The sequence below is a fragment of the Nostoc sp. genome, assembly GCF_036917095.1.
Lineage (GTDB): Bacteria > Cyanobacteriota > Cyanobacteriia > Cyanobacteriales > Nostocaceae > Nostoc.
This window is the reverse complement of sequence record NZ_JBALFH010000016.1, coordinates 1-57,671: the sequence shown is the minus strand read 5'-3', so window position 1 is coordinate 57,671 and position 57,671 is coordinate 1. Positions and strand designations below refer to the sequence as shown.

Annotated in this window: 50 protein-coding genes and 2 pseudogenes; 26 read left to right on the top strand and 26 right to left on the bottom strand. The window is 42.0% G+C overall.

The features are described from left to right. Positions 1–2: 2 nt before the first annotated feature. Complete coding sequence (locus V7L01_RS07270) at positions 3–3,146, bottom strand: efflux RND transporter permease subunit (protein ID WP_335033285.1); 3,144 nt, start codon at positions 3,144–3,146, stop codon at positions 3–5. Between the two features lie 79 nt (positions 3,147–3,225). Next, positions 3,226–4,686 (bottom strand): efflux RND transporter periplasmic adaptor subunit, encoded by a 1,461-nt coding sequence (locus V7L01_RS07265; protein WP_335033283.1) that lies wholly within the window; start codon positions 4,684–4,686, stop codon positions 3,226–3,228. A 577-nt stretch (positions 4,687–5,263) separates the two neighbouring features. Between V7L01_RS07265 and V7L01_RS07260 the strand changes: the two genes are divergently transcribed. Beyond that, positions 5,264–6,145, top strand: coding sequence for an Npun_R2479 family HD domain-containing metalloprotein (locus V7L01_RS07260; RefSeq protein WP_335033281.1), 882 nt, complete (start codon positions 5,264–5,266; stop codon positions 6,143–6,145). 120 nt (positions 6,146–6,265) lie between these two features. Continuing rightward, the gene (locus tag V7L01_RS07255; RefSeq protein ID WP_335033279.1) at positions 6,266–7,381 is read left to right on the top strand and encodes an ABC transporter permease; all 1,116 of its coding nucleotides are present in this window, start codon (positions 6,266–6,268) and stop codon (positions 7,379–7,381) included. 342 nt (positions 7,382–7,723) lie between these two features. On the opposite strand, the gene V7L01_RS07250 is transcribed toward V7L01_RS07255, so the two are convergent. Continuing rightward, the gene (locus V7L01_RS07250; protein WP_335033277.1) at positions 7,724–10,462 is read right to left on the bottom strand and encodes an AAA family ATPase; all 2,739 of its coding nucleotides are present in this window, start codon (positions 10,460–10,462) and stop codon (positions 7,724–7,726) included. A 304-nt stretch (positions 10,463–10,766) separates the two neighbouring features. Continuing rightward, positions 10,767–11,837, bottom strand: a complete 1,071-nt coding sequence (locus V7L01_RS07245; RefSeq protein WP_335033275.1) for an AAA family ATPase — start codon at positions 11,835–11,837, stop codon at positions 10,767–10,769. A gap of 190 nt (positions 11,838–12,027) precedes the next feature. Here V7L01_RS07245 and V7L01_RS07240 point away from each other — a divergent pair, with 190 nt between their 5' ends. Then, positions 12,028–12,570, top strand: coding sequence for a hypothetical protein (locus V7L01_RS07240; RefSeq protein ID WP_335033273.1), 543 nt, complete (start codon positions 12,028–12,030; stop codon positions 12,568–12,570). Between the two features lie 41 nt (positions 12,571–12,611). Further along, positions 12,612–13,217 carry a hypothetical protein gene (locus tag V7L01_RS07235; RefSeq protein ID WP_335033271.1) on the top strand — a complete coding sequence of 202 codons (606 nt, stop codon included), beginning with the start codon at positions 12,612–12,614 and terminating at the stop codon, positions 13,215–13,217. Between the two features lie 16 nt (positions 13,218–13,233). Here V7L01_RS07235 and V7L01_RS07230 read toward each other — a convergent pair whose 3' ends face one another. Both V7L01_RS07230 and V7L01_RS07225 read right to left on the bottom strand, forming a co-directional pair. Next, complete coding sequence (locus V7L01_RS07230; protein ID WP_335033269.1) at positions 13,234–14,259, bottom strand: ABC transporter permease; 1,026 nt, start codon at positions 14,257–14,259, stop codon at positions 13,234–13,236. A 159-nt stretch (positions 14,260–14,418) separates the two neighbouring features. Continuing rightward, a complete protein-coding gene (locus tag V7L01_RS07225) occupies positions 14,419–16,068 on the bottom strand; it encodes an ABC transporter substrate-binding protein (protein WP_335033266.1) in 1,650 nt (549 codons plus the stop codon). A 571-nt stretch (positions 16,069–16,639) separates the two neighbouring features. Between V7L01_RS07225 and V7L01_RS07220 the strand changes: the two genes are divergently transcribed. The 11 genes and pseudogenes from V7L01_RS07220 to V7L01_RS35390 all read left to right on the top strand — a co-directional run. Then, entirely contained in the window at positions 16,640–16,966 is a 327-nt protein-coding gene (locus V7L01_RS07220) for a hypothetical protein (RefSeq protein WP_335033265.1), read from the top strand. Positions 16,967–17,399: 433 nt separating this feature from the next. Continuing rightward, on the top strand, positions 17,400–18,929 hold the full coding sequence (gene psbB / locus V7L01_RS07215) for a photosystem II chlorophyll-binding protein CP47 (RefSeq protein WP_335033264.1): 1,530 nt from the start codon (positions 17,400–17,402) through the stop codon (positions 18,927–18,929). 110 nt (positions 18,930–19,039) lie between these two features. Continuing rightward, entirely contained in the window at positions 19,040–19,147 is a 108-nt protein-coding gene (locus V7L01_RS07210) for a photosystem II reaction center protein T (protein WP_084227385.1), read from the top strand. Between the two features lie 279 nt (positions 19,148–19,426). Further along, positions 19,427–20,554 (top strand): 30S ribosomal protein S1, encoded by a 1,128-nt coding sequence (locus V7L01_RS07205; RefSeq protein WP_335033262.1) that lies wholly within the window; start codon positions 19,427–19,429, stop codon positions 20,552–20,554. 161 nt (positions 20,555–20,715) lie between these two features. Beyond that, positions 20,716–21,450 carry an HAD family hydrolase gene (locus V7L01_RS07200; RefSeq protein ID WP_335033260.1) on the top strand — a complete coding sequence of 245 codons (735 nt, stop codon included), beginning with the start codon at positions 20,716–20,718 and terminating at the stop codon, positions 21,448–21,450. A 128-nt stretch (positions 21,451–21,578) separates the two neighbouring features. After that, positions 21,579–22,163 (top strand): Uma2 family endonuclease, encoded by a 585-nt coding sequence (locus tag V7L01_RS07195; protein ID WP_335033258.1) that lies wholly within the window; start codon positions 21,579–21,581, stop codon positions 22,161–22,163. A 954-nt stretch (positions 22,164–23,117) separates the two neighbouring features. Further along, on the top strand, positions 23,118–23,750 hold the full coding sequence (locus V7L01_RS07190; protein ID WP_335033256.1) for a DUF4360 domain-containing protein: 633 nt from the start codon (positions 23,118–23,120) through the stop codon (positions 23,748–23,750). A gap of 389 nt (positions 23,751–24,139) precedes the next feature. After that, positions 24,140–24,778, top strand: coding sequence for a DUF4360 domain-containing protein (locus V7L01_RS07185; protein WP_335033254.1), 639 nt, complete (start codon positions 24,140–24,142; stop codon positions 24,776–24,778). 553 nt (positions 24,779–25,331) lie between these two features. Next, positions 25,332–25,964: a DUF4360 domain-containing protein gene (locus V7L01_RS07180; RefSeq protein ID WP_335033252.1), complete on the top strand. Its 633-nt coding sequence runs from the start codon at positions 25,332–25,334 to the stop codon at positions 25,962–25,964. Between the two features lie 182 nt (positions 25,965–26,146). After that, positions 26,147–26,821 carry a DUF4360 domain-containing protein gene (locus V7L01_RS07175; RefSeq protein WP_335033250.1) on the top strand — a complete coding sequence of 225 codons (675 nt, stop codon included), beginning with the start codon at positions 26,147–26,149 and terminating at the stop codon, positions 26,819–26,821. A 132-nt stretch (positions 26,822–26,953) separates the two neighbouring features. Further along, positions 26,954–27,175, top strand: a pseudogene (locus tag V7L01_RS35390) (IS701 family transposase); the annotation flags it as partial. A 561-nt stretch (positions 27,176–27,736) separates the two neighbouring features. Here V7L01_RS35390 and V7L01_RS07170 read toward each other — a convergent pair. Both V7L01_RS07170 and yidD read right to left on the bottom strand, forming a co-directional pair. Beyond that, a complete protein-coding gene (locus V7L01_RS07170; RefSeq protein WP_335033248.1) occupies positions 27,737–28,753 on the bottom strand; it encodes a sulfate/molybdate ABC transporter ATP-binding protein in 1,017 nt (338 codons plus the stop codon). A gap of 94 nt (positions 28,754–28,847) precedes the next feature. Continuing rightward, positions 28,848–29,357 (bottom strand): membrane protein insertion efficiency factor YidD, encoded by a 510-nt coding sequence (gene yidD, locus V7L01_RS07165; RefSeq protein WP_335033246.1) that lies wholly within the window; start codon positions 29,355–29,357, stop codon positions 28,848–28,850. 193 nt (positions 29,358–29,550) lie between these two features. Here yidD and chlP point away from each other — a divergent pair, with 193 nt between their 5' ends. Next, entirely contained in the window at positions 29,551–30,771 is a 1,221-nt protein-coding gene (chlP, locus tag V7L01_RS07160) for a geranylgeranyl reductase (RefSeq protein WP_335033244.1), read from the top strand. A 118-nt stretch (positions 30,772–30,889) separates the two neighbouring features. On the opposite strand, the gene V7L01_RS07155 is transcribed toward chlP, so the two are convergent. Continuing rightward, the gene (locus tag V7L01_RS07155) at positions 30,890–32,398 is read right to left on the bottom strand and encodes an FAD-binding oxidoreductase (protein ID WP_335033243.1); all 1,509 of its coding nucleotides are present in this window, start codon (positions 32,396–32,398) and stop codon (positions 30,890–30,892) included. A 30-nt stretch (positions 32,399–32,428) separates the two neighbouring features. On the opposite strand from V7L01_RS07155, the gene V7L01_RS07150 reads away from it, so the two are divergent. Next, a complete protein-coding gene (locus tag V7L01_RS07150; protein ID WP_335033241.1) occupies positions 32,429–33,781 on the top strand; it encodes a pentapeptide repeat-containing protein in 1,353 nt (450 codons plus the stop codon). A 20-nt stretch (positions 33,782–33,801) separates the two neighbouring features. Here the strand turns inward: V7L01_RS07150 and V7L01_RS07145 are convergent, their stop codons facing one another. From V7L01_RS07145 to V7L01_RS07125, 5 genes and pseudogenes are all read right to left on the bottom strand, one after another. Next, complete coding sequence (locus V7L01_RS07145; protein WP_335033239.1) at positions 33,802–34,437, bottom strand: Uma2 family endonuclease; 636 nt, start codon at positions 34,435–34,437, stop codon at positions 33,802–33,804. Between the two features lie 355 nt (positions 34,438–34,792). Continuing rightward, a complete protein-coding gene (locus tag V7L01_RS07140; RefSeq protein ID WP_335033237.1) occupies positions 34,793–35,488 on the bottom strand; it encodes a calcium-binding protein in 696 nt (231 codons plus the stop codon). A gap of 404 nt (positions 35,489–35,892) precedes the next feature. Continuing rightward, positions 35,893–36,165: pseudogene (locus V7L01_RS07135) on the bottom strand (Uma2 family endonuclease); the annotation flags it as partial. 161 nt (positions 36,166–36,326) lie between these two features. Continuing rightward, positions 36,327–37,112, bottom strand: a complete 786-nt coding sequence (map, locus tag V7L01_RS07130) for a type I methionyl aminopeptidase (RefSeq protein ID WP_335033235.1) — start codon at positions 37,110–37,112, stop codon at positions 36,327–36,329. Positions 37,113–37,123: 11 nt separating this feature from the next. Beyond that, on the bottom strand, positions 37,124–38,134 hold the full coding sequence (locus V7L01_RS07125) for a Gfo/Idh/MocA family protein (protein WP_335033233.1): 1,011 nt from the start codon (positions 38,132–38,134) through the stop codon (positions 37,124–37,126). 744 nt (positions 38,135–38,878) lie between these two features. Between V7L01_RS07125 and V7L01_RS07120 the strand changes: the two genes are divergently transcribed. Continuing rightward, entirely contained in the window at positions 38,879–39,178 is a 300-nt protein-coding gene (locus tag V7L01_RS07120) for a ferredoxin (RefSeq protein WP_335033231.1), read from the top strand. A gap of 209 nt (positions 39,179–39,387) precedes the next feature. Here V7L01_RS07120 and V7L01_RS07115 read toward each other — a convergent pair whose 3' ends face one another. After that, positions 39,388–41,124, bottom strand: coding sequence for a SpoIID/LytB domain-containing protein (locus V7L01_RS07115; RefSeq protein ID WP_442936950.1), 1,737 nt, complete (start codon positions 41,122–41,124; stop codon positions 39,388–39,390). Positions 41,125–41,236: 112 nt separating this feature from the next. Between V7L01_RS07115 and V7L01_RS07110 the strand changes: the two genes are divergently transcribed. From V7L01_RS07110 to V7L01_RS07095, 4 genes are all read left to right on the top strand, one after another. Then, positions 41,237–41,500, top strand: a complete 264-nt coding sequence (locus V7L01_RS07110; RefSeq protein WP_335033229.1) for a sulfiredoxin — start codon at positions 41,237–41,239, stop codon at positions 41,498–41,500. Between the two features lie 160 nt (positions 41,501–41,660). Further along, positions 41,661–42,152, top strand: coding sequence for a Dps family protein (locus V7L01_RS07105; RefSeq protein WP_322646736.1), 492 nt, complete (start codon positions 41,661–41,663; stop codon positions 42,150–42,152). A 101-nt stretch (positions 42,153–42,253) separates the two neighbouring features. After that, positions 42,254–42,916, top strand: coding sequence for a nucleotide exchange factor GrpE (grpE, locus tag V7L01_RS07100; protein ID WP_335033227.1), 663 nt, complete (start codon positions 42,254–42,256; stop codon positions 42,914–42,916). Between the two features lie 197 nt (positions 42,917–43,113). Beyond that, positions 43,114–43,794: a response regulator gene (locus V7L01_RS07095; protein ID WP_335033225.1), complete on the top strand. Its 681-nt coding sequence runs from the start codon at positions 43,114–43,116 to the stop codon at positions 43,792–43,794. Here the strand turns inward: V7L01_RS07095 and V7L01_RS07090 are convergent. After that, complete coding sequence (locus V7L01_RS07090; RefSeq protein WP_335033220.1) at positions 43,780–45,792, bottom strand: sensor histidine kinase; 2,013 nt, start codon at positions 45,790–45,792, stop codon at positions 43,780–43,782. The genes V7L01_RS07095 and V7L01_RS07090 overlap by 15 nt on opposite strands. After that, positions 45,792–46,097, bottom strand: a complete 306-nt coding sequence (locus V7L01_RS07085) for a hypothetical protein (protein WP_335033218.1) — start codon at positions 46,095–46,097, stop codon at positions 45,792–45,794. Before V7L01_RS07085 ends, V7L01_RS07090 begins: the two co-directional genes overlap by 1 nt. Before the next feature lie 342 nt (positions 46,098–46,439). On the opposite strand from V7L01_RS07085, the gene V7L01_RS07080 reads away from it, so the two are divergent. The 3 genes from V7L01_RS07080 (at position 46,440) to V7L01_RS07070 (ending at position 49,160) form a co-directional block, all read left to right on the top strand. Further along, entirely contained in the window at positions 46,440–47,027 is a 588-nt protein-coding gene (locus V7L01_RS07080; protein WP_335033217.1) for a DUF4360 domain-containing protein, read from the top strand. Positions 47,028–47,280: 253 nt separating this feature from the next. Further along, positions 47,281–47,808, top strand: a complete 528-nt coding sequence (locus tag V7L01_RS07075; protein WP_335033215.1) for a hypothetical protein — start codon at positions 47,281–47,283, stop codon at positions 47,806–47,808. Between the two features lie 1,025 nt (positions 47,809–48,833). Next, complete coding sequence (locus V7L01_RS07070) at positions 48,834–49,160, top strand: STAS domain-containing protein (RefSeq protein WP_335033213.1); 327 nt, start codon at positions 48,834–48,836, stop codon at positions 49,158–49,160. Here the strand turns inward: V7L01_RS07070 and V7L01_RS07065 are convergent, their stop codons facing one another. Next, positions 49,161–50,297, bottom strand: a complete 1,137-nt coding sequence (locus tag V7L01_RS07065) for a PP2C family protein-serine/threonine phosphatase (protein WP_335033212.1) — start codon at positions 50,295–50,297, stop codon at positions 49,161–49,163. A gap of 147 nt (positions 50,298–50,444) precedes the next feature. Further along, the gene (locus V7L01_RS07060; protein ID WP_335033210.1) at positions 50,445–51,212 is read right to left on the bottom strand and encodes a DUF1350 family protein; all 768 of its coding nucleotides are present in this window, start codon (positions 51,210–51,212) and stop codon (positions 50,445–50,447) included. Between the two features lie 4 nt (positions 51,213–51,216). Between V7L01_RS07060 and V7L01_RS07055 the strand changes: the two genes are divergently transcribed. Then, a complete protein-coding gene (locus V7L01_RS07055; protein ID WP_335033209.1) occupies positions 51,217–51,381 on the top strand; it encodes a hypothetical protein in 165 nt (54 codons plus the stop codon). Between the two features lie 88 nt (positions 51,382–51,469). On the opposite strand, the gene V7L01_RS07050 is transcribed toward V7L01_RS07055, so the two are convergent. The 7 genes from V7L01_RS07050 to V7L01_RS07020 all read right to left on the bottom strand — a co-directional run bounded on the left by V7L01_RS07050 (position 51,470) and on the right by V7L01_RS07020 (position 57,543). Then, positions 51,470–52,189: a hypothetical protein gene (locus V7L01_RS07050; protein ID WP_335033208.1), complete on the bottom strand. Its 720-nt coding sequence runs from the start codon at positions 52,187–52,189 to the stop codon at positions 51,470–51,472. 332 nt (positions 52,190–52,521) lie between these two features. Continuing rightward, positions 52,522–54,453: a M48 family metallopeptidase gene (locus V7L01_RS07045; protein WP_335033207.1), complete on the bottom strand. Its 1,932-nt coding sequence runs from the start codon at positions 54,451–54,453 to the stop codon at positions 52,522–52,524. A gap of 6 nt (positions 54,454–54,459) precedes the next feature. Beyond that, complete coding sequence (locus V7L01_RS07040) at positions 54,460–55,047, bottom strand: LemA family protein (RefSeq protein ID WP_335033205.1); 588 nt, start codon at positions 55,045–55,047, stop codon at positions 54,460–54,462. A 283-nt stretch (positions 55,048–55,330) separates the two neighbouring features. Further along, complete coding sequence (locus V7L01_RS07035; protein ID WP_335033203.1) at positions 55,331–55,573, bottom strand: hypothetical protein; 243 nt, start codon at positions 55,571–55,573, stop codon at positions 55,331–55,333. Between the two features lie 53 nt (positions 55,574–55,626). Further along, positions 55,627–56,028, bottom strand: a complete 402-nt coding sequence (locus V7L01_RS07030) for a type II toxin-antitoxin system VapC family toxin (RefSeq protein ID WP_335033202.1) — start codon at positions 56,026–56,028, stop codon at positions 55,627–55,629. Then, complete coding sequence (locus V7L01_RS07025) at positions 56,025–56,384, bottom strand: hypothetical protein (protein ID WP_335033200.1); 360 nt, start codon at positions 56,382–56,384, stop codon at positions 56,025–56,027. Before V7L01_RS07025 ends, V7L01_RS07030 begins: the two co-directional genes overlap by 4 nt. 133 nt (positions 56,385–56,517) lie before the next feature. Next, on the bottom strand, positions 56,518–57,543 hold the full coding sequence (locus tag V7L01_RS07020) for a GTPase (protein WP_335033198.1): 1,026 nt from the start codon (positions 57,541–57,543) through the stop codon (positions 56,518–56,520). Positions 57,544–57,671: the final 128 nt, after the last annotated feature.

Sequence of the window (57,671 nt, the reverse complement as noted above, 5' to 3'; positions counted from 1 at the left end):
GCTTATGGGCGCGGTGACTTCTTACCAAAGCCATATTGCAATGTATGCAAAATCCAAGTTTGGAAGTTGTCAATGTAGCTAAATATCACTGGTACTACCACCAGTGTCAGCAGGGTGGAAGTTGTGAAACCGCCCATAATCGCAATTCCCATTGGTTGGCGAACTTCAGAACCTGCGCCAATTCCTAATGCTAAAGGTAGAGTTCCTGCGATCGTTGCCAGCGAAGTCATTAAAATCGGGCGCAGACGTGACACGCCCGATTCAACCAGTGCCTGACGTTGGGTTTTACCTTCCTGCATGTTGATGATTGTATAGTCAACTAATAGAATCGAGTTTTTGGTGACAATCCCCAACAGCAACACGACACCAATCAGGGCATATATTCCCAAAGGTTTTTGGGCAACCATCAACGCTACTAGTGCGCCGCCTAAACAAAAGGGCAAGGCTGCCATAATCGACAATGGATGGAGGAAGTTATTATACAGCAGCACCAGAATTGCATAGATACACATTAATGCCAGCCCTAATGCACCGCCAAAGCGACCGAAAATGTCTTGCATAATTTTGGCACTGCCTGATGGTTGCTGTACTACACCTGGCGGTAAGTTTTGCATCACAGGCAGTTCGTTGATTGTCTGGACTGCCTCTCCTAAAGAAATTCCTTGCAAGTTAGCTTCTACGGCAACTTGACGGGCGCGATCGTAGCGGTTAATGGTAGCAGGGCCGCTACCAAAGCGGATATCTGCTACTGCTACCAGGGGAACCAATCTGCCATTTTGACTGGGGACTTGGAGATTTGTGATTGTGTTGATGTCAGCCCGCGCTTCTGGGTCGATTTGCACGCGAATCGGGATTTGCCGATCGCTCAAATTGAATTTTGCCAAGTTCGCCTCATTATCGCCGATGGTGGCAAGAGAAGCAGTCCGAGCGATCGCTTGCACTGTCACCCCCAAATCTGCTGCCCGTTGCGGGTTAGGAATTACTAAAATCTCTGGTTTGACCAAACTTGCAGTCGAAGACACTTCTACCAATCCGGTTATGGATCGCATCTGCTTTTCTAGGGCATTAGCAGCTTGATTCAATGCTTCGGGATTTTCACTCCTCAGAACAATTGATAAACCTTTACCAGTGTCACCTGGTGACTGACTTTTGAAACTAATTCTAGCTCCTGGTATTTGCTCAAAGGAAGGACGCACTTGTTCCTCAAACTGTTTTTGGGAAATATTGCGTTCTTCTCTGGGTTTGAGATTAATGGTAAGGGTTGCAGAATTGATCTCTTCCGTTGCTAGTACGCGTTCAACTACTGGGTTTTGTCGGATAATGTCAGTCGCTTGTCTGACTACCTTGTTAACGTCTGACAAAGTTGAACCAGGAGCTAGTTCTATAGATACGTTAGAAATCCCGAAGTCGCCATCATCAACGAAACCCTTGGGAATTAAGGGAACCAGCGTCAGACTGGCAACAAAGAAAGCTAAGGCGATCGCCATTGTTGTCAATCTATGGCGTAACGCCCACTCTAAAAGCGATCTATAAGGTTGAAAGCGCCGCCGCTCTTCAGTTCTGAGTTTTCTCTTCCCCTGGTTTCTACCTGGAAGTGTAAACTTGAAATTTAAGAATTTTATTACTCCCCCTGCTCCCCCTGCTTCCCCTACCCCTCTCCTCTCCCCCTCCTTTAAAAGATACGCCCCCATCATCGGCGTAACCATTCGCGCTACAAGAGTTGAGAAAATTGTGGAAACGGCAACGGTAACACCAAATGGTTGGAAAAACTGCCCCGGAATTCCACCCATAAAGGCAACGGGCAGAAACACCGCAATAATCGTCGCGGAACTTGCTATTACCGCTAATCCTACTTCGTCAGAAGAGTCAAAAGCAGCTTCCCAAGCTGACTTGCCCATAGCCATGTGCCGTTCCATGTTTTCAATTTCCACAACGGCATCATCTACCAAGTTGCCCACCGCCAGCGCTAATGCCAACAAAGTCATGTTGTTGAGGGTGTAACCAAGGGCTTGCTGCACTGCGAAGGTGGGAATTATTGACAGGGGTAAGGCAACAGCCGTAATTAATGTTGCTCGCCAGTCGCGTAAAAACACTAAAATAACGATGACCGCCAGCACCGAAGCTTGAATCAATTCATCAATGGTGCTTTGATAGGATTGGCGAACAATATCAGCTCTAGTAAAAATTAAATCTAGCTTGACATCTGCGGGAAGGGTTTTTTCCAGTTCTTCGACTGCTGCTTTCACTCCTTGTTCCACAGTCACCAGAACGCTGCCAGTACTACGTAGCACCTGGAAAGCTACCACGGGTTGATTATTTAAACTGGCGGCTTGACGCACATCACCAAATTTATCTTCTACGGTTCCCAGGCTGGATAAAGGAACGGAACCGCCTTGTGGTAAGAGAATTTCGTAGGTTTTCAAAATATCCACACTGGTGGCACTCCCTAAAGTGCGGATACTTTGTTCGCTACCACCAACTTCGGCACGTCCGCCAGGTAAGTTAATGTTCAAAGCGCGGATTTGGTCGTTTACCTGAGTGGCGGTGATCGCTAAAGCTTGTAAGCGGTCTGGATTGAGGTTAATGCGAATCTCTCGGTCAACCCCACCTACACGCTGAATTTGTGCTACACCCCGGACTCCCAATAAGGCGCGGCTAATGGTTTGGTCTACGAGGTTGCTTAATTCTTCTACGGAACGCCGATCTGATTTAACTGCGTAGGTGATTACCGGGCCGCCGGAAAATTCCAGGCGTTCCACAATTGGATCGTTGATATCTTGGGGTAAGTCTTGGCGAATTTGAGCGATCGCATTCCGAACATCATTGGTGGCGCGATCGCTATCTGTACCCAAAACAAAGTTGATTGTTGTCTTAGAATTTCCATCGCTGACGGTGGAAATCATAAAATCGATATTGCCCAACCCCGCGACGGCATCTTCAATTTTTTTCGTCACTTGGGATTCTAGTTCTGCTGGGCCTGCACCCGGTTGGGTGACTCTTATCAAAACTGTTGGCACATCAATATCTGGGTTAGTATCAATCCCCAAAGATATAAAGGAGAACCAACCTACTACTGTCAAAATTAAAAATAAAACTATTGTGGGAACAGGTTTTTTGATCGACCAAGCTGAGATATTAAAAGACATCGGGAAATTTTAGATTTTAGATTTTGGACTAGTCATTTGTCATTTGTCATTGGTCATTGGTTATTTTTCCCCATTCCTTTCAACTTGCAACTCGAACTTTATCCCCATCTTTGAGATATCCTGCACCATCAACTACGACGCGATCGCCTAACTGTAACCCACTCTTAATTTCCACTTTGTCGTCATTCCCAGGATCTCCTAACTCTACTTTCTGGCTGCGGACTACATCTCCACTCGATAAGATAAATACAATTACACTTGCGTCTCCTTGGGACTGCACTGCTTTTTGCGGCACCACCATCCTCATCCCTGAATTAGTAGTAATTGCAGCACTAGCAAACATCCCTGGTCGAAGTAAAGTTGTTGGTGGCAAGTCAATTTTTACTGTCGCCTCCCGTCTTTGATCGTTCACCTGTGGTTGTATGTCTCTGACTCGTCCCTGCGATCGCACGCGCCGATCGGCATCGGAAGTAATTTGCACGGATGCCCCGATTTTCACCTGATTTAGTTGAATTTCGGGCACCTTAGCTTGAAGTTCTAACTTTTCATCTCGGATAATAGAAAATAGCTTTTGTGTGCCACCAATCACAGTTCCCACTTGGGTTTGCGGCGGCACACCAGTCACATCACCAACTCTAACTAGTTTCTCGGCGATCGCTCCAGAAACCGGCGCACGTACCACGGTTTGTCCCAACTGAGTTTGCAGTTGCTGTACCTTGGCAGCACTGCTGCGGACATCGGCTTTGGCTTTGTTGATAATAGCTTGGGCGTTACCAATGTTGGCTTGGGCACTGCCAATATTAGCCTGAGCACTACGCACATTTTCTTGGGACAGGTTCACAACTTCTCTGGCAGTTTTTACAGCGTAGGAACGAGTATCAAGTTCTTGCCTACTAATCGTCCCAGAGTCAGCAAGTTGTTGATAGCGCTGATAATTCTTGGCTGCTTCCTCTAGCCTCGCCTTAGCTTGAGCTAAATCTGCTTTTTTTTGTTGGACTATCGCTTTATTTGATGCCAAATCTGCTTGTTTAGATGCCAAATCTGCTTGTTTAGATGCCACATCTGCTTGTTTTGATTCCACATCTGCTTTTGCTTGGCTAACTTGGTTTTGCAGTATGGAATCATCCAACACCGCCAACACTTGACCTTTTTTGACAAAAACTCCTTCTTTCACATCTTCGGGAATACTTTTGATTTGTAAGCCGTTTGTCTGCGGCAGCACCGGAATTAAATCACGCGCTGCTACAGTCCCAGTCGTTTTGAGGGTACGGACAACACGGGCGGTTTCTACTGTGGCGATGGTGACTGTCATCGCTGGGTTAACTTTTTTATCTGCTACCGCGCTTTGTTGACGAGCTGGAAAACGACTTAATACACCCATCCCAGCAAAGGCGATCGCGATTCCTAAGCCAGCACCCAAGAATAATGGCTTTAACCATGCCCTAGTTGGTTTTTGATCTGATTTGCTCAAAAAGCTAGCATCTTCTTCAGAGATTATAGGTTTTTCCACCTCGACTTCTGAAACACTTTCATCGCTCACAGCCCCACCTCCACTTTCTGTCTATGCATACCAACCTTGGTATTTTCTTAAGAAAACTTGAAATTTATTTACTTCACATCAACTATGACCCATTTCATAGTGAATGTCTTTTCTATATAATGGTATATAATAGAACAAACTATCTAAAAGAAATTACTAAAAATAATCGCAAAAAAATGTAAATTATAATACACGGAAGTATCTCATTTCATCTAGCCATTCTAGGTCGCACACTGTGTGTATTTAGATCGCCCTCAACCAGTAGTTAGACATGGAAAACTAGTCAAGCTAACTAATGTAGATTTATCCAAATTAAAACTAAAATTATTAATGAACTTTCTTATACTTGTCAATTGTTGTTTATACGCAAAAGATAATTCTTCTCAAGCTTTTGTGTTGCTAGGAAGCCATGCCCTACCATGCAATCCAGGCATAGGTAAAGCTAGCGTCCACAGCTATAGGTGAGTTACAAAGGAGCAAACAAACTCCATTACCCTAAATTCCAGCAAGGGTGACCCTGATTAGGGAATTTTGAAATCAATCAATAAATAATTGGTATTTACCAGAGTAACCAGATATGTTCAATGCCACCGAAATTTTAATTGATGCCTTTGTAAATGAAATTCGAGAAGGTTACCGTCGCACCTATGGCTGCTTCAAAAATGATTATCAGGATATTATCGCCTGGGCTGGTAACATGGCTTTGGAAAACATTGCCAATAGCGACGCCCTTTATCACAATGTTGAACACACTGTCCTTGTCACCTTGGTGGGGCAAGAAATCTTACGTGGCAAACACATTAGAGAAGGCGGTGTTTCCAGTGAAGACTGGTTGCATTGTATTATTTCTTTAGTGTGTCATGATATTGGCTACGTTAAGGGAGTTTGCCGACAAGACCGAGAAACAGCAGGCTTATATGCCACAGGTAAAAATGGCAACATGATTTCTGTCGCTCCTGGCGCTTCTGATGCCAGTCTGACACCGTATCATGTTGATAGAGCCAAGCTTTTTATTGATGAGCGTTTTGGAGGTCACAAGTTAATAGATGCTGAGGCAATTAAGAGCAATATTGAATTAACTCGATTTCCCGTACCTGCGGCAGAAGATCATCAAGATACAAGGTGTTTTGCAGGATTAGTACGTGCTGCTGATTTGATTGGTCAACTAAGCGACCCGCGTTACCTGAAGAAAATTACTTCTTTATATTACGAGTTTGAAGAAACTGGTGTAAATAAAGTTTTGGGCTATAAAACCCCTGCTGATTTACGTAATAACTACGCTAAGTTTTACTGGAATGGCGTCTATCCCTATATCCAAGAGGGACTGCATTATCTATCACTGACACAACAGGGAAAACAAATTTTGGCTAATCTCTACTCAAACGTGTTTGTTGTAGAACATGAAAAACAACAGGAAGAACAGCAGCGGTATTTAGAGAAGTTAGGAGTTGGGAATTAGTAGAGACGCGATTAATCGCGTCTGTACAAGAGTTTGGAGTTAAGAATTATTAATCATGAGTTATGAATTAAGATAAAAGTTTAATAACTCATAAATTCTAATTTCTAACTCCTAACTACTATGGATTGGTGGCGACGACTGAAAAAAAATCCTTTGGCACGATTTGGGGCAATTTTGCTGTTAGTTTTCTACATAGCAGTAATTGCAGCTGATTTCGTGGCTCCTTATGACCCCTATGCTTCACAGGCCAATGGTTCACTGCTGCCACCAACTAAGATACATTGGGTTTCTCCGTCAGGGCAGTTTATCGGCCCATATGTTTATCCGACGACTCAGGGAGACACAAATTTAGATACAGGCGATCGCGAACTCATTGTAGACTTCAAAAAGCCCTCACCCCTGCGTCTATTTGTCTCCGGGCCAGAATACCGATTGTTGCAGATGAGTTTGCCATTGCCCCCGAAGTGGGATGAAGTCACAATCTTTCCTGGTATTCCCTTAAATTGGCATTTATTTGGCACAACAACTGGGGCAAAATTCAATATCTTGGGCACTGATGACCAAAGCCGCGACCAATTTAGTCGCTTGCTGCATGGCGGTCGCATCAGTATGTTTATCGGGATTTTTGGTATTATCATTACCTACCCCCTCGGTTTGATCGTCGGGGGAATTTCCGGCTATTTCGGCGGTGTGACTGATAGCGTCATTATGCGCTTGGCAGAGGTGCTAATGACTTTCCCCAGTATTTATCTTTTGGTGACTTTAGGGGCAGTCTTACCACCTGGTTTAAGCAGTACCCAGCGCTTTTTGCTGATTGTGGTGATTACTTCGGTGATTAGCTGGGCTGGTTTAGCACGGGTTATTCGGGGACAGGTACTATCACTTAAAGAGCGAGAATTTGTCCAAGCGGCACGCGCAATGGGCGCGAACCCACTTTATATCATCCTCCGCCACGTTTTGCCGCAAACAGCTAGTTATGTAATTATCTCTGCTACTCTTGCAGTTCCCAGCTTTATTGGTGCAGAGGCAATACTGAGTCTCATCGGCTTGGGTATTCAACAACCAGACCCTTCTTGGGGTAATATGCTTTCTCTGGCTAGCAATGCTTCAATTTTGGTGTTGCAACCTTGGTTAATTTGGCCGCCGGCTGTGCTGATTATCCTCACAGTGTTGGCATTCAACTTACTCGGTGATGGGCTGAGAGATGCACTAGATCCTCGGAGTTTAAGAAGATAAGCGTTTAGAATAGCAAATGCGATCGCTGAAATAACAAATGCGAACCCCAAAGTAGCAAATGCGATCGCTGAAATAACAAATGCGAACTCCGAAATAGCAAATGCGAACTCCGAAATAACAAATGCGTACTCCGAAATAGCAAATGCGAACTCCGAAATAGCAAATGCGTACTCCGAAATAACAAATGCGTACTCCGAAATAGCAAATGCGAACGCCGAAATAGCAAATGCGTACTCCGAAATAGCAAATGCGAACGCCGAAATAGCAAATGCGTACTCCGAAATTAGTCCGCGAAGGCGGACTTTGCCTGTGTAGCCGCGAATTCTATTCGCCTTCTATTCGCTACTGCTGCAAAACCCAACGGCGAAAAAGTTCTACCATAATCCGCCAACTTCCCTGAGTTTCCTCAACGACATCATGACGCTTCAGAGTATTCAGCGCTTCCTGTAAATCAGCGTCATTCATACCTGTAGACTGAGCTAAGGCATCCAGACTTAGCCCTTCTGGGTGAGGTGCAAGCACTTGTACAATTGCTTGTTGACCCTCAGCACCCCGCGCCGCCTGACCCCAAACTCCATCAAAGTAGTAGCGTCCCCGTTTGAAAAACTCAGAGTCATTGATGACTGCTTCTACATCTTCTACAGTGAAAACTGGGTCACGCGATCGCCCTTGCTCAAAAACAAAGTCATTGTAGCGGCGCACTAGCTGAAAACCCAGCAGTTGCACTAAATATGGTTGACCGTGTGTCAAAGCATAAATTTTATCTAAAGCTTCCGGGATGTAGTCGAGTGGGAAGTCTTCATTACCTGGGTTAGCGAGAATTTGGCGAGTAGCTGCACGTTCTTGAAAGCCAACATGAATAGGAATGACGCTTGCAAAGAAGGGTTGAAAATAATCTGCTGTCATCTCTTCTAAAGTGTGCAAACCAGCAAATGCAAAGGCGATTTTAGAACTCATTTGTACCAAACCGCGCAGAAAACCCATAAAATCGATAGGGATTTTTTTCGCTTCAATTAAATCTTCAATTTTCTCAAACTCGTCTAAGGCGATGATTAACCCACCGTCTAGCTTTACTTCCACCTGTTTTAAATAACGTTCAAAAGTCCGATAGGGGAGATTTAGTAAATCAGCGTCAGCTGGTGCTGGAAGTTTTACAGTTTGAGAAATTTCATCACAAATTGCCATTAGCACCTCACCGACACCTTGTGGGCTATCTCCCAAACGTAGCAAGTTGACATAAGCTAGCTGTATTTGTGAGTCTAGACAGTTAGCAGCATTAACCAGAATAGAAGTTTTACCCATTCGCCTGTGACCGTAGAGAACTACAGACTGGAGTTGATTACCCATCACCCAGAGTTCTTCTAACTGTCTGATGATATCTTCTCGCCCAACGAAGAGATGACCTTGAACCGGGTCGCCTACAACATAAGGATTAACTACAGGCTTGGTGATGCAAATTTCTCCCACTTCACCAGTAATTTGCAAAAGGCTTTCTTGCCAAGTTTGAGCGATATCTATGATTAACCCTTGCTCTGCCTGCGGCAAGGTGTCGGCTTGATTTAGGGTTTTTGTGAGTTCGCCTAATGCTCGATTGAGAGCTAAAGACCTTGCTGAACGTGAGACGCTGCGATTAACAAACTGCACATCCTCAACAACTCGACGCAGACTAACAAGGACTTTCCAAGTAATTGGATGTAAAAGTGGTTCCTGTGGAAAAAGAGGAACTTGGATAGCAGCAATAGAAGCTGGTTTTTGAGCTTTCTTAAATGCCGCTAAAGTTTGGGCAAGGGTAAACATTTCCTCACCATAAAGTAAAGAACGCACTATAGCAAAAGCCTCTATTGCTCTGGCTGGTTCTTTTTCATGCAGATGCCAGAAACCAGCAGCAGCAGCGTGAGCAGGAGTATCTAAGCGAGTGTCTGTATTAAAACGAGTCTGTAAACCTTCTCCCCAAGAACGAGGTAAGAAAAAGTAGAAGGACAACAAATTTCTGATAAACCTTGACTTTAGGGTTTCATCTAGAGAAGCTGAAGCAAAACGTACTATATTCCAATCAAAGGGATTTGTCGCCAGTTGAGAGACAGTCCAAATAAGTTGCTCTGACGGGATTTTGGCAAGTACCCTATTGACTGCTTGGATAACAGGAATGAATTGTAGGGTATATGCCAGCAGTTCATTCACATTATGTAAGCCAGTTTCCCAATCATTTTGCAGCCAATTTTGCAAGCGCCAAACAAGATTAGGAAGAGGAAGCAGAGTGATGCGAGGGAGTAGCCAACTACCGTTTTGAATTGTTCGTAAGTTAAAAAGTGAGCCAATAAGCCAGGTTTCTGGACGCAGTATTATCACAACGACTGCCACGCCCAAGGTCACGCCTACTGCTACACCTGCCACCACGCCGAAGGTCACGCCTACTGCTACACCTGCCACCATGCCCAAGGTCACGCCGAACGCCAGACCTCTAGCCAAACCTACTGTCATGCCTACTGCCACGCCTCCAACCATACCTCTCGTCACGCCTACCACCACGCCTCCCGCCATACCTCCCGCCACGACGAACGCCACGACGAACGCCACGCCTCCCGCTAGACCTCCCGCCACGCCCAAGGTCACGCCCAAAGCTAGACCTCCCGCCACGCCTACTGCCACGCCTACCGCCACACCTCCCGCCACGCCTACCGTCATACCGACTGCCACGCCTCCCGCCATACCTCCAGCCACGCCTAGCATCACACCTTCCGCCACACCTGCCGCCATGCCTACTGCCACCCCGAACCAGTCAATGGGAAGATTTACGGTTTGAAAAATTGTACCCACAGCCAGAGGTGTAACTACTGTTAAAGCTAATCCTTGGAAAAGTAACTGACGTTGGATAGCATTTTGACGCAATAACTCCCATCCCTTCCGCCAATTCATTTCCCCTTCAGGAATATACCCACCCCCGAATGTATCCACATACCACCGCAAAGCTTGCGGAAAGAAAAACACCCAGTACAAAAGGCGCAGATAATCCAAGGGGTTCCACAGCGAGAGGGGACGCTTCAACTTGGGCGCTAAGTCTAAGCGGGGTACTGGGGTCATCATTCAACCTCCATCTTCGCCCGTGAAGAACCTAATCCTCCAGCCCCCTTGTTTATGACGGAAGGGAGAGTAGGAGTAATCTTATTCCCCTCCCCTTGTAGGCTACCGTGTACACACAAATCGGAGTTACTTTGAGATCCGGGTTTTACCCCCCTTAATCCCCCCTTGTAAAGGGGGGAAACAAGAAAATCTAGTTCCCTCCCCTTTCCAAGGGGAGGGTTAGGGTGGGGTAATTCGATAACTTGTGTGTACACCGTAGCCCCTTGTAAGGGAAGGGTTGGAGGAGAGGTCAAAGCAGTGTCATTCATTGCAAACTCTCCACATACCGCGAATAAGTTTGATAACACAATTGCATGAGTTTTCGAGGATGTCCGCCACTTTCTTGGATGAGTTGGATGATTTCTTCTTCAGTAAAACTCACAGAAGTTCTAGCTAGACGGCTGGTAATAAAAGTACGCATAGTAGCTTCATCCCAAGGATGAATATGTTCCTCTTGGCAAATACCTGCCAACGGAGAAGTATTACCTTGCTCCTGACTATCCTTAAAAAGGTTGTTCAGAGGTTCGATGGCAGCTAAAATCAGCTTCAACGGAGCATTACTTCCTTCGGCTAAACCGCGCAAATAATCCCTTATGTTGCGAGTAAAACCTTCGCTTGTAAGCTTTCCTACATTGTCTAGAGCCAGTAGTATTTTATGATTTCGCAAATTGCGGGTTAACTGATAGTCTTTACTTTCGGGTATACCAATCTCGTAGCACAACTCACTATAAAATTGACTTTCATTATGAAGTAAATTCAGGTCTAAGAAAACTGGCTGACGTTTAACGTTTAGACGAGTTTCTGCTTCTTCGCAAATCATCCATAGCAGCGAGGACTTGCCGATTCCCTCTTCCCCAATTAAAACAACACTACTACCGCTATTCAACACCTCTAATACTCGCTGGATTTCGCCCTCTCGGTCAAAGAATAGATCCTTCTCTTCGACTCTGCCATTAAATGGAATGAAGGGATTATGACTTTGCTGTAATAGATTATCTGGCTGTGATTCATCTCCTCGTGCTGGATTAGTTGGTTCTACAAGTCGCTGTTGGGAAGGTAAAGTTGTTTCTGAATGCTGTTGATAATGATATTTAATTTGATTTTTAAAATTTCTTTTATTAACTTTTATCCCTAAATCTTTTGTAATCTTTTTGCATAAATTTGCACCTGCATCTCTCAAATATTGCTCAGTGAGAAAAGTCTGAGTAGCAATATCTGAATAAATCTGACCTTCCCAGATTCCTAAAAAAAGCTTTTCTTCCAATTCATTTAAGACTTGATTAGTCTTTTTAGCAAACAGCGCATTAATGAATGCTAACGCTTGTTTTGAGTCCATTAGGCGTAATCGAATTGGCAGAGCGAAGTCAAAATCAGCCAGTAGTGTAATACTTTACCCTACAAACCTACATTTGCCTACTTTCCCTTACAACAATTTAATCACTCAAACTTCCTACTAGCGCCTACCCATAGCGTCTGTGTCTCAAGTGATGATGGTGTTACAGAACAAAAGTTGAGGAGTTTGAGAAATGACAACTTTTAGACAACAGCTTGCACTCGCTCTTATCGCTGCCACCGCCACCATAGTAGCTGCCGGAGTGCCTGTCATAATGGGGCTTGGGAACAAATCTTCTCTAGATTCACCCTCTGTCACCGCCACTTCTACAACGTGTGATAAAGTTACTGTGGCTAAAGTATGCGTTGATAATCTTACAGTGCAGTTTAATAGCAACGAACCTCAGCAAGTAAAAAATAGCGATCGCATACCTCTAAAAGCTGGAGATACTCTAAGATTATCAAATCTAACCTATTGCATACCATCTAAAGCTCCAGTCAATCGAGTAGAAGTAAAAGTTTATCTGTTTCCAAATGGAGTTGAGAGTTATAAAAATGGACTTTTCACTCCTAGTAACTTCCCGATTAATGCAGCTTGTCATAATATTGGTAATTTTCAACAAACTTGGACGCTTGAACCAGGACAGCACCGAGTTAGCATACCCATTATCAAATATTTTGGCAGTAACAGAATTGTAGACAGTAGTTTCTACTTTAACTTGGATGTTGGACGGTAATTTCAGTCTTCTATTTAAAAGCGAAAGAGAGTAATATTTTTATGGCTTACAGCGAATTTAGTTTAGCTAAAGCAAAACAAGAGTTTAGTTTAAGCACATTAGAAAAACGCAATATTTTCGCTGGTGTTTCTGAATTAACAGCAAGTAATTTACTTGTAGAAACACTCAATTATAACCTGGATATCGCTTTAGGGAGTAATAGTCAAAAAGCTCGAACTGAGTTAATTATTGCTCCCATTTTAGTTGATTTACGCCGACAATTACACGAACAAGTTAATTTATTTTCTGGAGTAGATTTTACTGTCGATAATAGCAAAGGATTAAACGGCACTTGCGATTTTATTATTACTAAATCTCCAGAAATTCTCATTTTGACAGCGCCAGTAATTACAGTTGTAGAAGCTAAAAAAGAAAATATTAATGGGGGTTTGGGTCAGTGTGCAGCAGAAATGGTAGCAGCCCAAATCTTTAATGAGCAAGCTGCAAGTGAGATTAAAACAATTTACGGCGTAGTTACAACGGGCAGTATTTGGCAATTCCTCAAACTAGAAGCACAAACATTGACTATTGATTTAAGTGAATATTATCTCAAAGATGTGAACAAAATTCTGGGGATTTTAGCCAATGGTATTTCTCAAGAAATTTAACAAAATATCCAACAGCTTAATATCGAATTCGCGGATCTACATAAGCATTTAAAATATCAATCAAAATGCTTGCACTAACAACGATCGCACCAAAAAAGACTAGCACTCCCTGGACTGTGGGATAATCGCGATCGGCGATCGCTTGATAGAGCCGATTTGCTAACCCAGGCCAAGAAAATGTTACCTCTGTCAAAATCGCCCCACCTAACAGAGATGCAAAGGTTAATCCCAAGACTGTAATTACTGGAATTAGCGCATTTTTTAAAGCATGAGAGGCTAAAATCTTATTTTCACCAATACCTCTGGCTCTAGCTGCTTCTACATAATCTGCTTGCAAGGTTTGCTTTAAATTCACTCGCACAATTCGCTCAAAAATCCCACTGAGCAAAATTCCCAAAGTGAGACTCGGTAGGGCAAGATGGTGCAAAGACGTGAAAAACTGGGTGAAATTTCCACCGAGTAAGCTATCAATTGTATACAATCCAGTCACAGGAGTGGGAGCCGGGAGATTAGGCGGAAAGCGGTTGGAATTAGGAAACCAACCCAATTGGACTGAGAAAATCAACTGTAAAAGCATACCCGCCCAAAACATCGGCAGTGCGTAAGTGACGATCCCAAATAAGCGCCCACCGACATCAAAATATGTCCCAGGACGAGAAGCCGAAAGAGTTCCAACCGCAATTCCGACGATGAGTGCAACCGCCATACTAAATACTGCTAACTCCACCGTCGCCGGGAAATATTGCCCAATTATGTCCCAAACATTCTGTCCCCGACTCATTAAAGACGTTCCCAAGTCAAAGCGCAGTATGCTTCCCAAATAATTGAGGTATTGTAGCCACAGAGGAAAGTTTAAACCTAGTTGTTTTCGCAATTCTTCTTTAGCAGCTTCTGGCGCACGTCCACCTAGAATTGCATCTGCTGGATCTCCTGGTGTTGCTCTTAGTAAGAGAAATACAATGGTGATGATAGTTAATAACTGAAGTGGTGCAAGAAGCAACCGAGAAACAATGTAATATTGTAAGGCTTTAGAGCGAGACATAAGCAACTCAATATTTAAAATTAAAAATGCAGTTTTTGGAACTATCTTAGCTATTAACTATAAATATATTAAACATGAAATATTTTATTTAAGAGTCAAAAGTCAAAAGTCGATTGACTAATGACTAATGACTAATGACCAATGACTAATGACTAATAACTACTTTTTAATTCTTTGGTAAACCAGAATTTGGGTAGGGTTAAGTTGTACGCTGCTCACACCATTGCGGGCAAATACATAGTCTTTGTTTTGCCATAAGGGAACATAAGGGACATCAGTAGTTACTTGCGTTTGAATTTCTGTAAAAATTTTCTGACGTGCTTCGGGGTTTAATTCTTTGCGTTGCCGATCGATCAGTTTATTTATGGCTTCGTTATAGTAAAACGAACCCTGAATTTGACTGCCTCCATCTTCGCACCCTTTAGCAACTGAACCTTTGTCACAAGACAAAAACGGTTGGACGTAATTATCTGGATCTAAAAAGTCTGGATACCAATCAAGTAAAGCTGCCGGATACAAACCCTTGGCAATGTCTTTAAAGAAGGCAGGCCCTTCCGCTTGGGTGACTTCAAATTGTAGTATTCCATCCATTTTGACATCCACAAGAGATTTCAGGGTCTGTGCTGCCAAACTACGAGTAGGCGAACTAGAAGGATACCAAACTTGTACTTTTGCGGGATTTTCTTTGGAGAAACCAGCAGTAGTTAATAATTTTTTAGCTTGCTCAAAGTTAGCATCACCATATTTATCTTTAAATAATGGCTGGGAAACATTAAACGTCGTGGGAATCATGCTGTAAAGCGCATCTGCTTGACCAAGTAACACTCGCTGATTTAAAAGTGGACGGTCAATTATTGACGCGATCGCTTGTCTTACCTCTGGTTTATCTAAAGGCTTTTGATTCCGGTTTAATACCAGATAACTTACTACACTACCCTCAGCAGCGATCGCTTGCCAATCCCCTTTTTTACCACCTTCTTCCAAACTCCGATTTTGATCTGGCTGTAGCGACAGATAAGCTACATCCACTGCGCCTGTACGGAAAGCATTAAATAAATTAATCGGACTAGTTTGAATTTGGAGGTTAACACCCTTGTTAACTGGTTTTTCTCCCCAATACTTATCAAACGGATCAAATCGGATTGAATCAGTACCATACTGCGCTAACTTGTAAGGGCCAGTCCCCACAAAAATATTCGGCTTGAATTTACCTGCACCGAGTTCGTAAGCTTTTGGCGAAACTGCACACACCCCAGGAAACGCCAGCAGTGAAGGAAACGCTGCAAAGGGCTTTTTCAGCTTAATGCTTAACTCATACTCGCTTGTAGGTTTTACCGAATCTACTATATCACTTAGTAAAAATGAGGGTTTTCCTTTATTTTGAATAAAGCGGTTGATGGTAAACGCCATTGCTTGGGCGTTGAAGGGAGTCCCATCGTGAAAAACCACTCCCTGACGTAACGGTATGGTATAAGTTAAGCCATCTTGAGTAACTTTGGGTAATGCTGTAGCTAGCTGGGGCTTAATTTCCGTGCTTCCTGGTTCGTAGGTGTAGAGGCGATCGCTCATATTAAACACCAAGCCTAAAGATGCTAACTCATAAGCATCAGCCGGATCGAGGGTTCTCGGCTTGGCTGTTGTACCGATAGTAATGCGACCATCACCTGTAGGGCTATTCACAGAACCAGATGGTGGCGTAGGCTGTGGACGAGGAGCGCAACTAACAACTAAACATAAACATAGACAGAACAAAGATAGGAATTGTGTAATCCGACCCCACCGTTTCACGGACAAGGAAAACCAGGTCATAGCAATAAAATATTTGATATCAGCGGTCAGCAATCTTACTACATTTGTGACTATTGTGCTTGATTTTTACAATTAGTTACGGCAATACCTATGGCTAAGTATACGAATATAGATAAAAAAAACTTGCCGGATATTATGACTAAGTTGGCAACTAACTCAAAAATTTGTAGCGGCTACTCAACTTCATAGTTAAATTTATTGCTCCTGTGCGATGTTTACGACGGGCTACGCCTAAGCACTATTTGTTACAAAAAATTATTGACAGAAAGATATCCTTTGGCATTCGTTAAGTAATCAAAAGCTTTTATTTAATTAAGATTTTAAACATTGGCTAAATTTGTCGTAAATTCATAATTACTAGTGAATAGGTTTGTTAAGCTTTGACGGTAGGCCAAGTAGCGGACATTAAAACTTTGCCTGTTGCTACTTGGATACAGACACCCGTGGAGTTGTTTTTTGTAGAGAACGGCTACATGGTTTTACTTACAAATCTAGTGTTTATACATCAGCTAATAAAGCGATCGCGATCTCGTAAACAGCAGATTGAAAGTTTAATAGTGAGACTAAGAGCGTGAAGTATTTCTTTCTATCTGAAGGATGGGCAGTTGCTAGAGTCTGGGCATCTGATGGACTCTGGCAAATAACTGCATGGCGACGTCAACCAGATATTCAGCGAATGAATATTTGTTTAGTGGAACAAAATGAATTGCTATGGCTTTATCGAGTTGAAGAAGCCGTTTTAACCGTGGAAGTGAAGCCAACAACACCAGTAATTGGCAGTAACACCATAGGTCAAGTAGTACTCAAGCGTCTAATGAGCGCCGAACAGGTAATTGAACGCCTGGGTACAGCTGAGGCGAAGTGTCAACTGCAAAACATTCAATTGGTGGTTCAGTAAGAGAAGCAGGGGAACAGGGGGAACTTTCTCAAGGTCTTTCCCCTCTGCCCCTGTGCCTCATATACTTTTACTTTTTGTAAATAAAAGATAAGCAAATTTAATCTGTGACGGGGATTGGTAGCGAAAAAACTTGGACATGCTACGCGATCGCATCAATTTACACGCTTGCAAACAATTCCATCAATAGTTACACTTTTTAAAACATTCTCATTTTTGCTTGGCGATGGCTACCCTACAGGGTAAATCTCCCGAAGCGAGTAAGCATTGCCAAAGCACCCACGCTGTCTGACTTTTAAGACTAAGATGTGGTAAGACTCTGGTTCTGGCAATAACAAAAAACAAGAGAGAGTTTTCTGAGTGGCGACTTTCGTTTCTCAGAACCTCAGTAAGAAAATTGCTTTGTAAACTAACTCATCGAGGAGGAGCGTAGTCGATGGGACTACCCTGGTACCGAGTACATACAGTCGTTCTGAATGATCCAGGGCGACTGATTTCTGTACACCTAATGCACACAGCCTTAGTAGCAGGCTGGGCTGGTTCGATGGCACTCTACGAACTAGCTGTTTTTGATCCTAGCGATCCAGTTCTCAACCCAATGTGGCGTCAAGGAATGTTCGTCTTGCCGTTCATGTCACGTTTGGGTGTTACTCAATCTTGGGGTGGTTGGAACGTTACTGGTGGGCCATCAACCGATCCTGGCTTTTGGTCATTTGAAGGCGTTGCAGCAGCTCATATTGTTCTTTCCGGTCTGCTATTTTTAGCCGCCGTATGGCACTGGGTTTACTGGGATTTGGAACTTTTTAGAGATCCCCGCACTGGTGAACCGGCTCTCGACTTGCCAAAAATGTTTGGCATTCACCTGTTCTTATCTGGTCTACTTTGTTTTGGATTTGGTGCTTTTCATGTCACCGGACTATTTGGGCCGGGGATATGGGTTTCTGACGCTTATGGTGTAACTGGTGCAGCCCAGGCAGTAGCACCAGAATGGGGCCCAGATGGTTTTAACCCCTATAACCCTGGTGGCATTGCGGCTCACCACATTGCCGCTGGTGTTGTTGGTATTATTGCAGGCTTATTCCACCTCACAGTAAGACCCCCCGAACGGCTCTACAAAGCCCTACGGATGGGGAACATTGAAACAGTACTTTCTAGCAGTATTGCAGCAGTATTCTTTGCTGCTTTCGTTGTTGCTGGTACTATGTGGTACGGTAACGCCGCCACTCCCATCGAATTGTTTGGTCCTACCCGCTATCAATGGGATCAGAGCTACTTCCGTCAAGAAATTCAGCGCCGCGTCCAAACAAGCGTTGCTCAAGGTGCAACCCTTGACCAAGCTTGGTCGCAGATTCCCGAAAAACTGGCTTTCTATGATTACGTCGGTAATAGCCCCGCTAAAGGCGGTCTATTCCGTACAGGGCCAATGGTGAAGGGTGATGGCATTGCCCAGTCTTGGCAAGGTCATGCCATATTCAAAGATTCTGAAGGACGGGAATTGACCGTGCGTCGTCTCCCCAACTTCTTTGAAACCTTCCCAGTGATCTTGACCGACGCAGATGGAATTGTCCGCGCTGACATTCCCTTCCGTCGGGCAGAATCTAAGTATAGCTTCGAGCAATCTGGTGTCACTGTTAGTTTCTACGGTGGCGATCTGAATGGTAAAACCTTTACAGAGCCAGCTGATGTGAAGAAGTATGCCCGTAAAGCTCAAGGCGGTGAAATCTTTGAATTTGACCGGGAAACCTTGAACTCTGATGGTGTATTCCGCACCAGTCCTAGAGGTTGGTTTACCTTTGGACACGCCGTATTTGCTCTGCTGTTCTTCTTTGGTCACCTCTGGCATGGCGCTCGGACAATCTACCGAGACGTATTTGCTGGTGTTGATGCGGATCTAGAAGAGCAAGTTGAGTGGGGTCTGTTCCAGAAAGTGGGTGACAAATCAACCCGCCGGAAGGAAGCTCTCTAATTTCAGTGCTGAGTTCTGAGTGCTGAGTTCGGAGTTAAGGCTCTGACTCAGCATTCGGTGACTCAGTACTCAGAACTTTAATTACTGGCTGGATAGGCAGGAATCGTAATATGGAAAGCGTTGCGTACATCTTGATTTTTACTCTGTGTATAGGTACTCTCTTCTTTGCGATCGCATTTCGCGAACCCCCTCGCTTTGAGAAACCAAAAGATAAGTAGATCCTATATACCAGACCTTTAAGCAGATTTAACGTTAATATCCGTTGCTATTAAACATGGTAGCAACGGATATTATTGTGTTTGTCCTTTAATCAATAACCAATCATTTTAATAATTGTGATATAATTTCCAATCTTGGAGTAGATATGTGTTAATACTAGCTTTTCTGCGCTAGGATGAAAATGGATTGTTAAGTGTAAGCTGCCATAAAAGTGCTTACATAAGGCATCACGCTTATCGCACAACCTTTACGGAGACTAGAACCAGGAACAAATCAGCATGGTCAATCAGAATTTAACCGCTACAGAAATTGGATTCACTCACGAAGATTTCGCTGCTCTACTTGACAAATACGATTATCATTTTAGCCCTGGTGATGTTGTACCAGGAACAGTTTTCAGTATAGAGCCGCGCGGCGCTCTGATTGACATTGGTGCTAAAACCGCAGCATATATACCTATACAAGAAATGTCTATTAACCGGGTAGATAGCCCGGAAGAAGTCTTACAGTCAAACGAAACGCGGGAATTTTTCATCCTCACCGATGAAAACGAAGATGGTCAATTAACCCTTTCCATTCGCCGCATTGAATATATGCGGGCTTGGGAGCGCGTGCGACAGCTGCAAGCAGAAGATGCTACTGTCCGTTCTGGCGTATTTGCCACCAATCGGGGTGGAGCATTGGTACGGATTGAGGGATTACGTGGTTTTATCCCCGGTTCCCACATCAGTACTCGCAAACCTAAAGAAGAATTGGTAGGCGAAGAACTGCCATTGAAATTCCTAGAAGTGGACGAAGAACGTAACCGCTTAGTTCTATCTCACCGTCGAGCGCTGGTTGAGCGCAAGATGAACCGCCTAGAAGTGGGCGAAGTAGTAATTGGTACAGTTCGTGGGATCAAACCCTACGGTGCTTTCATCGACATTGGCGGCGTCAGCGGTCTACTGCACATTTCTGAGATTTCCCACGAACATATTGATACACCTCATAGTGTGTTCAATGTCAATGATGAAGTGAAAGTTATGATCATTGACTTGGATGCAGAAAGGGGTCGGATTTCCCTATCTACCAAGCAGCTAGAACCTGAACCCGGCGACATGATTAAAAACCGGGATTTGGTCTACGATAAAGCAGAAGAAATGGCTGCTAAGTATCGCGAACAGCTGTTAGCCAAGCAACAAGGTGCTACTGCTGCGCCTGCTGCATCTGTAGAAGTTGTAGCAGAAGAAGAAATTCCACCAGCAGTGGAACTCGATGAAGAAATTCCACCAGCAGCGGAACTAGAAGAAGAAATTCCACCAGCAGCAGAACTAGAAGAAGAAATTCCACCAGCAGCGGAACTTGAGGAAGAGATTCCACCAGCCACGGAAACTGAAGAGGAAATTCCAGTAGCTATTGAAGAATAATAGATTTTTTATAGTTTTACTTATTTTTAAGTAAGAATATCAAATCATTTTATAAAGAGGGTTTTTCCCTCTTTTTTTATGTGGAGTATCGCTAAAAGTGAAGAGTGGTAGTTAAAAATTAGGAATAATAACTTCTAATTAAATAAGTGGGGTGAAATATTATGGCAACTATTAAATGTAGAAACATTACTTTTGATAATATCCAGGCAATTTTGTTTGACAAAAACGGTACTCTAGAAGATTCAGAAACGTATTTGCGAGCGATCGCACAAAAGGCAGCAAGATTAATAGATGCTCAATTCCCTGGAACTGGGGAACCCCTATTAATGGCATTTGGCGTCAATGGCAATCTTCTAGACCCCGCAGGTTTAATATCAGTAGCAAGCCGCCGCGAAACAGAAGTGGCAGCAGCAGCATATATTGCCGAGACTGGAAAAGGATGGTTTGAGTGCTTACAAATAGCTCGTCAAGCTTTGAATGAGGCAGAGAAATATATTGGACAAACTCCTTCACCACTGTTTGTTGGTAGCTTAGAAATTTTGAAATCCCTGCAAGAAGGCGGACTAAAACTCGGTATCCTCTCAGCGGCGACAACTGAAGAAGTAAGTAAGTTTGTCGCTAATCACCAATTAAGTGATTATATCCACTTAGAAATGGGAGTAGACGAAGGGCCGAGTAAACCAGATCCAGTATTATTTTTGCAAGCTTGCCAAGCTTTGGGAGTCGAACCAGGCGCTACATTAATGGTGGGTGATTCAGTTGGTGATATGCAAATGGCACGTGATGCTAAAGCCGCAGGTTGTATTGGTATCACTTGGGTGGGTAAGTCCGATAACGTCCGAGGTGCGAATGTAGTGATTAATCAACTTGATGAAATCCAGATTTTAGAAGAGTAATTTATAGCAGTTTTCAATCGCGTGAATTAGGGGCACACACATATGTGTCCCTAATATCATAGTATTTAATTTTTGTCAAGTTAAAGATGCTAAAATATTAATTGCTCCTCACAGTTGCTAAACAAGTCATGCAAAACACAGAAACGACCTTAAAGCTTCGCCTGTGGACAGTTGAAGAATACCACCGGATGGCTGAGGCTGGGATTTTTGGTGCAGATGAACGAGTAGAACTGCTAGAAGGAAAGATAATTTGGCTGATTGCTAAAGGGACAGCCCATAGATCGGCAGTGGGGAGAACAGATAGATTGCTGCAAAATATTTTAAGGAATCGGGCTTTGATATGTGTTCAAGACCCAGTAAAATTAAACGCACGCTCTGAACCAGAACCGGATATAGCTGTCGTTAAAGTAGATCCGTTGGACTACGCAGACCACCATCCCATTCCAAAAGAAGTTTATCTGATTATTGAGGTAGCAGATAGCAGCCTGAAACTAGACTGCGAAATCAAAGCTAAAGCCTACTCCCAAGCGGGAATTATTGATTATTGGGTGTTAGATGTGGTTAGTCGTCAATTGCACGTCTTTCGAGAACCAAGTGAGGATGGCTATCAAAGCGAAGTTATTTTAGCAGAAGATGCGATTATTTCGCCTTTACAGTTTCCTGATTTGAGCATTGCAGTTTTGGAAATGTTACCACCGTTGAGAGGATCTTAGGTTAAGAGCAATGTCTGATGACAAGCCCTAGTAATGGATAACACTTGCACAGACCCCAAGTGGAGCAAGTGGCTACGGAAGGAAACCCTATGTAGAGCGCTGTCTCTCTCCTCCTGTCTACGTACTTTCTCAGAACAATTCGCTAAAGATATGTCTTTAGATAGATAGGATATACTTCTCAGGTAACTTATGGTGATTAGCGACACATTATTGTGTGATGTAAATTCTCAATTGAAAAAGAATTCAGAAGTCATAATTCAGGAGTCAAAATCAATTAGTGAAGAATTCAGCGCAAAATCGGAGCGATCGCTTCTCCTGCCCTGAACTTTCCACTCTTAAGAGGATGTTTGAAAAGTATTATTCCTAACGCTAAAAGCTCCCAAACCTAACCCACCGAGCAATTCTTCTGTAGAAGGGAATCGGAGTTTCAAAGCCTCTCTCTGTTTTGGGGAGAGGGATAGAAGCAGGGTTTTTAGTATACTTTAAGACTATCCAAACATCCTCTTAGACCCGCCACTTTATTGTTGACTACTAAATCGTTCGCGCGTAGCGTCTCCAAAGGAGAAGATTTAGTGAGGGTCTTAATCTCATATATTTAGACGCTCGCTGACTAGCTCTAAGCGTTGGCGCAGCCTTGGGTAGAGAAGGCTTTATGCTGCGCGATTCGCCAGTCGCACTCCAATTCTATTGGATAATTCTGATTTCTGACTCCTAAATTCTTTTCTGAATAAGTGAAATACGCTGATAAATAATTTCAGAGCCAGAAATTCATTGTTTTTTACTATTTTCTGTCTCCCTTAACCAGAGCGTATTGCATACAGTTAATAATTGCTATGAATTCCCAAACCCCACAGAGGCTGCTGGGTAATATTTCTTTGTTTAGAAGTATTTTAGGGAATTTTAAGTTGCAGCTAATGTGCACAGGAAATTACACGTTTTTGCGGAGTCGTTAATATGAAAGTTTTAACTGGCATTCTTTCCAGTTTGACGCTACTGAGTTTAAATGTTGTGGGTTTATCTCAGGTACAGGCTCAAACAAAAGGGTTTGAGTTTCAAAAAGTTCCAGTCACTCTTTTAGGAAATGGTTGCCCATCGGGAACAGCAGAGGGAATTTTGAATGGAGATACTCTTTCAGTAACATTTTCTGAGTTTGAAGCTTTAGCTTCACCTCCTAAAGTTGTATCAAAATCCTGTAATCTGCGGATTGGTCTTAATGTACCTTCTGGATTGAACGTTCAGCCGATTAATGTCAAGTATCTTGGCTTTGCAGATGTGCCTCAAGCCGGCAGTGCTGACCTGAATGTTAAAATCCTCTTTCAAGGTCAACAAGTTACAACTAACAATAATCCAAACACAACCTTTAAGGCTGGCTTCTCTGATGTTTGGAGCAAAGATGTAGGTATCACATTAGGCACAATTAATGCATGTAAGAAGCCAGTGAGTTCGATTTTTGGTATCAATACAAATCTGACGGCAAGGGCTAGAGGTATACCTGCCAATCAAGAAACTCAAATCCGAATTGATACAATCGACACAACAATCGGCCCTGTATTGTTCCAAATCAAGTTTGCTTTTAATCCTTGTTAAGTTTTTTAAATGCATAGTAAGTTTTGCATTTAATTTTTCCCAAAAGCTCCTCTCTCTAAAGCTGCTTTACCAGTTTATCGAAAAATTTCTTCCAATCTCTCTGAAGAAATCTTTGACTCTGTGTCTTGATAAATAGCATTGACAACAAAATAGCAATTCTCAAATAAATGAAATACGCTGATAAATAATTTCAGATCCAGAAATTCATTGTTTTTTACTATTTCTGTCTACGTTAACCAGAGCGTATTTCACACAATTAAGAACTGCTATAAACGTCCAAAGCCCAAAGAGACTGGTAGATACAATTTCTTTGTGTCCAAGAATATCGCGAAATTTTAAGTTGCAGCTAATGTGCACAGGAGATTACACCTTTTCGCAGAGTCGTTAATATGAAAGTGTTAAGTGCTTTTATTTCCAGTTTGACGCTATTGAGTTTAAATGTTGTGGGTTTATCTCAGGTACAGGCTCAAGAGCAAGGATTTGAGTTTCAAAAAATACCAGTAATTCTTTCCGGGAATGGTTGCCCACCGGGAAAAGCACAGGCAATTTTGAATGGAGATACTCTTTCAATAACATTTTCTGAGTTTGAAGCTTTAGCTTCGCCTTCTAAGGTTGTATCAAAATCATGCAATCTGCGGATCGGTCTTAATGTACCTTCTGGATTTAACGTTCAGCCGATTAACATCAAGTATCTTGGCTTTGCAGATGTGCCTCAAGTTGGCGTCGGCAGTGCTGACCTTAACGTTAAAATACTCTTTCAAGGTCAACAAATTCCAACTGATAATAATCCAAACGCAACGTTTAAGGCTGGCTTCTCTGATGTTTGGAGCAAAGATGTAGCTATTACATTAGGCACAATCAATGCATGTGCAAAACCAGTGAGTTCGGTTTTTGGTATCAATTCAACTCTGACGGCAAGAGGTAAAGATATACCTCCAAATCAAGAAACCCAAATCCGAATTGATACAATTGACACAACAATTGGTCCTGTATTGTTCCAAATTAAGTTTGCTTTTAATCCTTGTTAGGTTTTTTAAATGCATAGTAAGTTTTGCATTTAATTTTTCCCAAAAGCTGAATTTTATAAAGCTGGTTTACCAACTTATCGAAAGATTTCTTCAGAGCAATCGGAAGAAATCTTTTAGCCTCTGTGTTTAAAAAAATAGTATTGGCAACACAGATGATAACCTCTCATCGATTTTTACTTCTTATCTTTTTGTTTGGTACGATCGAAAAATCGAACTAAATCGCAATTTGCAAAACATATCTCTTGGGATAGATAGAATATATTTATCAGGTGATTTATCATTTTTTCAAGGCTTATTGTGCGAGAATTATTGTGATAGCAATTCTCAAATAAGTAAAATACGCTGATAAATCATTTAAAAGCCAGAAATCCATTGTTTTTTCTATTTCTGTCTCCCTTAACTAGAGCGTATTGCACATAATTAATAATTGCTATAGATTCCTAAACCCCAAAGAGGCTGCTGGGTGATATTTCTTTGTTTAGAAGTATCTTAGGGACTTTTAAGTTGCAGTTAATATACACAGAAAAATACACGTTTTTGCGGAGTCGTTAATATGAAAGTTTTAACTGGCATTCTTTCCAGTTTGACGCTACTAAGTTTAAATGTTGTGGGTTTATCTCAGGTACAGGCTCAAACAAAAGGGTTTGAGTTTCAAAAAGTTCCAGTCACTCTTTTAGGAAATGGTTGCCCATCGGGAACAGCAGAGGGAATTTTGAATGGAGATACTCTTTCAATAACATTTTCTGCATTTGAAGCTAAAGCTTCACCTCCTAAGGTTGTATCAAAATCCTGTAATCTGCGGATTGGTCTTGATGTACCTTCTGGATTGAACGTTCAGCCGATTAACATCAAGTATCTTGGCTTTGCAGATGTGCCTCAAGGCGGTAGTGCTGATCTAAATGTTAAAGTCCTCTTTCAAGGTCAAGAAGTTCCAACTAACAATGATCCAAACGCAACATTTAACCCTGGTTTCTCAGATGTTTTGAGCAAAGATGTAGGTATTGTATTAGGTACAATAAATGCTTGTAAGAACCCAGTGAATTCGATTTTTGGTATCAATACAAATCTGACAGCAAGAGCTAGAGATATACCTGCCAATCAAGAAACCCAAATCCGAATTGATACAATCGACACAACAATCGGCCCTGTATTGTTCCAAATCAAGTTTGCTTTTAATCCTTGTTAGATTTTTTAAATGCATACTAAGTTTTGCATTTTATTTTTCACAAAAGCTGCTCTACCAACTTATTGAAAGATTTCTTCTAATCTATATGAAGAAATCTTTGACTCTCTATATTTAGAAATATAGGGCTTACTATACTGGTGAGATATAGCTGACTTCATATATATCTTTTCAACCTTAAGTATGTGCCCAATCCGATAGAGAATCGTTATATTATTGACAACAAAGCTGATAACCTCTCCTTATTTGATATGAAAATCTTAACCACTCTTATTTCCAGTTTGACGCTACTGAGTTTAAACATTTTGGGTTTATCTCAGGTACAGGCTCAACAACAGGGATTTCAGTTTCAATCAGTTCCAGTAACTCTTTCAGGAAATGGCTGCCCGTCGGGAAATCCCCAAGCAAGTTTGAATGGAGATACTCTGTCTGTAACTTTACCTTCATTTGAGGCTACAGCTTTACCTCCTAAGGTTGTAGCAAAATCTTGCAATCTGAGGATCGGTCTTAATGTGCCTGCTGGGTATAAAGTTAAGCCAACTAACATCAGTTATGTTGGCTTTGCAAATGTGCCTCAGGGGGGCAGTGGCGACCTAAGAGTTAGATTAGTGTTTCAAGGCAAAGATGTTCCAAATTCTAGTAACGATCCAAACGCAACGTTTCCATCCGGCTTTTTAAGTGGATGGGTAAAAAATGTAGCTATTACACCAGATGCAATAGACGCGTGTACTAAACCAGTGAATTCGGTTTTCGGCATCAATACAACTTTGATAGCGCGTGCCAGAAATGCAGCAGGTGGGCAAACCAAAGTTAGAATCGATAAAGGCTATCAAATTAAGTTTGCTTTTACTCGTTGTTAGTAGGGACAGATATAGCGGTGCATGTAGAAAGTTTGGACTTTAGACCTGCTTTTTAATTAAAGGTTAGTTGGTTTGTTGCGTTTCAACCTGACCTTCAACTCGACACAATTGAATTTCCTCGGTTTTGGAAGTAAGGAGGTATGTAGGATTGAGCAATTTATGGTAAGAACAAATGAGGCTGTTCATACTCACTTTTTTAGCGTTAGTCGCGCGTTTACTCAATTAAAGTTAATGCGAACTGAAGAGTTAATTAAAAACTGTTATGAACTCCATAGAAATTTGTCTCTTCAGGTGGCTCATGACTTCATACTAGAACACCTACAGTGGAAAATGGGTTTTGAATCCCTTAAATAGTTTTATGTCAATGCGTAAGTTCTGTAATTAGAACTTACGCATTGACATATATTTATACAACTATACGAAATTTGGGCTTTTGAGCCACATCTAATATTCAACACCCAACACAGTAAATTTGCGAGCAAATCAGGGTTGTGAGAAACGCCTGGAACTGACATTTTGCATAAGATGCATTATTGGCGCAATTTTTGTGGAAAATTTAAACCTCATTGGACTTGCTAAAGGAATACTAGCTTTTTCCAATTCTTCCAAATATTTCAACAGCGCTGTTTCAAACTTGGGCAAAAAAATACGTGTTCGCGGAGAATATCCACAAACAGTTTATCCGGATATCAAATTCACCTCAGTTTTGAAATAACTGAGGTGAATGACTATAAAGCCAAAATATTTAGAAAGTATGTAAATGGTTTAGAATTTCGTGCAATACTGCCAACTAAGGGACTTCCAAGAAATAAATTATCCAATCTTGTGGGGTGGGCATCTTGCCCGCCTTTGACTATGGGCGGGCGAGACGCCCACCCCACAATAAATAGTTGTATATTTTTTATTTGGGAGTCCCTAAACTGAATAAGATAATGGGAAGGACTTCGCATCCTTTGGCTTCACATACACTCGCTGTTTCGGTTCTAACTCTAAGTCATTAAAGCGATCGCGTGTTAAATGCGCCATCACTACTTGCCCGTCATCAAAAGTTAATTCCACCTGGATTTCCCAACCCAAATGTACCAACCGGGTCACCGTTGCAGCCGTAGTCGTACCGTTAGCAACCTTTTCTAAAATCACATCTTGCGGACGCAAAAATACTTGTGGGTGTGGCGTATCAAACCCGCTACTTTGAAAAATCCTCGAGGTGCTGGGTAACACATTCACCGGGCCGATGAAGCTCATTACAAATGCCGTGGCGGGATTATCGTAAATTTCTGCTGGTGTCCCCACCTGTTCCACACGGCCTTTATTCATCACCACAATTTCATCGGAGACTTCCATTGCTTCTTCTTGGTCGTGGGTAACGAAAACCGTGGTAACATGAACCTCATCATGGAGACGACGTAACCATGCCCGTAAGTCTTTGCGAACTTTAGCATCGAGTGCGCCGAAGGGTTCATCTAGCAGTAATACTTCAGGTTCTACTGCCAGGGCCCTTGCTAATGCTACCCGTTGTCTTTGACCACCAGAAAGTTGTGATGGATAGCGATCGCCTAGTCCAGTCAATTGCACCAATTCTAATAACTGCTCTACCCGCCCCTTAATCCTCTTTGGTTGTGCCTTCCGAATTTCTAAGCCAAAGGCAATATTCTGCCTGACGGTCAGATGCTTGAATAAAGCATAGTGCTGAAACACAAACCCAATATTCCGCTGTTGCACGCTTTGGTATGTAGCGTCCTTACCGGTAAGCAGGATTTTGCCGCTATCTGGCATTTCTAAACCTGAAATTAACCGTAGTAGCGTAGATTTACCCGATCCAGATGGCCCAAGCAACGCGACTAGCGAACCACTTTTAATTTCCAGGCTGACCTCATCGACTGCCTTGAAACTCCCGAATTGTTTGGAGACATTCTCAACTACTATGCCCACTGCTGCTATACCTCTGCAACTAAATCTACAGTTACTTGCTAGGATTACTGTGTCCTACATATACCATACATAGTTATTTATAGATGAACAAGATTTAGCTACCGCAACTGCCGCAATCGAGGAAGCTACAATCAGCAGCACTGCAATCTAGAAAACTGCAATCAGCAGCACCACAATCTAGGGAACCACAATCAGGAGTCATGCTAACCATTTCGGCACAATTGCAGCCCAAATCGGCACAATCAAAACAGTTAGTATTGTCGCTGCTAATAAATGAGGATTTTTGAGCAACTTTACCAGATGCTTGTTGTCGTTGCTGCGTATCTGCTTCTTCCTCTGGAAATTCTTTTGAGTTTTCGATTTGCACTCGCAAAATTTGGTTAGCTTGCTTGCAAGCTTGAAATCTTTCACGGGAATTAACAAAAGCTGCTTTTAACCCTTCCTTGGCAACTACTCGCTTGATGTATTGCGAGCAAGATTCGCCGCCATATAGTATTCTGTGGGCACAAGCAAAACCTTTGTGTGGAGAAATGTGCTTTTGATATCCAGTAATTGCAGCAGTACTAAGTTGTCTAGTAAAAGAATCGAATAAGGAAATCTGCATATTGGGGAGTGGTGACTGGGTAGGCAATATTCTTCATTTTTCCCAATCCGCAATACCCAATCTCCAATCCCCATTCGTATCGAAACATTAAGGAATATTGCATTTGTGCAGAAACCTGAAGGTAAACCGCCAAATCACCAGAAAGACCGTGGTAGTATGCTCTCGGTAAATGTGAAGATTGGGAGAAAGACCTTTGACACTACGGGTTGCTGTTATTGGGTCAGGCCCTGCTGGTTCATCTGCCGCTGAAACACTGGCAGCCTCTGGGATTGAAACCTACCTGTTTGAGCGGAAGTTAGACAATGCAAAGCCTTGTGGGGGCGCAATTCCCCTATGTATGGTGAGTGAATTTGACTTACCGCCAGAGATTATCGATCGCCGAGTACGGAAGATGAAAATGATTTCGCCTTCCAATCGCGAGGTTGATATCAATCTGATAAATGAAGATGAATATATAGGAATGTGCCGCCGGGAAGTCCTGGATGGCTTTTTGCGCGATCGCGCGGCAAAAGTAGGCGCAAATTTAATTAATGCCACTGTTCATAAACTTGATATACCAGGAAACAATACTGATCCCTATACCATTCATTACATTGACCATACAGATGGGATATCACAGGGTATTGCCAAAACTCTGAAAGTGGATCTGATTATTGGGGCGGATGGGGCTAATTCCCGCGTTGCTAAGGAAATGGACGCTGGGGATTACAATTATGCGATCGCTTTCCAAGAGCGAATTCGCTTACCCGAAGACAAAATGGCCTACTATAACGATCTCGCCGAAATGTATGTCGGTGATGACGTTTCTACCGATTTCTACGCTTGGGTTTTCCCCAAATATGACCACGTAGCTGTCGGTACTGGCACAATGCACATCAATAAAGCCAGCATCAAACAGTTACAAGCTGGCATCCGCGCCCGTGCTTCCGAAAAACTGGCAGGCGGTAAAATCATCAAAGTCGAAGCCCACCCCATTCCTGAACATCCCCGTCCCCGTCGTGTTGTCGGTCGCATCGCTTTGGTGGGAGATGCTGCTGGTTACGTTACCAAGTCTTCTGGTGAAGGTATTTATTTTGCCGCTAAATCTGGGCGGATGTGTGCCGAAACCATTGTAGAAACATCTAACAGTGGTAGCCGTATTCCTACAGAAGGCGACCTCAAGGTTTACCTGAAGCGTTGGGATAAAAGATACGGCCTCACTTATAAGGTGTTGGACATTCTGCAAACGGTGTTTTATCGTTCCGACGCTACCCGCGAAGCCTTTGTGGAAATGTGTGATGACCTCGATGTACAACGGCTAACATTCGATAGCTATTTGTATAAGACGGTTGTCCCAGCTAATCCCATCACCCAACTGAAAATTACTGCCAAAACCATTGGTAGCCTAATTCGCGGTAATGCTCTTGCACCTTAATTGAGTGCAAAGGGCTGGGACTTGCAACAAATTACCAATTTTGTGGGGTGGACATCTTGCACGCTTATTAATCAGGGCGGGCGAGACGCCCACCCCACAACATGTATAAATACTCCGTTTAACTGCCGTATTTCAGGTAAAAATAATTCTGGAAAATCCCGTTAGGGTCATACTTGCGCTTGAGGGCGAAAAATTTAACAGCTTGTGGATAGGCTCTATGAAATTGTTCAGGTGTGGCATGAAGACGATAGGGGAGATAGTACCTACCTCCGACTGCTAGGGCTGCATCAATCAGTTTCTGGGTCATTACCTGCATCTTTGCCTCCGCTTCTGGGGTGCGTTGCTGGTGAAACAGCATCACCAATCCAAAAACTTCGCGATCGGCATATCTAAGAAAACTGTCGTTATCCTGGCGAACATTTCGCACCGTGACATTGAGCAAATCCCCTTCGTTCTGGGGAATAATCGTGCGACACTTCTCTAAAAAAGCTTCCAGAGATTTAGGGGGAATAAAGTACTCATGCAGGATGTCAGTCTCTGCCTGGTGACGATTCTCAAATAAGGTGGAGGGACGGTTGAGAATTTGGTTTCTCAAAACCCGGTTTCCGGCTTCTCCCCCAACGATTTTTTCTAGCTGCCAGCGCAAGCTTTTGCCATAGTCACTGCCAATGCTGCCACGAAAAACCGTCCGAGGTAATCCAGATGCTTGTTTTTCTAAAGAGACAATAGGGTGAGTTGTTTCTGGAACTCGGTGGTAGGTGGTGAGAATGGCTTCTTGTAAAAAGCTTTCCGGTGCGACAGAAAGTCTACCGTATGCCATACCAATAGTGGCTACACCATCTACCCGTTGGCGATAGGTATCAATATAGTTCTCGCTCTTAATTACGAACCGTTCAGCTATATACGTCTCATTGGGTACTACTCTCAAGTCCACGTCAAGAACGATGCCGAATAGCCCGTAACCGCCTAAAACTAGAGAAAATAACTCTGGGTTTTCCTGTCTGGAACACTCCACAACCTTGCCACTTGCCAGCATTAATCGGAAACTTTCGACCGTGCTAGCAAAGGGGGGACTATTATGTTGCCAGCCATGAGCATTGGCACTCATTGTGCCACCAACAGAAAAATCGTTGTTGGACTGCATTACGGCGACAGAATAGCCACGTTCATTTAGGTAGGGAATAATTTCAGACCATTTAGCTCCTGATTGCACCGTTAGGATTTTAGTTGCCGGGTTGAATTGCATCCGGTTGAAGTGGAGCATATCCAGAGAGATGCCGTTAGCATACAGAGTTTGACCACCCATAGTGTGGCGCGAACCCGCGATCGCTACCTTCTTACCTTGACGCAAGGCATCTCTAAGTACAGACTGTAGTATTACCTCAGTAACTCCAGGCTGACTCTTAACCTGCTTAATTGTCACCTGTGTCTGGTTCAAGTGACTGGCATCATCAACCGTGCCGGGAGGCAGAGGTTGACGGTCATCGCGATCGCTCCAGGCTGTTAAAGTGAGGTGAGCAACAGGTCTAACAATGACCGTCAGGGCAATAGTTGTAGTTGCCAAAAGGACGAGCAGGATAATCTTCAGCCTGCTTTTTAAGAAATTACTGCGGTAGGAACGCTGCATAACCTGGATTGAGGGGGCAAAATAGAAAACATGACGATTGAATCCAATTCCTCTAATCTACCAACCCCAGAATCAGCCCCCGAAAATGGCTTGCAGCCAGATGACTTTGACGGGAGTGCAACTGAGAATAACCTAAGCTCAGAAGTACTAGCGACACAACAAGCACTAGCAGCGATCGCATCTTTGCAATCTCCGCAACATACAACTGCCCTCAAAGAAGCCCGTTCTGACTTCAAACAACCCATTACCAAACAATTTACAGTTAAGCCGAGGGCATTGCTGATTATTCTAATCGCGATCGCCATCACCTTCATTGGAATTATCCTGAATAACTGGATCGTTGGCATTATTGGCACGCTGATGGCTTTGTTGTTATCGCTTGCGATATTATTGCCTTGGTTGCAAGAAGTTTTAGACGAGTGGTTTTCCCCCCAAGAACGCACCCTATTTGTTGCTTTTTTGGGACTAATAGTAGCTATCATCGGCACGATCAGGTTCACAGGTTTAGGCGATCGCTTGCTGCTTTTAGGACGCCAGATTAACTGGGAAACTGCTGGTAGCCTCGCAGAATGGTTTGGTGCTTTGGGGCAAATTCTTATCGCCATCATCGCCGTTTACGTAGCATGGCGACAATATGTGATTTCCAAAGACTTGACAATTCAGCAAAACCTGCTAACAGTTCAGCAAAATATTATTACCCAGCAACAGACAATTGATTCTTATTTCCAAGGCGTTTCCGACTTGGTATTAGATGAAGAAGGATTACTAGAAGATTGGCCCCAAGAAAGAGCGATCGCTGAAGGACGGACTGCGGCAATTTTAAGTAGTGTCGATGGCAGTGGTAAAGCGAAAATTCTCCGCTTTCTCTCGCGTTCTAAGTTGCTCTCACCCCTAAAACGCGATCGGCTATTAGGTCGAGCCATTCTCGATGGAACTGGCGGATATGCAGAAGACCGCCTCGAAGGTGTGCGCGTCATCGATTTAGGCGTAATGCTAGCCGCAGCAGACCTTTCTGGTACTGATTTACGTTGGACTGACCTCAGCGAAGCTAATCTTGTCCGCGCTAACCTGGCCGATTGTGATTTAGTAAAAGCCAACCTCTCGCGCACAATTTTATACGGTGCTAATCTCAACGGTGCTGACATCAACGGGATTCGCCTATTCTATGGCGTAGTAGATAAAGCATCACCCCGCAGTCGCACTGAACCACCAGATTATGAAACCGGCGAACAAACCGGTGCTGTGGTAGAAAATGCCGATTTCAGCAATGTGCAACGCATGTCTGACTCTACACGTAACTACTGTTGCACTTGGGGTGGTGAAAAAACTAGAGGTACTATTCCTGGTGGTTGTGAAGGTATTCCTAATAAGTTGGGAAGATAGTTATAAGACTAGATAAAAAATTAGTTAGCTGCATTAAAAATCTGCTGTGCAGTTAAATTTAATTGGGGAAAGGTAGGTGATGAAATTACAGTGTTACCTTGAAACGCTATCATTTGATATTCATCATCAACTAATTCGCATACAAAAATAGTGGGTTGTTTGGGATTGCCGATGAACTTTCTTGCACCCAATGCAGCATAATCAGCAATCCAATATTCGGGAATGCCCATTTCTTCTCTTCGAGACGCTACGCGAGCATAATCCCTAAATTTATTGTAATAATCATCTCGCCAGTTAGTTGAAACAACTTCGATGACTATTGGAACCGATGCTGCTTGGCTTACTGTTGACTGTTTTTGAAAAAGCGGTTCATTGTCGAGATTATCAAGATTTAGCAGCAACACATCAGGCGAATAAGCCGATTCGGCAGAAGGAGTTTGGATCAATGCAGTTTTGGGTATAGTGTAGGGAAGATTCAGGCGATCAAACTCGACAGTTAGCTTACGGGCTATAAATCCTACAACTTTTTCATGCGAACCGGTTGGAGGCGGCATTTCAATAATTACTCCTTTGTGCAATTCATAGCGTTTTCCATCGTTGGGATACCATTCGATAAATTCATTGAAGGTTAGTAATTTTGGCAACGCTTGGGTCATAATCTTACCTCCATATATGTTTGACTTTATCATGCAATAAATGTTGATTAGGATTACAAATATATTAAATGGCTTTATGTAAATTCTTGGGGGTTGCCCGAATTCAATCAACGATTGCCCGAATTCAATCAATGACTACCCAAATTCAATCAACGACTGCCCAAATTTAATCAACGACTGTCCAAATTCAATCTACGACTGCCCGAATTCAATATAGGAACTTAGTACACGTCACCCTAAAAAAGGGTCGAAATTTAATTTTTTGTAGGTTGGGTTAAGCGGAGCGAAACCCAACCTACAGTTAGTATTTCTAACGCTGCCTGTAGAGACAGGGGACTTAAACCCCCAAAGTTCGTTAAACGATAATATCGCTTGCCACTAGTAGTGGTGATCCTGCAAGCTGAATCTCGAAATTAGCCGCTAGATTAATATCAGTGTTACCTTGGAGAATACCTCCAGAATAACGGATCTGACCTGCTGCGGTGAATGCGCGAGTTCCAATGTAAGTGAAAGCTTGGTCGCCTTTTTTGGTGGTGTTAGCATCTATGTTAGATATATCGATTATGTCACCGGGTAAGTTACCGTTTCCAACAAAGTCTTTGATAATATCTCGTGACAAACCAGGTTTACTATCTGAAACTGAAAGAAACAGGAAAACATCGTTGCCAGCACCCCCAATGAGGCTATCAGTGCCAACATCCCCAACGAGTTTATCAGGGCCAGCACCCCCATCGAGAGTATCGTTGCCACCAACGCCATAGAGGGCATCGTCGCCGTCCCCCGCACCCCCAACGAGGTAATCGTTATCACTAACGCCGCCAGAGTAATCATCATCGCCTATGATGACATCTCTGTAAGCACTGCCAACGATGAAATCGTTGCCAGCACCCCCATAGATAATATAGGAAGTAAAAATATCTTGCCCAGTGATAATGTCGTCACCGCCAAATCCTTTGATGGTAATTAGACTAAAGTAACCATCGCCAGGATAGCGATTGTAGTCAATCAAACTGTCAGGGCCATTCGTACCGTTAATAGTATAAACTGCCATTGATAAGTTTCTCCTTAACTTAGAGGGTAAAAAATTACCTCATCACTTCTCCATCAAAAAACGACGTTGCTAATTAAACGTATGAATTTGGTTCCTCCAAAAGCGCAAAGAAAACAGTTTTAAACATGGAGTGTCACACTTTCATTCAGCAACGCCGAGAAAATAATATGGAAAATAACGAGTGCCAAGAGATAACATAACCACACCCATTGGAGCAGGTCTTTGCTATTAACTTTGAATATTTGAGAAGCACTGGATTTATTGATGATGTTGACATCAAAAATAGTGCCAAGAGTCATGTTATATGATTTTTGCGCTTTTCCAACATAGCCCCCACTGACGAATTATTAAGCAGTTTAAATATTTCTCCCCAGAGAGCGTCACGTATTCCCCAATCTCTAACTCTAGCGACCCGCGACAAATATCTGTTCTGCGGTCAAATTCAGGTCTGGAAATGTTTGGGAGATGAGGCGTTCTGTTCCCCTAAATTGTTGTCCTTGATAAGTTCCATCGACTAACTGATAAATTGCGATCGCAGGTTCTTTGGATAAGCCAATGTAGCGCTTGCCTCCTAGCCCTAGATAATCTGCAATCCAATACTCCCCAATCCTTAGAGCTTCGTAGTCTTCCACTTTCCGGGCATAGTCATTCTGCCAATTGCTAGTGACAACCTCCAGTTCAGAACAAGAGCAGGTATTGCTGCTCTTAATTATTCTAACTACTGGGTAAGCAAGTTCGTAGTAAGGACTTTAGTCCTTATTTTCTAAGCACTCTTCGTGCTTACTAAAAATTCTTAAAACTAGCATAAAAATGAAAGAAATTTTTTCATAGTCTGCTGTCATACAGCCCAGTAATTCTCGCCTTCAGGTAGAGTGAGGATTTCAACGCCATCTTCAGTTACAGCTAAGGTATGCTCACATTGAGCAGAAAGTTTGCGATCGCGCGTTACCGCAGTCCATTTATCGCCCAGAACCTCGACTTCGTAAGTGCCTTCGTTAATCATTGGCTCAATAGTAAAAACCATCCCTGGTCTGAGGCGCTTGCCCTTACCGCGCGTGCCATAGTGGGGAACATCCGGCGCAGTATGGAAAATATTACTGATGCCATGTCCAACGAAATCTCGCACTACAGAAAAGCCTTGTCCTTCAGCATACTCTTGAATGGCTGCACCAATATCGCCAATGCGTGCCCCAGGTTTAACTTCAGCAATACCCAAGCGCAAACACTCTTCTGTCACCTCTACCAGCTTTCTCGTTTTTGGAGAAGGTGTACCAACAAAAAATGTCTTCGATGTATCGCCGTGATAACCCTCAACAATCGGCGTTACATCAATATTAATAATGTCACCTTCCTTAAGAATTTGCTTGGCGTTGGGAATGCCGTGACAAATTACCTCATTTACACTGGTGCAAATCGATTTAGGATAACCTTTATAGCCAAGGGGTGCGCTTTTTGCTCCATGAGCTTGCGTCCAACGTTCGGCTTCATCATTTAGTTCCAGAGTGCTAACTCCTGGCTTCACGAACGGTTCCAAATGCTGGAGAAGTTTAGCTGCTAAACGTCCAGCTTGACGCATTTTGTCTAATTCTCGTTGGGATAAAATAACAATTAGTTCGGTTTTCATTTAACGTTTATCTAAATATCTTTCATAAACATAGTTAACCCTGTCTTTGCAGCTCTTTGTGCAGCATCAGCAACCTTTAGGGTATACAAGCTCTCCTCTGGGGTAACGTACAAAGGAGTGCCATCAAAAAGATGGTCTAACACCATACTAGTGTCTTTAGCGAACAAACCCCGGCGAGGGCCAACTTCTATAGGTGTTGTTTCCTCTGACTGGATGAAAATTCCGGTATCGCCATCAAAAATTAAACCACCTTTTTCCCCGTGAACTTCAAACTTGCGTTCTGATTGCCAAATACTTTCACCTTTACCGTAGACTACTTGGGCTAAAAGTCCACTGTTAAAGCACAGTTCGCTAGTGCAAAAACAGGTTTGGTAGTATTCCGGTTCTAATTCCCAATATCGCTGGTGACAGTTAACAGTAAATACTTTACCAAATAAATCTGTGAGACGATGTAGGCGAGATAGGGCACCAATTAAGGGAAAACCGAACAACTCGTGGTTATAAGTCCATTTGCGGGGTGCAGGATTTTGGGGATTGATGGTGCTGTAGCGAACATAAAACACTTCACCAATTTTGGCTAAGTTTTTCTTCAAGGCTTGATGCAAACCACCCAAAAGTTCCAGGTGTTCAACGTGTAAGAGTTTTTGTTGTGCTTTGGCTAAGGCAATCAGTTCCTCAGCTTCGACTACATCTAACGAAAGGGGATACTCTACAATTACGTGTTTGCCGTTGGTAAGGGCTGCACGAGCGATCGCACCATGATCTCGATTAATAGTGGAGATTAGCACTAAGTCTATATCTTCACGCTCTACTAGCTCTTGCCAAGAACTCAACGCTTCAATCTGGTACTCTTTGGCAAAGTTTTCTGTTTTTTCTGCGGTATGACCAACAACTGCGATTAATTGCGATCGCATTTGCTCATTATGGAGAAATGCCTCTGTCCGAAACTTTGCCGCATACCCAGTACCCACCAAACCTACACGCACTCTTGCTTTTTCCAAAGCTGCTTCTGAATTATACATGATCCTCACTAGTTCTGTTCTCGATCCTGCCACGCTTTTAATGCTGAGATTCTCCATGAAGAGAGAATCCAATGACTTCACCAGTCTAGACTCTACAACATTCGTCCCACCCCCTCAAGGACGGATGAGGCTTTATTTGAAGCTAGGCAGAAGTACGTATGCAGTTCGATGTAGTCTTTTTCGTACCCCTATCCTGAAAGCTGACGACGCGCAGTATCAACCCACAGCAGAAGGAGAATAGGCAGAAAAAACCAATTGGAAGGGTCTTGAAATCAAGATTTACGCAATGAAAATCTGAAATCTAGATCCCTTTGAGCAAGCTTTAAAACTCTGTTTTCAAGGGTAGGGCTGTTGCTTTTCCTAAAAGTAGGGGCGCAAGGCCTTGCGCCCCTACTAATTTACAAGGAATAAAACAGCTCTGCTTTTTAAGATAAGTTGGCGATCTCTTCTGCGTAAGTTCTACAAAATATAGGTGGCATTAATCCTATTCATAGTTTTTCATTCCTAAGATAGGTTTTACTAATCACAGCCTGGCGAGTGCCGGAAATAATATAAATAAAACTTATCAGGATTAAGCAACTAAATTTCATTACTAATCGGGTTCAATTTCCAGTTACATCGTTTAATTTTTCTCGTAGTATCAGAATTGAAGCAAATTTCAACCAGCGGCTAATCCCACAGAACAGCCGTTAGCTTTGCCTAAAGATAACTTATAATGCCGTTTGTAAAAGAGAGGATTACTCAATGCCAAGTTTTAAAGTCACACTAATCAACGAAGCCGAAGGGCTGAACCAAACACTTGATGTTGATGACGATACCTATATTTTAGACGCCGCTGAAGAAGCTGGTCTTGACCTGCCCTACTCTTGCCGCGCTGGTGCTTGCTCGACCTGTGCAGGTAAACTTGTAAAGGGTACCGTCGATCAGGGTGACCAGTCATTCTTAGATGACGATCAAATAGAAGCTGGATATGTACTGACCTGTGTCGCTTACCCAACCTCTGACGTGACAATCGAAACTCACAAAGAAGAAGAACTCTACTAAGAGTTGGACACCTCAGCAAGAAACCTCTTGCAAGAGTTAATGATGTTGACAAAATACAAGCATGGCATCTATCTAGGGCGAACGCCCTTTCAATGCCGTGTGTACCTCTGAAAGCGACTTTGATAAAAAGCCTAATTCCCTGTTGAGCAGGAACACAGTAAAGCTTGTGTTCCTGCTTGATTTTTTAAGTATGGAGTTTCCCGATTAGCTTAAAGTTTAGTCTCTTTGCTGAGAATTTGAATTTGAGTACCAGGATAGTAGAATTGGAGAATTTTTGGACTTGACCAACCTAATTTAGCTAAATTTTGAGCGCCAGTTTGACTCAAGCCGACTCCATGTCCTAATCCACCCCCAATAAAAGCGTATCCCCACAGTTCGGGTTTGCCTTTGTTCAGGGGTTCTATGTAGAATAGTGTACTTCTAGGAGCAGCAAAGGCACTACGAACTTCATCTTTGTGGAGAACAAAGGTGCTGTTATCAGTTTTAACCGCGAGTTCAAGGATGCGTCCACTCTCGCTTCGCTTCACTACTGCCATAGCCTGAATTGTCTTAAATTTGGCATAAGGACTGTTTTTCACCTGCAAAAATTTCTGCAAGTCCTTAGTAATATCCTTTAAAGAGGTTTCCTTGTGCCAACGAAACATATCCCACTTGCTTTCATTAAATCCTTGTTGCGTATTAATAAATTTTTGGAAGTTATTTTCATCTGCTAAACTCTGCTTAGACAAGTTCCAAAAATTAGTCGGAGCATCGAGTACAGGACGTAGATAGGGACGATCGTCGCCATTCCAGACATCGCTGAAGGAGGCGGTAACGCCACCCGTGGTGGAAGAATACAGGGCATCTACTAGTTCGTTTTTATAAGTTACTACCTTACCCCTGGTGGAAGCGATCGCTTGGTCTGTTTTGGCAGCCGCTCCATTCAGTCCATAATAAACTTGGCAGTGAGTATCAGCACACAGCTGATAGTTATCTGCGGCAAACCTACGTAAATTTCTCAAGGCATAAGTCCGGGCGAGAATTGCCTGGGCTTCCAGCGCCGCTGTTGGTGCATCTGTGCCTATTTCATAAGGCACAACCCCACGCAAATAAGTTTCTAAAGGTACTTGATTAACTAGAGTGTATGTGCGGTAAGCATTTGGCTGCAAAGTCAGTCGCCCAGCGTAAAGGCGAGCATTTTCTGGTTTTTCGCTTTTATTCACCCGAATCAAGTTTTTATCAGTGCTAATTTCTAAATCATCCGGGCTATAGCGCTTACCATCCACCACCCAACTGACTCGCGGCACTTGTTTCCAAATTTTAGTATTAAGATATACTTTTTCTTTGGTAGAAGCTTGGATGTTCTGTAATAGCAAGCGTCGCAGTAAAGGAGTGCTGTAAACATCTCGTTTAGCCCAAACCTGCCACCGTTCTGGCTGGGCTATTTCTACTTCTATTCCCTGAGAACGCCATTTATTAGCGGCGTCTTCCGCAGTTTCAAAGGTGCGGTATGTGCCCAAAACTACCACTTCTTGGACTGCTGACTGGGGTAAAGCTTGCATGACTGTTTCCAGCTTTACAGGGTTCTTGGTAACCAGGGTTTGCTGCTTGTTGCCCGCTTTAAATTTTAGCTTTAAGCGATCGCCTTTTATGGGTTCCAATTGCAGCTTGGCTGTGGGTTGCTCGCCAAATCGCTGCACAATCCCAATTTTCAGTTCCATACCCTGGATGTTGCTCTCAGGGGCTGATGCAGCAGTTAGTCCCAATAGACAAAATGTTGTCAGCACAGTGTGGGAAAAACGCCAAAACGAAAATTTCATACCTACCTGATGACGTACCCCTACGGGGAAGCAAGCTAGCAAGAGCGTCTCTAAGAGTTGCAGTAACGAGTAATCGAGCGTCTGCCCCTTAATGCGGCGTTGGAGCTGATTTTCCAATTGCTTTGTAGCGCGGTTTTTTTGTCGCATGAGTGCTCCAATGATACCATTACCAGTTTTGCTCAAGGTGGTTGCAAAACGAAGTCATAATGACTATGATTTATTAAGAGGCACAAAACAGAACTAGTTGGATAAACTCTTTATGGTTAGAGTCCAAGAAATTCCATTAAATCAGATAAAACGGCCGTTGCCCCGTGTAAACGATCCAAAAAAAGTGCAAACTTTAATGGAATCGATTGCGGAGATCGGGCAGCAAGAACCTATTGATGTCCTAGAAGTAGATGGACAATATTATGGCTTTTCTGGTTGCCATCGGTATGAAGCTTGCCAGCGTTTAGGCAAGGAAACCGTTTTAGCCAGAGTCCGTAAAGCACCCCGCAGTGTTTTAAAGATGCACTTGGCATAGAGAATGGGAGTAGGGAATAGAGAGTGGAGAGCAGGGAGCAGGGAGCAGGGAGCAGGGAGAAAATTCCTCTCCTCTGCACCCTGCACTCTGCACCTCTGCCTCTTCTGCCCCATGCCTAATTCCTAATCACCATTACATATAACCTAATTAGGAGAAAATTATGTCATCGAAAGTAACAGTCAAAAATGTAAATATCGGCATTGACGAGGCGAGTAGGGCTAAAATTGCCGAGGGTTTATCTCGCCTGTTGGCTGACACTTATACACTGTATCTAAAAACTCATAACTTCCATTGGAATGTAACGGGGCCGATGTTCCAAACATTGCATTTGATGTTTGAAACCCAGTATACAGAATTAGCTTTAGCAGTTGATTTAATTGCCGAGAGAATTAGAGCACTTGGCTATCCCGCACCAGGAACCTACAGCGAATATGCCAAACTAAGTTCGATTCCAGAAACTCCCGGAGTCCCTAAAGCTGTGGAGATGATTCGTTTATTAGTGGAAGGACAAGAAGCGGTAGTCAGAACTGCACGATCTATTTTTCCTGTCGTAGAGGAAGTTAACGACGAACCTACTGCCGATTTATTGACTCAGCGGATGCAAGTACACGAAAAGACAGCTTGGATGTTGAGAAGTTTACTGGAAGAATAGAAATGGGGCATAGGGCATAGGGAATAGGGAAAAACTTAATCGCCAATGCCTCATGCCCAATGCCCTCTTCCCAATGACTAATGACTAATGACTAATGACTAATGACTAATATTGATTTAACCCAAAAGTTGCAAGATTTAATGCAACAGGTGGGTATTTCTAGTTTTAAAGCGCTGAGTCGCACTGCTGGCGTCTCAGAACGTCAACTTTTGCGGTTACGGCAAGGAAAGCTAGAGCAGATGCGAGTAGATGTGCTGCTCAAGCTGTCGCCAGTGCTAGAGATGCCATTGAATGAATTAATCGCAACTTTTTCAACCGTAGAGTTGTTACAACACAAAGCAGCGCCTGCTGAGAAATTAATTGAAGAAATTGCAGAATTAAGAAAAGAGTACCAGCGATCGCAACTTCAATTAGAACAACAGCGAGAGGTATTGGTACAAGAACTCCAGCAGTCGAGTTTGCAACTGCTGGAGTCTTTATTATTGCAATGGCCCACAGCAGCACAGAAAGCGCAGGAGAATCCACAACTAGCAGCAGTCAAAATAGTACCGTTGGTGCAGAAACCCCTAGAAAAGCTTTTACAAGCATGGGGAGTGGAAGCGATCGCACCCGTGGGAGCCGAAATACCTTACGATCCCCAGTTGCACCAATTGATGCAGGGAACTGCACAACCAGGTGAAATAGTCAAGGTGCGCTACACTGGGTATCTTCAAGCCGACAAACTGCTTTATCGAGCAAAAGTAAGTCTTCTTGGAGACACTTAGGACGCAAATTTTCGCCTTCTTCTAAGTCCCCAAAGCATAAGTTAACTACGATATTCCCACCGAATCTTTATTTTTTCTTAAAATCTACGTAAATCTACTAAGAAGATCCGACTTTTTTCCGACCTTTTCCGGCCGCCAAGTTTAATACTGGGTAGTAAACTACTTGGACGATTGGTTTTGAAGCCGGAATTTACCTAATGATTAAAGATAAAAATATAGACTGCAAGCTACCCCTTTTTCTTGTTATTGAAGATCATCCCGAAGTCGGTCAGAATAACTGCGAGTTTTTACGGATGATAGAAGCTCAGTGTTCTTGCATTAGCGTGGATACACCTGAGGAGGGAATTGAGCAGCTAGAGCTTAAGCTACCGGATTTGGTAGTAGTGGACTTGCAGTTTGGTACTGTAGGAGGCGAGCAGTCAGCAAAGCCAGGTTTAGCACTGTTAAGACAAATTTTTGAGCGTTACCCCACAGTAAATATCCTTGTTTATACCAGCGAACCTAATTTTTTAAGGCAACTAGCACCGCAGATTGGTAAACACCAAGGGGGTTTTGCTGTTGTGAACAAGATGGAAAGACGGAGCGCCTTTTTGGAGGGCGTTCGCAGCGCCCTAGATGGACAACTCAAAGTCCATCGGGAACTGATGAGAGAAATGCAATTCACTCAGCAGGATCTGGAAATTCTAGACTTGTTATGCAATCATGCGCTAACAGATCAAGCGATCGCCGAGCGGATGCATGTATCCCATAAAACGGCTCAGAACTATGTGCAGCGTCTCAAGGTAAAGCTTGATATCGAGCATCTTGATGGGCAGAATATAAACCCTCGCGTTGCTGTTTGCATGGCAGCTATTGGACGCAAATTAATTGTTTCTTGAACAAATACTTGAGTTTTGAGTTTTGTCCTCAGTAGTCTTTAAAGTCCAAGTGAGTTTTACCTGGATTCCGCCATCGGTTAAACGAACTCGCTCCCAATAACCATCTGGTAGTTCCGCAGCAATAGTAGTCATTACTTTTGTGCCGTAACCACCACTGTGTACTCTGATGCTGGTGCTTTTCAAAATAACAGGCTTAGGCTCAGGTAGATCGTTTTTAATGATTAGCGTACATAAAGTTCCTTCCTGAAATAAACTAACTGTAACTTGGGTTGCAGTACCGTTTGGAGGTTGAGCATGACGAATGACGTTAGCGATCGCCTCTTTAAAGAAGCGAAAAATATCTTCACGAGCATCTATCCAGGTACTGTCTAATTCTGGCTCTAAAAGAGGTTGCAGGTGAGCATCAATTTTGAGTGTTAATTCTCCTGAGGCTACAAGTTGTTGTAGCTGCTGTTGAATTCCTTTGTCTAAACCTGTTTGCAATTCTGGTGTAACCTCTAATTTCTCCGCCATTGTGCGAGTATTGCGGAGTTGATCGCGAAGATTACGCCCAACTGCTTCTAGCCTATCTAATAAGGGATTGGGATTTATCGCTGGATGTTTGATAGCTAGAAGCTCAACACCATCCATGACTAGTTTGAGTTCTTGTAAAGGGCCGTCATGAATGTCCGCTGCTACTCGATGGAGTAACTTCCGTGTCTGAGAGAGGACTGCTTGTCGCTCGGCTAGTTGTCGTCGCTGCTGAATCAGCTGCTGTTGTTTCTGCCAAAACAGCAAACAGATCGCTACAGATACACCCGTTCCAATCCAGGTTAAGATTGGTATTGCTAAAGGTATAATCAACCCTTGCCAAGAAGATAAGACACTGAAAATAACATAACCTCCAACAAACCCTAGAGAAAGCCAACTCTTCAAAAGGATAGTAGGTTGAGATCCGTTTTTGAATATCCCGCAAGTCAGTATTAAACTAAAAAAAACTGCACCCAAGGTAGTAATCGTATAGTCATACCATTCGGGAGTGGTTTTCAGAAATGAATTAGTCATCAAATTGCCGATCAAATTGGCTTGCACCTCTGCAACTGTCATGCGATCGCCAAAAGGAGAGGAAACCCCAAATGAGACTAAATCTTCTCTAGGCAAATCAATCAGCACCAGTTTGTTGCGAACCTTCTGAGCTTCTGGAGTCGTAGGAGCGCTACATTGAGTCAATGGTGCAGAAGCTGAATTACAAAAAGATGAAACATTCAAGCTAGGAAATGTTCCAGCAGGCCCATAGAAGTTTATCCCAACAGCGGTCTGAGTTAAAGGTGTTTGCTTGCTTTGGATAATCTGAGTGAATGCTTTGTTACCTAAAGGTGAAGAATATTTTTCTAAAGCCAGTACCGCAACTGATTTTAATTCTTGAGTTTCTTGAATGTTTTCTACATAAACAAAGTATCCTGCTAAGTTTGCTTGACGAGATGGACTGGTTAAACTTTGAAGAGCAGTTTCGTACTCGAAAAATCCATGCACTTGCTCTGGAGAAATTAATGGTTTAATCTTCTTGTCGTCAAATGGTAGCAGATGATAATAAATAGATAATGCTGAAGGAACTGATTGAGAAAGTCTTTTAGTATAAGTGACTAATACAATTTGATGGGTGTATTTTTTTATCAGATCCTTGAAGGAATTTTCTAAAGTACTATCCAGAGGTCGCCTCAAGGAATTAGGTAGGTTCAAAACTACAACTTTAGCTTCTTCATCCATGAGCCGCTTGGCTAGATTGGCATAGAACTTGTGTTCGGGTTTATGGATTGGTCGATCGATTGTAACTAAGAGGATTTCGCTGGGCAAAACCCTGGGTTTGTGGAGCAGTGTCAGACTATCTTGAATCCGAAGCTCTAGTTTTTCAACTATAGGTAATTTGCTAAATACTGCATTGAAAAGGAAACTCCAGGCAACACCCAAACCAATCCCTGTCATTTGCCAAGTGTTAATAGCTCTTAATCTTCTTTCCATTACTTCTTAGGCTGGAGGCGATAGAAGACTGTTTGTTGGGGATTGTATTGCTGCAAATTTACACATAGGTCTTCACCACATCGCTCAATCTGCCAGGTGGCAGTCTTGGTTTTAATAACCCCATTCAAGCTAGGTTCTCTGTTTATTATCCCATCTAATGGGGGGCCGGAAAGCGATTTGACAATCTCTCCATCAAATTCTAACTGTAGCTCAACTGAACCGCCCTCTCCAATTCCACTTACGATCCGTCCTGTCCCTTCCCAAATTTGACTCGCACTAGCTGGAAGTATCAGTATGCCCAGCAATAGAATTGTTTGAGAAAGTATACAACTTCCGTAGTTAGATATCCTCGTTACTAGCTTCCTGTTTAAATAATAAATTATGTACATATAGCACTGTGCTTGATAATAACTAGCTTTTTCACTATTATCTTCTATTCTGCTTAAATAGCTTGCGTAAACGCGCATTTTTTTTGCGCTAATTCCTCTATCTTCAGCAGTAAGAAAAAGCAAAAATGCAACTACTACAGAACAGCGAATGAAAGCGTCCAATAACCCAAATTCTTAAAGGAATCTTTTCCTTAAGAGAGGGGAGGACGCGAACATATCTTCGTTTCTTTTATTCAAATAAATTGGAGTACAATCTACATGAACTTTAAACAAGTTAGTGCATTATTGTGTGTATCCACAGTTCTTAGCATGAACGTTATTGTAAGCAAAGCTTTGGCTCAAGAAGCGCCTAGTATTCAATTTGGAAACGCAATAGGATCTGGTGGATGCAGTATTGAAGATCAGCTTGCTGGATCTGATGGTAGAACCTTATCGATTATCTTGAAAGACATGAGTGCAAAAAATGGTAAGCGTCAGAGATGTCTTTTACGTGTTGATACGATTATTCCAAGTGGTTTCCACGTTCAAGATGTACAGATACTGTACCAAGGAAGTACTGAAGTTAGCTCAGGAAGTGGAGGTGCAAACTTAAGCAGAAGCTATATCTTTACTGGTGGTGCTCTTGGTGTATCTAAAGCTACCCCTACAACTACCAAATTTACATCTAGCGAACCTCTTTTTCAGGCACAAGATAATCTTACTGTTGCATCTGCTTCATGTGGTGGGCAAGGACAACTAGGTATTAATATGATTGCACAATCCTCACCAGGAAGTTTTATTGTTGTTGATACAGCCGATATCAATGCTGGGGATGTGAAACTTCATATCGATATAGCTCCTTGCTAATTTACTTATTTTTGTGGGATTGAAGATGATGGTCTTAGCAAAAATATTTGTTGTTTAGCTAATCTTTAATCCCACACACCGTAGGTTGAAAATAGGGTAATAGTATTTTTTATAAAATCCTATTGCCTAAAAAATAATGAACACTGCTGATTCTTCAGTTTCTCGAATTAGCTAGTTCCAGATATTGCTTAATAACCTGCGGTATTCTCTAAAAATTTTAGTATTGAAAATTCCTATTTATGGAGAGTATATTATGTTGAAATTAAGTTCTAAGCGTATTTTTTCCATACTAATATGCTTGTTTTCGTTGGGTTGTTATGATACCAATTCATCTACCGTTGCTACTTCACAAGCAAACCAGCCACAGTTTTCTGTAAGTGATGGATGTAAGATAAGTTTTGATCCCAAAAAAAGTGAGTTTAAACTTGCATCTAAAATAACTGTAAACGCCCAATCACCGAGGGCTAGATGTATCGTTAGAATCAATACTTCTAATGCCCAAAAGCAAGTTAGGCTTGTGCCTTTAACTTTTAAAGGTGAAGTCAAAAAAGCACCAGCAACTGTAAGTATCTCATTAATTTCAATAGGTGGTGCAAGTGGTGATAAAAAACTGCCCGTTTTATCAAAAAATTATACAAGTGCTACCAAGTTTAATTTGACCAATCAAATCCCTAAAACTAATTATTTAACTACAGGAACTTTTGGTATTAATTTGATATTGGCGACATCTGAAGGAGAATTAGAGTTGACAGAGATGAAGTTTGCACTTCAGCAAAAATAAAATGTATTTACAGTTGAGTTTAAGCAGAAGTAGGTTACAATACTTGTCGGTTAAGGGGGAAGGGGAAAGGGGAAAGAAAAAACCTTTAACCTTTACCCTTTAACCTTTTCCCCAAACCCAATTCCGAGTTAAAAATCCTTAACCGAGCAGTATTGAAGTAGGTTACTATTTTACTTTTTCTTTTCGGTTAGCTTCAATCAATCAGAACCCTAGCTTCTTCAAGAAGTTGGGGTTTTAGTCTAGGGGGAGCTACTTTCCATAGCACGATTGATTTTATGCGTAGGCGTAGCCCGTACTTCTCTACGAGACGCTGCGCGTAGCTTGCTTCCCCGTAGGGGTACAGCAAACTTAGTGACCATCGTAGACATCGCCTGTTTATATCTAAGTTATGTGAAAATTAAAATCAGCAAAGTCCCTTAACAGAAGTAAGTGGGCGCTTCACCCGATTTTTTGGCGCTAAACGATCGCGCAAGTCATTTAGCTAGCACAAGCATTGCTCTCCTGGAAAATCAGCGATCCTGTTGAGCAATAACAAACATTGGGAATACTACAACAGTAGAGGTAATAACCTCAGAGAACCTTAGTATTGAGTCTAGCAGTGCTAAAACTAAACCTTTTAGCTAGAGTTTGTCAATTCCTGCATGACTTATTTCAAGTATGTAAATAAAACTTTATGGTTAAAGAATTATGGTAATTATGTTTTTTATAGGTTTCAAGAGCGATCGCTACTCTTAATCTACTTGATACGGCCACTTTTCACTCCTTACTGTTGATAATCATCATGATACTTATTTGTAGTCAGTGACTTATTAGCATCAAGACTGTAATTATAAATTAATAATTAGTTTTTCTCAAATTAAAAATAATTATTTGATAATTTATACTGGCTTATTTAAAACGACTTAGAACGCATTCTAGGTTAATAATTGCTTATTTGCTATGTGGTAAGCATTTTTTAAATGATCTATGATTGGGATATACTAACGAAAACAGAGCATCATTTACACAAATCAGAGTGACCAATTATGAAAGAACAAGTAAAAGTTATTAAACTCAGCGGAAATTTAAACGCCACAACTTCACAAGAATTTCGCCAAAATATTACCGATATTTTAGGAATTGGTGCAAAAATTGTGTTAGTTGATTTTCAAGATGTTACGTTTATGGATAGTTCAGGTTTGGGAGCTTTAGTATTAGCTTTCAAAACCTTACGAGCAGCGGATAGCAAGCTTGTTCTCTGCTCAATTAATGAGCAAGTCAGGATATTATTTGAACTGACAAATATGGATAAAGTATTTGAAATATTTCCCAGCCAAGATGCATTTAATCAAGTTTTAATCTCAAACAATTAATTAATCAAAATTAATTTGCAAAATAGATAAATCATCATCAAAAGCATCTTTGGAGTTCAGAGCGATTAAATAACTAAGGACGCGATCGAGTTGGCAATTAGCAGGATCTTGTAAGCTAACTAGTAGCTGAATAAAAGCATCCAAACTCCAAAGTGTGCCATCTGATTTAGTGATTTCATAAGCGCCATCACTAAAAATGTAAAGGGTACTGAATTTTTCAATATTGCAAAACCCATCAACATATTTTGCCTCTGGAAACATGCCAACTGGCATACCGGGGGTTTTCAAGAGTTTAACTTCAGACATCCTTGGAGATGCGCCGGTTATTAAAACTGCTGGTGGATGACCTGCACTAGCATAAATTAACTGGCGGTTGATTCGGTTGTAAACACCATACCAAATTGTGAAGTATTTGTCATTTTGATAATTCATCTGAAAGGTATCATTCAAAGCCTTCAATACATCACTCGGTTGATAATAATCCAGACCTTTGAGCGCACGGGAACGCAGCAGATTCAGTACTGAAACAGAGGGAAGAGTCGCTTTGAGTCCATGTCCGGCAGTATCGAGCAAGTAAATTGCCAGATAATCATCATCGAGCCAATAGTAATCGAAACAGTCACCGCCGAGTTGCCGCGAGGGAATGAATCGGAAATTTATATTGAAGGGTTCTGTCATAGAAACAGGCAGCAGCGATCGCACATATTCTGCTGCTTCTGACATTTCTGATTCTAAAAGCAACTTTTGAGCCTGCAAATCTCTACTCAATTGATGCAGGCGTAATCCCGCTCTTACCCGTGCTTGTAATTCATTATGCTCGATAGGTTTGGAGATAAAATCATCAGCACCAGCATCTAAACCTTTGACGCAATCGGCAACGGAATCTAAGGATGTTAATAAAATAAAGAATGTGGTAAAAAATTTGGGGTCTGTCTTAATGCGGTGGCAAACTTCCAGACCATTTAACCCCGGCATGATCCAATCACAAATAATTAATGCTGGTCGGTAAACCTGTGCTTTCTCTATTCCTTCCTCGCCATTACTGGCAGTAACTACCTCATAACCCTGTTTTTCCAACATCCTTTTCAAAAGTATTTTTATTGAATAGTCGTCATCAATTATTAGTATTTGAAACATAGAAAGTTGTAAGAAACAGTCATTAATAACTTGCTGTAAAAATAAAAATCCATATGGGCTAATAAGTTAGTAGTCTCAAGACAGAAATACTACTAACTTATTCATATTTTTCTATCGAAAGTTATCGCTTTTTAACGTCATAAAATATTATGGGGGTGCAAGAGGATTCAGCCACAAGAGGATGGTATTTTTTAGCTGGTTCAAATCGCGGTATGCTTCTTGCTTGAACCATTGCCCTAAGGCATCAAAAGGGGTGAAAGATGTTCCAGTTTGCCATTTAATGTCTTGACCTAGAGGTGTTGTATGAGTTCCTGGTAACATTTGTGTTGTCACCATCTCATCAAAACGTTCTTGTAAGATTTTGGTTAAAGCTGCTGATTGATCGATGGTGTCATTGCTAAATTTTATTAATAAATTGCGCCGGATATTGTAGCTCTCTTGAACAAGCTTGTTAGTTTCCAACGGTGAAGGAGTAAACTCGATCGCAAAAGTAGAATTGAACTGTTCTACTAGGGGGATAGCTTCTTTGGCGGCGTAGTTGTTGAAGGATATTAGAATATTGCCTGCGCGTTCAATTTTAAAGAGGCTACCAATTAGCAAGTGAAGTTTACAGCCCATACTGTGTCCAACGCCGTAGATGGGGTAGTAAAGCTTGCGTAATGCCCCAGAGTCTTGTAAGCGTTCGAGAGTGCGGTCAAAGTTTAACAGCACGGTTTTTGCGATCGCAGTATGATCCAATGTATTAACGAAAGGCGTAGCAATTACAACATAACCTTTACTTGCCAGTTGTTCGAGTAACCAGCGATAAGTGATGTGCGGTGCAGTGGCGACAAATGCACCTCCTAAAAAATGAATGATACCTATGGGATTTCGGGGAATGATTACCCAGTTACCTCTGACTTCTTTCCAGTCCATGCTGATGAGCGATCGCTTTCTTGATATTCTTTATGTTAGACCGGGGATTGCAACCGTGGGAAGGATTATGGAAAAAGCCATTGAGGATATCTGGCGAGTAGGTTGGAAGCCAACCCACCCAGCAGATGAGCATCTACGCCTTCTCCAACTCTTACTGAGTGCTAAGTGAATTCAGGAGTGCTTTCTAAATCCCCATTACAAAACTTAATTACGTTAGCGATAGCACAGCGTCGGAACGAGCCTCATTACGAATTGTTTTAACGCTGAGTCTGTAATCTTTTCATTTCGTGTTGCACATCTAATGCAATTTGTAATGCTTCATTGAGCAACCTTCCATGCTCAGTAGCCTGTTCATTTACTTGCATGGCTGTTAAAGTTGCTAAATTATTGACGAATAGTTCTGTGTTGCTAAGGATAAAGCTCTTATTCTCTCTCAAAATCCTTTCTGTCTTTAAAGCGCGAACTAAATCACTTTTTGTGAGTTTAAGTGCTTCGATTACACCATCTCTTTCTTTTATAACTACTTCTGGATTACCAGCTTCTTCTATTTGGTCATTGATATTTATTACTCTAATAACAGTATTATATCTACTCACCTCATTTAACAGAATTTGCAGAGAACTCGTCATATTATTTCTGACAATTTTATTTCTAGCTTTCCATATAAAATATAAAATAGTTTGCGTAAGTCCACCAATCCATAGTCCTAAAAAAATTAACAATATCCAAGATGGAATTGTTATCCAATTAACAAAAATTTTAATAATTATATCAAACAAAATATAGATAAAAACAAATGTAGAAAATCCAATAAAAACTACAGTTGCCCCTTCAGAACTTTTAATTTTCTGTATATATCTATATACTAATCTTCGCAGAGGATTTGTAATGATTAAAAGTTCCTCTTTGACAGGCAAATTAGTCAGCTTTTGCAGTTCATCCTGACTAATTTCCAAGCCCTGTAAATCATCCCGCACAGCTTTTCAACCCTTGCCAGAATAGTTGTTTAATCTAATATAGCAATCAAATTTCTGGAATGCTGGTATTTTGTCTAAACTTTTTAAGCAAGTTAATACTTGTAGGCAATGTCAATATTTTTTGTACAATATGATACTATTTGACCAAGATAACTATTTATACTAGCATCATGAAAACGAAAGTAAATCAATTGCTTGGAAATTAAATGAAAATGTAACAGGTTATTTCCCTGGTAAATAGCCATTTACAACTACAAGAAAGAATAATGAAAAAGTCCGTTTTTGCGGACTTTTTTTGTTTAGTTATAAGTAATCGCGTCTCACTGGTTACATTAACTTCGCTTTGGAGAAGATTGTTTCTGTTTTGAAACGCCACGCTGAGGGTTTAAAAATGGGGGGATTGGACAATCTAGCGTCATGGCGATCGCTCTGAGTAAATCTGCTTCAGAATGTGTAACTTTGTTATCCAATAGTACCGTGTGAGCGCAGGCATCAACAATAGCTTGCTTGAGTTTGGGACTGGCAAGGCGGAGGCGATCGATACTTTTCTTGAGTTCAGTAAAATTACAGCTAAGTGGCATGTCTGGTTTTTCTTGCTCTCCGGCTTTGGGAAGTCGAAAAACTCCAGAACGAAAAGCATAGGCGATGTCTTCGGTAGACGCATCGGGTTGTGAGTGTCCGACGCGGGCAATTACGGACAGTACTAATAGACTATCTGGCCAAATTTGTTCGATGGAGGTGAATTCTACCGTTGTAGCCGAGGTGGGATTTATACTAGGTTGGAGACGATGCCACAGTATTAACTGCAACACAAAATGCCATAGTGATAAACTTCCGGTGGCTACGGCTAAACCGTGGACGCATTTGCACAGCCTTTGGCATTCTTTGGCAGAATTTTGGCGTAATACGGGTACTGTCAAATCTACAAGTGGCAAGCGAATACTGGGGTCTAACTGGCTAATTTCGCTACTTAATTCTAGGGTTTTCTCTACCAACTCAGCAGGCTGCACCTCGCGTAACCAAACAATTTGACGTTGTTGGATTTCGAGATTTTCCGTATCTAACGCTAGCGCAAAAGCGATCGCCATTGCACTTTCCTGCTCCCGTACACCCAAGCGCAGGGATTCTGGTAACTGCGATAACAGCGCTTGAGCATGGGCAAAATGCTCTGGTGTGACGCTTCCAACTTGGTTTATAACCTGTTCTGGTGTGGCGTTGGAACCACCAGCAAACCCCATCGTTAAGGATTCCTGGGAAGGGGAACGCATTTGATTGCGAGATGGCATTGCTGCTAAATTGCTGACGTTCAAACCCCCAACGCGACGGATACGTTCTGCTAGAGGTGGATGGGTAGAAAACATATTTTCCCAGAAAGAGGGGTTGAGGGCATTGCCAAAAAACATGTGGCTAGCGGCTTCTGCACCAGGCGAAATCAAGCGTGAATCCATCTGTTGGAGTTTTTGGAAGACTCCATTAAGTCCGTTAGGGTTGCGAGTGAACTGTACAGCTGAAGCATCGGCGAGAAATTCGCGTTGGCGAGAGACGGCGGCTTTAATCAAGCGTCCGCAAAGTAATCCGATACCGCCAATTGCCATTAGTGCCAAACCAAAAGCCCAGATAGGTAAACCCTTGTCTTCCTTTCCTAAACGGAAGCTATCGCGAATTCGCCAGAGCAATTCCCCGGTTAAGTAAATGAACAAAATCCCGTGCAGTAGTCCCACCAAACGCAAATTTAGTCGCATATCTCCATTGAGAATATGGCTGAATTCGTGGCCAATGACTCCTTGTAGCTCATCTCGGTTCAGGTGTTGTAAAGTCCCACGGGTAACTCCAATTACAGCATCGTTGGGCGTAAATCCGGCAGCAAAGGCATTAATGCCGGTTTCTCTTTCCAGGAGATAAACTTCTGGGACAGAAATACCAGAAGCGATCGCCATTTCCTCGACAATATTTAATAGTTGTCGCCCTTGTTCATCCGCCATATCTCGTATCAGCAGTCTTCCCCCCAACTCCTGGGCAATTACGCTTCCGCCCTCCCGGAGGCAGGCAATTTTATATAAACTTCCGACTGCGATCGCAATTATTGTAATCCCAGCTACATAGAGAAATAACCCTGGATGCCACCAAACACGGGGAGCCATGCGGAACAGAAATAAAGTGGCAATATAAATCGCCATAATCATAACTGCGATCGACAGGGAAAATAACCCAATTAATTGTTGCGTGTTTTGGCGTGCCCGATCCTGATGTTCAAAGAAATTCATAGATACCTAAAAAGACACGCGAGGAGCATTTCTTATTTCTGGAGTCGCTTCAGCAAGCAATTCTGCAACAGTAAAGTTAAAAGTATTTGCCACAAGGTTGCTGGGGAAAGATTCGCTCTTGGTGTTGTAAAGTGTCACCGCGTCATTAAAAGCCTGACGGGCAAAAGCAATCCGGTTTTCAGTGGAAGATAATTCTTCCATTACCTGAGTCATGGCGCGATCGGCTTTCAATTCTGGATAAGATTCTGAAAGTACCATCAACCGACTTAACGCACCCGTCAGTGCCCCTTCAGCATTACCCAACTGTTGCATCGCTTGGGGATCGCCGGGATTTTGTACGGCACGACTGCTAGCATTAATTGCAGAATTCCGAGCCGCAATAACTGCTTCTAGAGTTTCCCGCTCATGTTTCATGTACCCTTTGGCAGTTTCCACCAAATTGGGAATTAGATCGTAGCGGCGCTGTAATTGAACATCGATTTGAGAGTAAGCATTTTTGTAACGATTGCGATACTTAACTAAATCGTTGTAAGCATTAATGATAATTACAGCAACAATGGCAACTAAAGCAACAGAAAATATTAAAAGCCCCATATTTTTAGATGATTTTCATCAGGTAATTACTTTATATCCAGCAAAATTTGTGTGGATATAAAGATGAGTCTACTTTTAACAAGTTGGCTTCGTCGTCTGTAAAATTAGTTACGTAATTGCACTGAGCTAGATAGGTTGCAATACGGTTCAGTTAAGAAAAATTGTAGGTTGGGTTAAGCAAAGCGCAACCCAACAAAGCTCTACTTTTGTGAACTCTATCATTTCTCTTTTGTCTGTGTACTCTGCGCCTCTGTGGTTGATTAAAAATTGTAGTCAGAGTAAGTTACCCATGAATATGAATAAATAGGGAATAACCACTGACAGCAAAAATAAAAAGGATAGCGGCAGGAAAAATTACTACATCTCTGACAATAAATAAAATCCAATCTTTTCTTAGTTCTTGTTTAAACTTGAGTTCTCGCAATTTTCGCTCAAGTTCTACATCTTCTTGTGACTGCAAATTTTCAGGTGAGATAATTAGTGGATTTTCGGTTTTGTTGGCAATTATTTTTGATAAATCTGTCATGCTGTTTAGATAGCAATAATTTCAGTGTTAATATGCATGTTTTTACTAAGTTATTAAAGCAGAGTCCAGTTTTCCAGTTTTAATCCGTTGATGCGTTCGTAGTGACGAGTATTGTTTGTTACTAAAGTGTAGTTTTCTGCAAGTGCAACACTAGCAATTAGTAAATCAAATTCAGCAATCGTTTGTCCTATTCTACGGAGTTCTGCTTTTAATTCACCATACTTTCTAAGAGCAGGATCGGTTAAAGGTAGGACGGGTAAATTTTGAATAAAGTCTTCTGCATTACCTAAGTTTTCTGAAACTCGATTAGAATTGTATGCACCATAATACAATTCAGCAGCAGTGATGACACAAATGCATACTTCATCCCATCCGACTGCTAATAATTTATCTCTGACTGGCTGGCGACCGTTAAGCCAATAAATACACGTATCAGTGTCGAGTAAATAATTCACAAGCTATAATTGCGATCGCTTATAGTACGACTTGAATATATTTCATCAACAATTTCTTCTGCGGTGCGTGTATCTTCCCAGCTTCCAAAGGTTTCTAAAAAAGCTTCTGATGCATGGGGTTTTGGCTGCTGTTCAGATGAGACAATTATTTCATTCACTATCAATTGATTTGCTTCTGTAACTCCTAATTTTTTGGTTTCCTCTTTAGCTATAACCATAATTTGCATCAAGGTTATAGCCTGACGCAGAACATCACCTTTATTTGTGCCTATTTTATTTGCTAGTTCGTCTAATATCTGATTTAGTTCAGGTGACAAATCTAAGTTTAAGCGAACCATCTTTTGAGCGTCAGTCATGGTTCTATCCTTGTGTAAAATCTTAACTATATTATATATTGTGACTAGTGATCTTCTAGAACATAGTTTAGAAGAAGGTGATACAAGTACAGTTGTTGTAGTACATCAGAATGGCAAAGGATGTCATTTAGTTTTAGCTAAAAAAGTAAAAAATACTTCCTACAGCAGCGCCTACTACACCACCAATTGCAGCACCGATTGGCCCACCAACTACTGCTCCAGCACTTGCACCTGCCGCTGCTAAAGCTGGAATAACCTCTATAAGTTTTTTCTTAATTAATTCTTTTTGTATGCCATTAAATATAAAATCATTAACATTAAATTCACGATTTTCATTTTCTTTATCTTCATTTTTAAATTTGGATTTATTATAAAAATTCCAGTTGGGATCTCTATTAGTTTTATTTATTCTAGGAGCGGTTGCCATCAAAAAAGGAATAGCGCCTCTTTCAGACATTGTTATAAATACTTGCGTATATAATTCTTCTAACCATCTTTTGCCATCTGGTGTTGTTTGGCTTTTATTATCTACAGCAACTGAAGGGATTTTATTTGCAATTTCATAACCTGTATGTTTTGCAATTTCATCTCTAATACGCTTAGTTCTTTCTCGTAATTCTTCTAAATAATCGTCAGCTTTATTAGCGCGTGTGAAAATGATTAAAGAATGTTCCCAAACTTTTGGTGTAAATGCTTCTGAAATAATTTGTATACCTTTCTTTTCATCCTCACCAACTCTTGAGTCATCAAGACGAGTTACAAACCAAAGCAAATCTATTTGCTTTACTTGATTTTGAATTAATTCTATATACTTTTGATTATTTCCTTTTTCTGGGATATCATCACACAGTCCAGGCGTATCAATTATTGAACATTTAACACCATTTATTTCATGCTCATATTCCTGAACTTCCATTGTTGTAGCATCATATTTGCCTACAGGAGCGATTTCCTGATTCAGTAATGAATTAACAGTACTAGATTTACCAACACCTGTTTTACCTAGTAAAAGAAATACAAACTTTTTATCTTGGGATAGTTGTAGTTTATCAATTAATAAATTTAACAATTCTCCAAAAGAAGAAGATATAGATTCTTTGCTTGCTGCCAAATTTTTTGTAATTTCATCCACAAGCTTTTTAGTTGTCTCATTAAGCATAGAATTTGTGTTATTAATTAGTTTTTTTATATGCTATAGGAATCATATTTGATTTCTGAAAAAAACTAAGAGATAATACTGAGGCATATATATGTCTAAGAACGAACAATGATAAACCAGCATCTAGA

What these genes read in the sequence shown, in the direction of transcription:
- V7L01_RS07270 (WP_335033285.1), bottom strand. Translation starts at nt 3,146, where the DNA reads ATGTCTTTTAATATCTCAGCTTGGTCGATCAAAAAACCTGTTCCCACA.
- V7L01_RS07260 (WP_335033281.1), top strand. Translation starts at nt 5,264, where the DNA reads ATGTTCAATGCCACCGAAATTTTAATTGATGCCTTTGTAAATGAAATT.
- V7L01_RS07255 (WP_335033279.1), top strand. Translation starts at nt 6,266, where the DNA reads ATGGATTGGTGGCGACGACTGAAAAAAAATCCTTTGGCACGATTTGGG.
- V7L01_RS07250 (WP_335033277.1), bottom strand. Translation starts at nt 10,462, where the DNA reads ATGACCCCAGTACCCCGCTTAGACTTAGCGCCCAAGTTGAAGCGTCCC.
- V7L01_RS07245 (WP_335033275.1), bottom strand. Translation starts at nt 11,837, where the DNA reads ATGGACTCAAAACAAGCGTTAGCATTCATTAATGCGCTGTTTGCTAAA.
- V7L01_RS07240 (WP_335033273.1), top strand. Translation starts at nt 12,028, where the DNA reads ATGACAACTTTTAGACAACAGCTTGCACTCGCTCTTATCGCTGCCACC.
- V7L01_RS07235 (WP_335033271.1), top strand. Translation starts at nt 12,612, where the DNA reads ATGGCTTACAGCGAATTTAGTTTAGCTAAAGCAAAACAAGAGTTTAGT.
- V7L01_RS07230 (WP_335033269.1), bottom strand. Translation starts at nt 14,259, where the DNA reads ATGTCTCGCTCTAAAGCCTTACAATATTACATTGTTTCTCGGTTGCTT.
- V7L01_RS07225 (WP_335033266.1), bottom strand. Translation starts at nt 16,068, where the DNA reads ATGACCTGGTTTTCCTTGTCCGTGAAACGGTGGGGTCGGATTACACAA.
- psbB (WP_335033264.1), top strand. Translation starts at nt 17,400, where the DNA reads ATGGGACTACCCTGGTACCGAGTACATACAGTCGTTCTGAATGATCCA.
- V7L01_RS07210 (WP_084227385.1), top strand. Translation starts at nt 19,040, where the DNA reads ATGGAAAGCGTTGCGTACATCTTGATTTTTACTCTGTGTATAGGTACT.
- V7L01_RS07205 (WP_335033262.1), top strand. Translation starts at nt 19,427, where the DNA reads ATGGTCAATCAGAATTTAACCGCTACAGAAATTGGATTCACTCACGAA.
- V7L01_RS07200 (WP_335033260.1), top strand. Translation starts at nt 20,716, where the DNA reads ATGGCAACTATTAAATGTAGAAACATTACTTTTGATAATATCCAGGCA.
- V7L01_RS07195 (WP_335033258.1), top strand. Translation starts at nt 21,579, where the DNA reads ATGCAAAACACAGAAACGACCTTAAAGCTTCGCCTGTGGACAGTTGAA.
- V7L01_RS07190 (WP_335033256.1), top strand. Translation starts at nt 23,118, where the DNA reads ATGAAAGTTTTAACTGGCATTCTTTCCAGTTTGACGCTACTGAGTTTA.
- V7L01_RS07185 (WP_335033254.1), top strand. Translation starts at nt 24,140, where the DNA reads ATGAAAGTGTTAAGTGCTTTTATTTCCAGTTTGACGCTATTGAGTTTA.
- V7L01_RS07180 (WP_335033252.1), top strand. Translation starts at nt 25,332, where the DNA reads ATGAAAGTTTTAACTGGCATTCTTTCCAGTTTGACGCTACTAAGTTTA.
- yidD (WP_335033246.1), bottom strand. Translation starts at nt 29,357, where the DNA reads ATGCAGATTTCCTTATTCGATTCTTTTACTAGACAACTTAGTACTGCT.
- V7L01_RS07155 (WP_335033243.1), bottom strand. Translation starts at nt 32,398, where the DNA reads ATGCAGCGTTCCTACCGCAGTAATTTCTTAAAAAGCAGGCTGAAGATT.
- V7L01_RS07150 (WP_335033241.1), top strand. Translation starts at nt 32,429, where the DNA reads ATGACGATTGAATCCAATTCCTCTAATCTACCAACCCCAGAATCAGCC.
- V7L01_RS07145 (WP_335033239.1), bottom strand. Translation starts at nt 34,437, where the DNA reads ATGACCCAAGCGTTGCCAAAATTACTAACCTTCAATGAATTTATCGAA.
- V7L01_RS07140 (WP_335033237.1), bottom strand. Translation starts at nt 35,488, where the DNA reads ATGGCAGTTTATACTATTAACGGTACGAATGGCCCTGACAGTTTGATT.
- map (WP_335033235.1), bottom strand. Translation starts at nt 37,112, where the DNA reads ATGAAAACCGAACTAATTGTTATTTTATCCCAACGAGAATTAGACAAA.
- V7L01_RS07125 (WP_335033233.1), bottom strand. Translation starts at nt 38,134, where the DNA reads ATGTATAATTCAGAAGCAGCTTTGGAAAAAGCAAGAGTGCGTGTAGGT.
- V7L01_RS07120 (WP_335033231.1), top strand. Translation starts at nt 38,879, where the DNA reads ATGCCAAGTTTTAAAGTCACACTAATCAACGAAGCCGAAGGGCTGAAC.
- V7L01_RS07115 (WP_442936950.1), bottom strand. Translation starts at nt 41,124, where the DNA reads ATGCGACAAAAAAACCGCGCTACAAAGCAATTGGAAAATCAGCTCCAA.
- V7L01_RS07110 (WP_335033229.1), top strand. Translation starts at nt 41,237, where the DNA reads ATGGTTAGAGTCCAAGAAATTCCATTAAATCAGATAAAACGGCCGTTG.
- V7L01_RS07105 (WP_322646736.1), top strand. Translation starts at nt 41,661, where the DNA reads ATGTCATCGAAAGTAACAGTCAAAAATGTAAATATCGGCATTGACGAG.
- grpE (WP_335033227.1), top strand. Translation starts at nt 42,254, where the DNA reads ATGACTAATATTGATTTAACCCAAAAGTTGCAAGATTTAATGCAACAG.
- V7L01_RS07095 (WP_335033225.1), top strand. Translation starts at nt 43,114, where the DNA reads ATGATTAAAGATAAAAATATAGACTGCAAGCTACCCCTTTTTCTTGTT.
- V7L01_RS07090 (WP_335033220.1), bottom strand. Translation starts at nt 45,792, where the DNA reads ATGGAAAGAAGATTAAGAGCTATTAACACTTGGCAAATGACAGGGATT.
- V7L01_RS07080 (WP_335033217.1), top strand. Translation starts at nt 46,440, where the DNA reads ATGAACTTTAAACAAGTTAGTGCATTATTGTGTGTATCCACAGTTCTT.
- V7L01_RS07075 (WP_335033215.1), top strand. Translation starts at nt 47,281, where the DNA reads ATGTTGAAATTAAGTTCTAAGCGTATTTTTTCCATACTAATATGCTTG.
- V7L01_RS07070 (WP_335033213.1), top strand. Translation starts at nt 48,834, where the DNA reads ATGAAAGAACAAGTAAAAGTTATTAAACTCAGCGGAAATTTAAACGCC.
- V7L01_RS07065 (WP_335033212.1), bottom strand. Translation starts at nt 50,297, where the DNA reads ATGTTTCAAATACTAATAATTGATGACGACTATTCAATAAAAATACTT.
- V7L01_RS07060 (WP_335033210.1), bottom strand. Translation starts at nt 51,212, where the DNA reads ATGGACTGGAAAGAAGTCAGAGGTAACTGGGTAATCATTCCCCGAAAT.
- V7L01_RS07055 (WP_335033209.1), top strand. Translation starts at nt 51,217, where the DNA reads ATGAGCGATCGCTTTCTTGATATTCTTTATGTTAGACCGGGGATTGCA.
- V7L01_RS07045 (WP_335033207.1), bottom strand. Translation starts at nt 54,453, where the DNA reads ATGAATTTCTTTGAACATCAGGATCGGGCACGCCAAAACACGCAACAA.
- V7L01_RS07040 (WP_335033205.1), bottom strand. Translation starts at nt 55,047, where the DNA reads ATGGGGCTTTTAATATTTTCTGTTGCTTTAGTTGCCATTGTTGCTGTA.
- V7L01_RS07035 (WP_335033203.1), bottom strand. Translation starts at nt 55,573, where the DNA reads ATGACAGATTTATCAAAAATAATTGCCAACAAAACCGAAAATCCACTA.
- V7L01_RS07025 (WP_335033200.1), bottom strand. Translation starts at nt 56,384, where the DNA reads ATGACTGACGCTCAAAAGATGGTTCGCTTAAACTTAGATTTGTCACCT.
- V7L01_RS07020 (WP_335033198.1), bottom strand. Translation starts at nt 57,543, where the DNA reads ATGCTTAATGAGACAACTAAAAAGCTTGTGGATGAAATTACAAAAAAT.